Annotated in this window: 51 protein-coding genes, 1 tRNA gene and 1 CRISPR repeat array; of the genes, 25 read left to right on the top strand and 27 right to left on the bottom strand. The window is 70.8% G+C overall.

Annotated features, from left to right (window positions below; all coding sequences use genetic code 11):
- Positions 1–10: 10 nt before the first annotated feature.
- Positions 11–1,114, bottom strand: coding sequence for a zinc-dependent metalloprotease (locus AC529_RS10815; protein ID WP_068756876.1), 1,104 nt, complete (start codon positions 1,112–1,114; stop codon positions 11–13).
- 124 nt (positions 1,115–1,238) lie between these two features.
- Here AC529_RS10815 and AC529_RS10810 point away from each other — a divergent pair, with 124 nt between their 5' ends.
- Entirely contained in the window at positions 1,239–1,613 is a 375-nt protein-coding gene (locus AC529_RS10810; protein ID WP_068756242.1) for a hypothetical protein, read from the top strand.
- An 8-nt stretch (positions 1,614–1,621) separates the two neighbouring features.
- Here AC529_RS10810 and AC529_RS10805 read toward each other — a convergent pair whose 3' ends face one another.
- Entirely contained in the window at positions 1,622–2,167 is a 546-nt protein-coding gene (locus AC529_RS10805) for a hypothetical protein (protein ID WP_068756240.1), read from the bottom strand.
- 609 nt (positions 2,168–2,776) lie between these two features.
- Between AC529_RS10805 and AC529_RS10800 the strand changes: the two genes are divergently transcribed.
- Positions 2,777–3,388 (top strand): hypothetical protein, encoded by a 612-nt coding sequence (locus AC529_RS10800; RefSeq protein ID WP_232306693.1) that lies wholly within the window; start codon positions 2,777–2,779, stop codon positions 3,386–3,388.
- Positions 3,389–3,562: 174 nt separating this feature from the next.
- A complete protein-coding gene (locus AC529_RS10795) occupies positions 3,563–4,099 on the top strand; it encodes an RNA polymerase sigma factor (RefSeq protein WP_068756874.1) in 537 nt (178 codons plus the stop codon).
- Positions 4,100–4,231: 132 nt separating this feature from the next.
- Here AC529_RS10795 and AC529_RS10790 read toward each other — a convergent pair whose 3' ends face one another.
- Positions 4,232–4,750: an inorganic diphosphatase gene (locus AC529_RS10790; protein ID WP_068756236.1), complete on the bottom strand. Its 519-nt coding sequence runs from the start codon at positions 4,748–4,750 to the stop codon at positions 4,232–4,234.
- 80 nt (positions 4,751–4,830) lie between these two features.
- Between AC529_RS10790 and dacB the strand changes: the two genes are divergently transcribed.
- The gene (gene dacB / locus AC529_RS10785; protein ID WP_068756233.1) at positions 4,831–6,225 is read left to right on the top strand and encodes a D-alanyl-D-alanine carboxypeptidase/D-alanyl-D-alanine endopeptidase; all 1,395 of its coding nucleotides are present in this window, start codon (positions 4,831–4,833) and stop codon (positions 6,223–6,225) included.
- A 25-nt stretch (positions 6,226–6,250) separates the two neighbouring features.
- Here dacB and AC529_RS10780 read toward each other — a convergent pair whose 3' ends face one another.
- Complete coding sequence (locus AC529_RS10780; RefSeq protein WP_232306692.1) at positions 6,251–6,529, bottom strand: hypothetical protein; 279 nt, start codon at positions 6,527–6,529, stop codon at positions 6,251–6,253.
- A 706-nt stretch (positions 6,530–7,235) separates the two neighbouring features.
- Between AC529_RS10780 and AC529_RS10775 the strand changes: the two genes are divergently transcribed.
- On the top strand, positions 7,236–8,462 hold the full coding sequence (locus AC529_RS10775; RefSeq protein WP_232306691.1) for an MFS transporter: 1,227 nt from the start codon (positions 7,236–7,238) through the stop codon (positions 8,460–8,462).
- Positions 8,463–8,510: 48 nt separating this feature from the next.
- Here AC529_RS10775 and ispF read toward each other — a convergent pair whose 3' ends face one another.
- The 3 genes from ispF to phoU form a co-directional block, all read right to left on the bottom strand.
- Positions 8,511–8,975 carry a 2-C-methyl-D-erythritol 2,4-cyclodiphosphate synthase gene (gene ispF, locus AC529_RS10770; protein ID WP_198156404.1) on the bottom strand — a complete coding sequence of 155 codons (465 nt, stop codon included), beginning with the start codon at positions 8,973–8,975 and terminating at the stop codon, positions 8,511–8,513.
- A gap of 39 nt (positions 8,976–9,014) precedes the next feature.
- Positions 9,015–9,500 (bottom strand): CarD family transcriptional regulator, encoded by a 486-nt coding sequence (locus AC529_RS10765; RefSeq protein WP_068756227.1) that lies wholly within the window; start codon positions 9,498–9,500, stop codon positions 9,015–9,017.
- A 300-nt stretch (positions 9,501–9,800) separates the two neighbouring features.
- Positions 9,801–10,463: a phosphate signaling complex protein PhoU gene (gene phoU, locus AC529_RS10760; RefSeq protein WP_068756225.1), complete on the bottom strand. Its 663-nt coding sequence runs from the start codon at positions 10,461–10,463 to the stop codon at positions 9,801–9,803.
- A 123-nt stretch (positions 10,464–10,586) separates the two neighbouring features.
- Here phoU and AC529_RS10755 point away from each other — a divergent pair, with 123 nt between their 5' ends.
- Both AC529_RS10755 and AC529_RS10750 read left to right on the top strand, forming a co-directional pair.
- Positions 10,587–11,762 carry a sensor histidine kinase gene (locus AC529_RS10755; RefSeq protein WP_068756223.1) on the top strand — a complete coding sequence of 392 codons (1,176 nt, stop codon included), beginning with the start codon at positions 10,587–10,589 and terminating at the stop codon, positions 11,760–11,762.
- Positions 11,759–12,445, top strand: a complete 687-nt coding sequence (locus tag AC529_RS10750) for a response regulator transcription factor (protein WP_068756222.1) — start codon at positions 11,759–11,761, stop codon at positions 12,443–12,445. Before AC529_RS10755 ends, AC529_RS10750 begins: the two co-directional genes overlap by 4 nt.
- Before the next feature lie 71 nt (positions 12,446–12,516).
- On the opposite strand, the gene AC529_RS10745 is transcribed toward AC529_RS10750, so the two are convergent.
- From AC529_RS10745 to AC529_RS10730, 4 genes are all read right to left on the bottom strand, one after another.
- Positions 12,517–13,260 (bottom strand): phosphoglyceromutase, encoded by a 744-nt coding sequence (locus tag AC529_RS10745; RefSeq protein ID WP_068756220.1) that lies wholly within the window; start codon positions 13,258–13,260, stop codon positions 12,517–12,519.
- Between the two features lie 75 nt (positions 13,261–13,335).
- A complete protein-coding gene (locus AC529_RS10740) occupies positions 13,336–13,851 on the bottom strand; it encodes a YbjN domain-containing protein (RefSeq protein ID WP_068756218.1) in 516 nt (171 codons plus the stop codon).
- Between the two features lie 77 nt (positions 13,852–13,928).
- A complete protein-coding gene (gene mshA / locus AC529_RS10735) occupies positions 13,929–15,233 on the bottom strand; it encodes a D-inositol-3-phosphate glycosyltransferase (RefSeq protein ID WP_068756216.1) in 1,305 nt (434 codons plus the stop codon).
- Positions 15,234–15,395: 162 nt separating this feature from the next.
- The gene (locus tag AC529_RS10730; RefSeq protein ID WP_068756214.1) at positions 15,396–15,920 is read right to left on the bottom strand and encodes an O-acetyl-ADP-ribose deacetylase; all 525 of its coding nucleotides are present in this window, start codon (positions 15,918–15,920) and stop codon (positions 15,396–15,398) included.
- Positions 15,921–16,067: 147 nt separating this feature from the next.
- Between AC529_RS10730 and AC529_RS10725 the strand changes: the two genes are divergently transcribed.
- Positions 16,068–18,113, top strand: coding sequence for an N-acetylmuramoyl-L-alanine amidase (locus AC529_RS10725; protein WP_068756212.1), 2,046 nt, complete (start codon positions 16,068–16,070; stop codon positions 18,111–18,113).
- A gap of 106 nt (positions 18,114–18,219) precedes the next feature.
- The gene (locus AC529_RS10720; RefSeq protein ID WP_068756210.1) at positions 18,220–18,459 is read left to right on the top strand and encodes a hypothetical protein; all 240 of its coding nucleotides are present in this window, start codon (positions 18,220–18,222) and stop codon (positions 18,457–18,459) included.
- 114 nt (positions 18,460–18,573) lie between these two features.
- Positions 18,574–20,310: direct repeats of the CRISPR family, unit length 29 nt; unit sequence CGGACCATCCCCACGTGCGTGGGGAGCAC.
- 590 nt (positions 20,311–20,900) lie between these two features.
- On the opposite strand, the gene AC529_RS20125 is transcribed toward AC529_RS10720, so the two are convergent.
- Both AC529_RS20125 and AC529_RS21170 read right to left on the bottom strand, forming a co-directional pair.
- Positions 20,901–21,077 (bottom strand): hypothetical protein, encoded by a 177-nt coding sequence (locus tag AC529_RS20125; protein WP_157080184.1) that lies wholly within the window; start codon positions 21,075–21,077, stop codon positions 20,901–20,903.
- Positions 21,078–21,291: 214 nt separating this feature from the next.
- On the bottom strand, positions 21,292–21,420 hold the full coding sequence (locus AC529_RS21170; protein WP_269745539.1) for a hypothetical protein: 129 nt from the start codon (positions 21,418–21,420) through the stop codon (positions 21,292–21,294).
- Between the two features lie 454 nt (positions 21,421–21,874).
- Here AC529_RS21170 and AC529_RS10710 point away from each other — a divergent pair, with 454 nt between their 5' ends.
- The 5 genes from AC529_RS10710 to AC529_RS10690 all read left to right on the top strand — a co-directional run bounded on the left by AC529_RS10710 (position 21,875) and on the right by AC529_RS10690 (position 24,997).
- Complete coding sequence (locus tag AC529_RS10710; RefSeq protein WP_068756208.1) at positions 21,875–22,744, top strand: DUF5753 domain-containing protein; 870 nt, start codon at positions 21,875–21,877, stop codon at positions 22,742–22,744.
- Positions 22,737–22,934 (top strand): DUF397 domain-containing protein, encoded by a 198-nt coding sequence (locus tag AC529_RS10705; protein WP_068756206.1) that lies wholly within the window; start codon positions 22,737–22,739, stop codon positions 22,932–22,934. Before AC529_RS10710 ends, AC529_RS10705 begins: the two co-directional genes overlap by 8 nt.
- A 330-nt stretch (positions 22,935–23,264) precedes the next feature.
- The gene (locus AC529_RS10700) at positions 23,265–23,642 is read left to right on the top strand and encodes a BlaI/MecI/CopY family transcriptional regulator (protein ID WP_083948122.1); all 378 of its coding nucleotides are present in this window, start codon (positions 23,265–23,267) and stop codon (positions 23,640–23,642) included.
- Positions 23,643–23,646: 4 nt separating this feature from the next.
- Positions 23,647–24,591: a M56 family metallopeptidase gene (locus tag AC529_RS10695; protein WP_068756204.1), complete on the top strand. Its 945-nt coding sequence runs from the start codon at positions 23,647–23,649 to the stop codon at positions 24,589–24,591.
- Between the two features lie 91 nt (positions 24,592–24,682).
- Positions 24,683–24,997, top strand: a complete 315-nt coding sequence (locus AC529_RS10690; RefSeq protein ID WP_083948121.1) for a DUF2516 family protein — start codon at positions 24,683–24,685, stop codon at positions 24,995–24,997.
- Between the two features lies 1 nt (position 24,998).
- Here the strand turns inward: AC529_RS10690 and AC529_RS10685 are convergent, their stop codons facing one another.
- Both AC529_RS10685 and AC529_RS10680 read right to left on the bottom strand, forming a co-directional pair.
- The gene (locus AC529_RS10685; RefSeq protein ID WP_068756203.1) at positions 24,999–25,928 is read right to left on the bottom strand and encodes a neutral zinc metallopeptidase; all 930 of its coding nucleotides are present in this window, start codon (positions 25,926–25,928) and stop codon (positions 24,999–25,001) included.
- 32 nt (positions 25,929–25,960) lie between these two features.
- The gene (locus AC529_RS10680; RefSeq protein WP_232306690.1) at positions 25,961–26,920 is read right to left on the bottom strand and encodes a neutral zinc metallopeptidase; all 960 of its coding nucleotides are present in this window, start codon (positions 26,918–26,920) and stop codon (positions 25,961–25,963) included.
- 233 nt (positions 26,921–27,153) lie between these two features.
- Here AC529_RS10680 and AC529_RS10675 point away from each other — a divergent pair, with 233 nt between their 5' ends.
- The 3 genes from AC529_RS10675 to AC529_RS10665 all read left to right on the top strand — a co-directional run bounded on the left by AC529_RS10675 (position 27,154) and on the right by AC529_RS10665 (position 30,917).
- Positions 27,154–28,830, top strand: a complete 1,677-nt coding sequence (locus AC529_RS10675; RefSeq protein WP_232306689.1) for a DUF2207 domain-containing protein — start codon at positions 27,154–27,156, stop codon at positions 28,828–28,830.
- Positions 28,831–28,843: 13 nt separating this feature from the next.
- Positions 28,844–29,269: a D-aminoacyl-tRNA deacylase gene (dtd, locus tag AC529_RS10670; protein ID WP_068756196.1), complete on the top strand. Its 426-nt coding sequence runs from the start codon at positions 28,844–28,846 to the stop codon at positions 29,267–29,269.
- Between the two features lie 175 nt (positions 29,270–29,444).
- Positions 29,445–30,917, top strand: a complete 1,473-nt coding sequence (locus tag AC529_RS10665) for an endo-1,4-beta-xylanase (protein WP_068756194.1) — start codon at positions 29,445–29,447, stop codon at positions 30,915–30,917.
- Between the two features lie 91 nt (positions 30,918–31,008).
- Here the strand turns inward: AC529_RS10665 and AC529_RS10660 are convergent, their stop codons facing one another.
- From AC529_RS10660 to AC529_RS10650, 3 genes are all read right to left on the bottom strand, one after another.
- Positions 31,009–31,371, bottom strand: a complete 363-nt coding sequence (locus AC529_RS10660) for a DsrE family protein (RefSeq protein WP_068756192.1) — start codon at positions 31,369–31,371, stop codon at positions 31,009–31,011.
- Between the two features lie 392 nt (positions 31,372–31,763).
- Positions 31,764–32,111 (bottom strand): hypothetical protein, encoded by a 348-nt coding sequence (locus AC529_RS10655; protein ID WP_068756190.1) that lies wholly within the window; start codon positions 32,109–32,111, stop codon positions 31,764–31,766.
- A 198-nt stretch (positions 32,112–32,309) separates the two neighbouring features.
- The gene (locus tag AC529_RS10650) at positions 32,310–32,813 is read right to left on the bottom strand and encodes a hypothetical protein (RefSeq protein ID WP_068756188.1); all 504 of its coding nucleotides are present in this window, start codon (positions 32,811–32,813) and stop codon (positions 32,310–32,312) included.
- A 325-nt stretch (positions 32,814–33,138) separates the two neighbouring features.
- Here AC529_RS10650 and AC529_RS10645 point away from each other — a divergent pair, with 325 nt between their 5' ends.
- On the top strand, positions 33,139–33,624 hold the full coding sequence (locus tag AC529_RS10645) for a hypothetical protein (RefSeq protein WP_068756187.1): 486 nt from the start codon (positions 33,139–33,141) through the stop codon (positions 33,622–33,624).
- Between the two features lie 76 nt (positions 33,625–33,700).
- On the opposite strand, the gene AC529_RS10640 is transcribed toward AC529_RS10645, so the two are convergent.
- From AC529_RS10640 to AC529_RS10630, 3 genes are all read right to left on the bottom strand, one after another.
- Positions 33,701–34,645, bottom strand: a complete 945-nt coding sequence (locus AC529_RS10640; protein ID WP_068756185.1) for a glycine betaine ABC transporter substrate-binding protein — start codon at positions 34,643–34,645, stop codon at positions 33,701–33,703.
- A 92-nt stretch (positions 34,646–34,737) separates the two neighbouring features.
- Complete coding sequence (locus AC529_RS10635) at positions 34,738–35,979, bottom strand: ABC transporter permease (protein WP_068756183.1); 1,242 nt, start codon at positions 35,977–35,979, stop codon at positions 34,738–34,740.
- A complete protein-coding gene (locus tag AC529_RS10630) occupies positions 35,976–37,043 on the bottom strand; it encodes a quaternary amine ABC transporter ATP-binding protein (protein WP_198156390.1) in 1,068 nt (355 codons plus the stop codon). The genes AC529_RS10635 and AC529_RS10630 overlap by 4 nt, the downstream gene beginning before the upstream one ends.
- A gap of 476 nt (positions 37,044–37,519) precedes the next feature.
- Between AC529_RS10630 and AC529_RS10625 the strand changes: the two genes are divergently transcribed.
- Positions 37,520–38,146 (top strand): rhomboid family intramembrane serine protease, encoded by a 627-nt coding sequence (locus AC529_RS10625; protein WP_068756181.1) that lies wholly within the window; start codon positions 37,520–37,522, stop codon positions 38,144–38,146.
- On the opposite strand, the gene dcd is transcribed toward AC529_RS10625, so the two are convergent.
- The gene (gene dcd / locus AC529_RS10620) at positions 38,140–38,730 is read right to left on the bottom strand and encodes a dCTP deaminase (RefSeq protein WP_068756180.1); all 591 of its coding nucleotides are present in this window, start codon (positions 38,728–38,730) and stop codon (positions 38,140–38,142) included. The genes AC529_RS10625 and dcd overlap by 7 nt on opposite strands.
- A gap of 142 nt (positions 38,731–38,872) precedes the next feature.
- Between dcd and AC529_RS10615 the strand changes: the two genes are divergently transcribed.
- Positions 38,873–38,943 (top strand) — tRNA-Gly (locus tag AC529_RS10615).
- Between the two features lie 382 nt (positions 38,944–39,325).
- Here the strand turns inward: AC529_RS10615 and AC529_RS10610 are convergent.
- On the bottom strand, positions 39,326–40,171 hold the full coding sequence (locus tag AC529_RS10610) for an alpha/beta hydrolase (protein WP_068756179.1): 846 nt from the start codon (positions 40,169–40,171) through the stop codon (positions 39,326–39,328).
- 333 nt (positions 40,172–40,504) lie between these two features.
- Between AC529_RS10610 and AC529_RS10605 the strand changes: the two genes are divergently transcribed.
- Positions 40,505–40,993: a GNAT family N-acetyltransferase gene (locus tag AC529_RS10605; RefSeq protein ID WP_068756178.1), complete on the top strand. Its 489-nt coding sequence runs from the start codon at positions 40,505–40,507 to the stop codon at positions 40,991–40,993.
- A gap of 68 nt (positions 40,994–41,061) precedes the next feature.
- On the opposite strand, the gene AC529_RS10600 is transcribed toward AC529_RS10605, so the two are convergent.
- Positions 41,062–41,898 carry an alpha/beta fold hydrolase gene (locus AC529_RS10600; RefSeq protein WP_083948119.1) on the bottom strand — a complete coding sequence of 279 codons (837 nt, stop codon included), beginning with the start codon at positions 41,896–41,898 and terminating at the stop codon, positions 41,062–41,064.
- Between the two features lie 276 nt (positions 41,899–42,174).
- On the opposite strand from AC529_RS10600, the gene AC529_RS10595 reads away from it, so the two are divergent.
- The 4 genes from AC529_RS10595 (at position 42,175) to AC529_RS10580 (ending at position 46,014) form a co-directional block, all read left to right on the top strand.
- Positions 42,175–42,828: a TetR/AcrR family transcriptional regulator gene (locus tag AC529_RS10595; RefSeq protein WP_068756177.1), complete on the top strand. Its 654-nt coding sequence runs from the start codon at positions 42,175–42,177 to the stop codon at positions 42,826–42,828.
- On the top strand, positions 42,825–44,369 hold the full coding sequence (locus tag AC529_RS10590) for an MDR family MFS transporter (RefSeq protein ID WP_068756176.1): 1,545 nt from the start codon (positions 42,825–42,827) through the stop codon (positions 44,367–44,369). Before AC529_RS10595 ends, AC529_RS10590 begins: the two co-directional genes overlap by 4 nt.
- 171 nt (positions 44,370–44,540) lie before the next feature.
- Positions 44,541–44,771: a hypothetical protein gene (locus AC529_RS10585; protein WP_068756175.1), complete on the top strand. Its 231-nt coding sequence runs from the start codon at positions 44,541–44,543 to the stop codon at positions 44,769–44,771.
- Between the two features lie 148 nt (positions 44,772–44,919).
- On the top strand, positions 44,920–46,014 hold the full coding sequence (locus tag AC529_RS10580) for a cellulose binding domain-containing protein (RefSeq protein WP_068756174.1): 1,095 nt from the start codon (positions 44,920–44,922) through the stop codon (positions 46,012–46,014).
- Between the two features lie 73 nt (positions 46,015–46,087).
- On the opposite strand, the gene AC529_RS10575 is transcribed toward AC529_RS10580, so the two are convergent.
- Genes AC529_RS10575 through AC529_RS10565 form a run of 3 tightly spaced genes read right to left on the bottom strand, consistent with a single transcriptional unit; the run spans position 46,088 to position 47,782 of the window.
- Positions 46,088–46,720, bottom strand: coding sequence for a DUF3618 domain-containing protein (locus AC529_RS10575; RefSeq protein WP_068756173.1), 633 nt, complete (start codon positions 46,718–46,720; stop codon positions 46,088–46,090).
- Positions 46,696–47,133 carry a phage holin family protein gene (locus tag AC529_RS10570; protein WP_068756171.1) on the bottom strand — a complete coding sequence of 146 codons (438 nt, stop codon included), beginning with the start codon at positions 47,131–47,133 and terminating at the stop codon, positions 46,696–46,698. The genes AC529_RS10575 and AC529_RS10570 overlap by 25 nt, the downstream gene beginning before the upstream one ends.
- 1 nt (position 47,134) lies before the next feature.
- Positions 47,135–47,782, bottom strand: coding sequence for a hypothetical protein (locus AC529_RS10565; RefSeq protein WP_198156389.1), 648 nt, complete (start codon positions 47,780–47,782; stop codon positions 47,135–47,137).
- Positions 47,783–47,985 lie beyond the last annotated feature (203 nt).

Below are 47,985 nucleotides of genomic sequence, written 5' to 3'. Positions count from 1 at the left end.
GGGGCCTCGGCTACCGGTCCTCGGGCTCCTCGCCGGAGGAGAGCGGCAGCGGCGGGTGGAGGACGCGGGCGATCCACGCCTCGGGGTCGCGGATCTCGGCGAGGGTGGGCAGCGTCTCGGGGGACTCCCAGATCCGGTTGAAGTCGGCCATGCCGACCCGGGCCACCACCGTGCGCACGAAGGCCGCGCCCTCCTCGTACTGCTTCAGCTTCAGGTCGAGGCCGAGCAGTTGGCGCAGGGCCTTGTCGATCCGGTTGCCGCCGTGGCGGCGGCGCTGGAAGCGGCGCCGGATCTCGGCCACGCTCGGCACCACCTGGGGGCCGACCGCGTCCATGACGTAGTCGCCGTGCCCCTCGGCCAGGGTCATGACCGCGGTGATGCGGTCGAGGATCTCGCTCTGCTGCTCGGTCTGGAAGATGTCGATGAGGTTGGCCTCGTTGCCGCGGACCACCTCGGCGACCGCGTCGGCGACCGCGCGCAGCCGCTCCAGGAGGTCGCCGACGCTCAGGTGGGAGGCGCGCAGGTAGTCGGTGATGAGCTGCTGGACGTAGCCGCGCAGCCACGGGTTGGCGGTGAACTGGGTGCGGTGGGTCTCCTCGTGCAGGCACACCCACAGCCGGAAGTCGTGCGGGTCGACGTCGAGCTCCTGCTCGGCGTGGACGATGTTGGGGGCCACGAGGGTGAGGCGGCCGGTGGGCGCCCGGCCCTCGGGGTCGGGGGGCAGGAACAGCTCGTACTGGCCGAGCACGCGCCCGGCGAGGTAGGCGAGCACGGCGCCGAGCTGCGCCCCGGTGACCCGGGAGCCGACCGCCGTGGTGATGGTGCCGACGGGGGAGTCGTCCAGGGCCGAGGGCTTGAGGCTGTCGATGACGGGTTCCAGCACCACCCGGAAGCCGTCGACGTTCGCCCTGATCCACCCGGGGCGGTCGACGACGGTGGCGGGCCCCACCGGTTCGAGGCTCTCCATCCCGGTGAACTCGCGCACGTGGGTCTGCGCGGCCACCGAGAGCTCCCGGAGCTGGGCCACGGCCTGGCGGGCCTCGGTCAGGCTGATCTGCGGACCGGGCCGCACGAGGCGGACACCGGTGTTGACGGCTACTTCCCAGTCGATCAGAGTCACTCTTTCACCGTACCCACTAGGGCCGGGACTACCGGGGGACGCGACCGATTCGCCGGTCCGTGTCCCGAAACGGTCTTGATTCGAACACCTGTTCGCACAGAAGGGGTATGCTTGCCGCATGGTCGAACAGCGGTTGCCCGAGGAGTGGCCCGCGGGGGTGCACCCTTTCTGGGCCGAGGACTTCCCGCAGAGCGCGGCCGAGTGGCTGTTCGGACTGCTGCCCGGCGACTACCGGCTGCACGGGGTGCTGCGCAGGTACCCCGCGGCGCTGTCCGCGCTGGCGCTGCGCCACGTGCGCACGCAGTTGGAGGCGGCCCGCGAGGGCTACCGCAGCACCCCCGCCGAGCTCGACGGCCTGCTGCCGCCCGCGGCGCTGGACCAGGTCAGGGGCGTCTACCGCACCGAGGGCACCCGGCTGGCCGCGACGCTGCGCGCCGTCGAGGCCGTGGACCGCGCGCTGCGCGGCCTGCCCGCGGGGACGGGTGTGCGGTGAGCGGCCGGTCAGGTGGTGACCCGCACCACCAGCGCGGTCTCGGTCCCGGTGTTGACGAGCTGGCGGCCGTCCACCCCGCCGAGCACCCGGGTGCGGCCGCGCACCAGCTCCTGCACCGCCAGCAGGCGGCCGTCGCGGCCGGTGACCACCGCGTGGATCCGGCCGTGGACCACCAGGAGCACGTCCCCGCGGGCGGGACCGCCCTCCGGACGGGCGGGGGGCAGCGCGACGAACCCGTTGGGGTGCAGGACCACGACGCTCATCCGCATTCGGCCGCGGGTGCGCCGCCGGGCCGCGCGCGGCGCACGCCGCCAGCGGCCGTGCGTGCGCGGCCACGTCTCGGGGCGGGCGAGGACGGCCGCGGCGTCGCGGGCCGCCGCCATGAGCCGGCCGACGGTGGGCAGGGAGCGGACGACGAGGTGCGCGTACGGGCTGCGCGCCCCGGCCATCACGATGTCGCCGATCCCGTCGGGGGAGGAGGCGGCGGGACCGACCGGGGATTCAGTGGTGGATTCCGTGGGAACGGCAGAAACCGTGGGCAGAGCGGACAACATCGACAGTGGTCCTTCGTGCGTGTCGGTCGCCCCACAGACCGTGGCGGGACGACGTCAGAGTCAGAAGAGGTGCTGCGACGCGGCGCCGGAAGAGGACGGCGCCGACGGGAACGCGCCCAGAGGCGCACAGGGAACGGGACCCCCTTCCCGGGGGTTCACGGAGCGCAACAGGGCTCGGCCGTTCAGCGACAACAACACGAAGAAACCGGACACAGCGCACTGGCCACACGTCGGAAGGCCACCGGGACCCTGCGGACGACGGTCGGCTGGAACATGACAGTGCGCGAGCGCATGTCGTCAAGAAGACCAACCCCGGGTTGCGATGTCAAGCCGGAGGCGGCGGTCGGAGTGTCGTCTCCCTCACCCGTCCGGCTGCCCGGGGCGTGTCCAGTGCAAACACCCCCGGGGAAACCGGGACCTGTATTTTCGGCTGGACCGGTGGTGACATCGGGCTTTGCCGAAACCACCGAGGTTCTGATTGCGTAGGGGCGACAGGCGGGCGGTCGGAGGCCCTCCACCGGCCCGGCCGCCGCGCCCGGCTTTCGGGATCGACACCGGAGGTGACACGTGGGACATGGCGGACACTCCCGCCCCGGGGAACTCGGGGCCGTGGCGATCGTGCCCGACTCGACGGGCGCCCAGGTCGTACGGTTCGCGACCCGCTGCCTGGTCGTCCTGGCCTCGGGGGTCATGGCCGCCGGGTTCCTGGACTGGCAGGCGGGAGTCCTGGTGGCGGGCCTGGTCGCGCTCAGCTACCTCCTCCAGGCCACCCTCGCCCCCCGGCTGCACGCGCCGTTCGGCCGGGGACGGCTGCTGCGCACCCTCCACCAGCACGGCTACCACGTGGCCCCCTGCGGCCACTCCCGGCACGTGGCGGTCGGCGCGGGCGGCGTCTACCTGCTGGAGACCCGCAGTTGGCAGCACACCTTCTCCCGCAACGGCGACCGCTGGATGATCGGCACCCTGCCCGCCGACCGCGTCGTGGAGCTGGTCAGCGCGCACGCGGCCCACCTGGAGCGCTCCCTGCACCTGGCGGAGAACTGGCCGGGCGTGCGGGTCACCCCGGTGATCACGACGGCGGGCCGCCTGCCCGAACCGGTGCTGCACTCCGGCCGGGTGGTCGTGGCCCGGCCCCGCCAGGCGGTCGAGCACATCCTGGCCCAGCCGACCATCCTCGACCCCCAGGACGTCGCCGGCATCGTGCGCTGCTTCGCGGCCTGAGCGGGACGGCGGGCGCGCCTCCCGCACGGCCGACGCCCGCAGCCGACGGCGGCCCCGCATGGTTCCCGGCGCGGCTTCCGCGCCGGCGGCACAGATTCTCCGCGTTGGCGAAATTCGTCCCCATTTTTGAGGAAAGTTCGGTGCCGCGGGCCGGGAAACCGTAGGTTGATGCCCATGACGGACCTTGAGCTCCTCCAGGTGCTGCGATCGGGCTCCGCCGACCCCGCACACGCCTGCGGCCTGCTCTTCGACACCTACGGAGAAGACCTCTACCGGCACTGCCGCGCCGCGCTCCGCGACGAGGACGCCGCGCAGAGCGCGCTGCGCGACACCCTGATCGTCGCCCTGGCGCACATCGACCGCCTCTCCGACCCGGCCCTGCTGCGCGACTGGCTGCACGCCCTCGCCGACGCCGAGTGCGCGCGCCACGAGGCGGTCGCGGGACGGGCGGAGGAGGAGGCGCCCCGCGAACCGACGCCGTCCGCCGCACTGAGGGTGCGGGTCCTCAGCGCAGCGGTCGCCCCGGAACTCGCCGAGTACCGCAGTCACGTGGCGGCGCGGGGCGACCACTTCGACCGGCAGGGGTTTCCGCTGCCCGCCGCGGACCGGCGCTCCCCGGGGTCCTCGGTGGTCCCCGCGGTGATCGCCGGGGTCGGTGCGGTGGTGGCGCTGGCCGCGGCGCTGTTCCAGTTGGCGGTCTCGACCGCCTAGACCTGTGCGGAGGGTCCGTCGCCACGGTCCTGCCGGCTCGGCGTTCCCGGGACCGGAAAGCAGCGTCCCGGCAGGACCTGCGGTCTCGTCACCACGTCCGCGCCACTGTCGTCCGTCGTCTGCGGATCGGGATCAGTCGTCCAGCTTGAAGTACGCGCCTTCCTCGTGCCCGTGGTCGGCGGCGCGCTTGATCGAGTTCTTGATCTCCTGCTCGGCCTCGTGGCGGCCCACCCAGATGGCGCCCTCGACCGACTTGCCCGGTTCCAGGTCCTTGTAGACGGTGAAGAAGTGCTGGATCTCCAGCCGCTCGAACTCGTTGACGTGATGAATGTCACGCAGGTGTTCCATGCGCGGGTCGGTAGCAGGGACGCACAACACCTTGTCGTCGCCTCCGGCCTCGTCGCGCATGCGGAACATGCCGATGGCGCGGCACCGAATCATGCAGCCGGGGAAGGTGGGGTGCTTGAGCAGCACGAGCGCGTCCAGCGGGTCGCCGTCGTCACCCAGCGTGCCCTCGATGAAGCCGTAGTCGGCGGGGTAACTGGTCGAGGTGAACAGCATGCGGTCCAGCCTGATGCGGCCGGTCTCATGGTCCATCTCGTACTTGTTTCGCTCTCCCTTAGGGATTTCGATCGTGACGTCGAATTCCATACTGTTCTCGGCTCCCCTAGCGACTAATGTCGCCATAGTTCACAGGTTTTCGCGATGCCGACGGAAGGCAGGTACCGGGAGTGCGGAACGATCGACTCTGGGCTCTCCTCACCTTGGCCTTGCTCATCCTGTTCGTGCTGGCCACCGGAGCGGTCGCCCGCGACGTGATCGCCGCCCGCCCCCCGGAGACCGTGCCTGTTCCCGTCGCGGTCGCAGAGACGGTGCCTCTTCCGGCCTCCACTGACGCCGAGGCCGTGGATCCGGCCCGGCTCGCGGATAAGCTCGATGATCCCATGGCCCAGTCGGGCATCGTCGAGGGGCTCTCCGCATACGTGGTCGACGCGGAGACCCACCAGGAACTCTATGCGCGCGACGCGGACGAGGGCGTGGTCCCCGCCTCCACCACCAAGGTGGTCACCGCGGTGGCCGTGCTCCACGAGGTCGGCCCCGACGCGCGGATCGAGACCCGCGTGGTCCGGGGGGCCGCGCCCGACGAGGTCGTCCTCGTCGGCGGGGGCGACCCCACGCTGACCGAGAACGCCGACCCCGACCGCTACCCCCGCCTGGCCAGCCTCGAGGAGCTGGCCGACCAGACCGCGCAGGCGCTGGCCGAGGCGGGCGTGACCACGGTGCGGCTGGGCTACGACGACTCCGCCTACACGGGGGACTCCCTGGGCCCCGGCTGGAAGCAGGGCTACATCGACGAGGGCAGCACCGCCGCGGTGCACGCGCTGATGCTGGACTGCGGGATCGCCGAGGTCGTCGACGAGTGCGGGCGCATCGGCCTGCCGTCGGAGAGCAAGTACGGCACGCGGGTGTCGGACCCGCCGCTGGCCGCGGCCGAGGCGTTCGCCCGGAAGCTGGAGCAGGCGGGCGTCACCGTGGCGGGCACCCCGCAGGCCGTGCAGGCCCCGCAGGACGCCGAGCCCCTGGCCACCGCGTCCTCTCCCCCGATCTCGGCCCTGGTCGAGAAGACGCTGATGGACAGCGAGAACAACGTCGCGGAGGCACTGGCCCGCCAGGTGGCGATCGCCAGGGGCGAGGAGCCCAGCTTCGAGGGCGCCGCCCGCGCGGTCATGGCGGTCATGGACGAGCTAGGGGTGACGGGGGTGCAGGTCAGCGACGGCAGCGGCCTGTCGGTGGACACCCGGATCACCAGCCGGGCGCTGGCGGAACTGCTGGTGCTGGCCACCGATCCCGACCGTCCGGAGCTGTATCCGACGCTCTCAGGGCTGCCCACGGCCTACGCCACCGGGAGCCTGGCGGGCCGGTACTCGCCGGAGAGCGGCGCCGCCGGGGGAGCCGGGGTGATCCGCGCCAAGACGGGGACGCTCAACGAGGTCAGCGCGCTCGCCGGGACCATCTACACGGCCCAGGGGCGTCTGCTGGTGTTCGCGTTCGTGGCCAACCATCCCGCGGCCACGGGGTCGGCCCTGGACACCCTCGCCGCGGCCGTGGCGGAGTGCGGCTGCTGAGGGCCGGGGAGCCGGGGCCGAGGGGTCAGGCCGCGGCGGAGACCTGAGGGGCGAGCATCGAGTTGAGCCGCGCGGCGGCGCCGGAGGGGTCGTTGGCGGGGTGGGTGACGGTCGCCCCGCAGCGGTCGCTCCAGATGAACATGCCGTCGCAGCACCACACGTTGAGCCCGCAGGTGGTGGAGACGAAGGCGACGTCGGGGGAGCCTGTCTGGAACCAGGGCTGGGCCCAGCCCTCGCGCAGTTCGCAGAAGAGTGCCTCGACCGAACGGTCGGCGCGGAACCCGTGCTTGGGGAGACGCCGCACCCGAGCGGCCTCTGCCTGTTTCGCCCGATAGGTCCGTGGATTGTTCAGTCGCGGATGGCTCAAGGTTGCTCCTGCTGGATCGCTCGGTCGCCGCGATACTGCGGCAGTCCTCTCCCCGTTAGCGGCCACTGGCTGTGTCCGCGCCGGTCGCTTCGTCCCGCAGAGGACAGGCAACCGAAGGATCATCCTTTTTACGAGGAACAGAGTGCACCGTTACCTCGTAGTGATCCTCGGAACCGGGATGCTAGCAGCATCTCCCCAGTAACAGGAGCCTCTTGAAGATGTATGGCATGTCACATTGTAACCATCTCGCAACCATGTCATTGTGAACGTTTTGCCTGACCATTGCCTGATTTACGACTTCTGACGCCCGCTCCTCCCCCGCCTCCGACCGCGAGTGGTCGGGACCACTCACAGCGCGCCCCCGCACCCCGCATCCCCTGTCCCCCAGGGGAACCGGTCTCGTCAGACCGCCGTGGTATGCCCCCAGATCGCCAAGTAAACGTGTTTTATCCCTCATTGTCCGACTGTGGCCCCGCGGACGCGGAGCACCGCCGTAGGGGGAACGCCCCGGAGGCGGACGGTAGCCGCCGGAGTACGATCGGCGCTGGCCGTACGCGGCCGGGACAGGAGGAAGATGAGTCTGCACACGCCGCAGCAGGCGGACACCCAAAGATCCGATGACAGGACTTCTGCCGTTCCCCGGGTGGCGAGCGAGCCCCCAGGCGGCCCACGCGCCTGGCTGGTATGGGGCACCGCCGCCTCCGTCTACCTCCTGGCCATGTTCCACCGCAACGGCATGAGCGCGGCCGCCCTCCAGGCCCAGGAGCGCTTCGACGTCGGCCCCGCCCTGCTCTCCGTGCTGCCCATGGTCCAGTTGGCCATCTACGTGCTGCTCCAGATCCCCTCGGGGCTGCTCGCGGACCGGCTGGGACCGCGCCGGTCGCTGCTGATCAGCCTGGGCGTCATGGCCGCGGGGACGATCCTGTTCGCCCTCGCCCCGGACGCGCGGGCCGCCGTCGCCGGACGCGTGCTCATCGGCGCGGGCGACTCCCTGGTCTTCCTCAACGTCATCAGGGTGGCGGCCCTGTGGTTCCCCCGCCGGCACTACAGCATGGTCAGCGCGTTCACCGGCATCGCCGGCGGCCTGGGACAGCTGGTCAGCGCCGCACCGCTGTCGGCGCTGCTGACCGGCCTCGGCTGGGAGGCCTCCTTCCTCGCCGCGGGCGCGGTGAACCTGCTGGTGGGCGCGCTGGTGCTGGCGGTGCTGCGGGACCGCCCCGACGGCCGCCCCGCCCCCTCGCACGCCTTCCCGTCGGTGCGGGAGAGCCTGGCCGAGGCGCTGTCGCACCGCGGCCCGCGCATCGGCATGGCCGCGCACTCGGTCATCATGGTGCCCTTCACCGTCCTGGGCGTCCTGTGGGGGTATCCGCTGCTGGAGGAGGGCTACGGGCTCTCCACGCGCGCCGCCGGCCTGCTCCTGACCGCGGCGATGGTCCTGCCGATGGCGCTCGCGCCGTTCCTGGGCCGCATCCCCGGCAGCCGCCCGCGCCTGCGCAAGCCGATGGCGCTGGTCCTGGCCTGGACGGTCACCCTGCTCTGGCTGGGCGTGGTGCTGTGGCCGGGCGGCCTGCCCCCGTTCCCGGTCACCGCGGCGGTGGTCCTGCTGAGCGCCTTCGCCTCGGTGCTGGCGCCCTCGGTCTCGTTCGACTACGCCCGCGACGGACTGCCCGAACAGCGCACCGGGACGGCCTCGGGCCTGGTGAACATGTGCGGGTTCACCGCGGTCATGCTGGGCGTGGTGGGCGCCGGAGTGCTGCTGGAGTTCGGCGGCGCCGACGCGTCCTTCCAGACGGCCTTCGCGCCCATGACGGCGCTGTGCCTGACGGCCTCGACCGCCATGACCGTGCTGCTGTGCCGGGCCGACCGGTGACCCCGGTGCGGGACGGGGCGCCGGGCGCGCGCCGCGCCCGGCCGCGGGTCAGCGCACCCGCACGCACAGGGCGGTGGCGATCGCCGCGATGCCCTCGCCCCGACCGGTGAGCCCGAGGCCGTCGGTCGTGGTGGCGGAGCAGGAGACCGGGGCGTCCACCGCGGAGCTGAGCACCTTCTCCGCCTCCTGGCGGCGCGGTGCGAACTTGGGCCGGTTGCTGATGATCTGGATGGCGATGTTGCCGATCTCGTATCCGGCCTCCCGGACACGCCGGGCGGCCTCGGTCAGCAGCGCCACCCCCGAGGCCCCCTTCCAGCGGGGGTCGGAGGTGCCGAACTGCGAACCGAGGTCGCCCAGGGCGCATGCCGAGAAGAGTGCGTCGCAGGCCGCGTGGGCGGCCACGTCGCCGTCGGAATGACCGCTCACCCCGACTTCACTGGGCCATTCGAGCCCGGCGAGGAAAAGCGGTCTTCCCGACATGAAGGGGTGGACGTCCGTTCCGACGCCCACCAACGGCAATTCGCGAATCAACTCGGTGTTTCTTGGATTACGTCAACTGGTGGCGAGGACTTCGTCGAGGAGCGCCTCGGCCTTGTCCTCGTTGGTCTTTTCGGCGAGAGCCAGTTCGCTCACCAGAATCTGCCGGGCCTTAGCGAGCATTCGCTTTTCGCCGGCGGAGAGGCCGCGCTCCTTGTCACGCCGCCAGAGGTCCCGGACGACTTCGGCGACCTTGTTGACGTCACCGGAGGCGAGCTTCTCCAGGTTCGCCTTGTAGCGCCGGGACCAGTTCGTGGGCTCCTCGGTGTGCGGAGCGCGCAGCACCTCGAAAACCCGGTCCAGGCCTTCTTGGCCCACTACGTCGCGGACTCCCACCTCTTCGGCGTTGTCCGCGGGAACACGGACCGTAAGGTCGCCCTTGTCAACCTTCAGAACGAGATAGGTCTTTTCCTCGCCCTTAATGGTTCGTGTTTCGATAGCTTCGATTCGAGCAGCCCCATGATGGGGGTAGACAACAGTGTCGCCGACCTTGAAAGTCATGTGACAAGTACCCCTTCCGCTCCTACCAGGATACCACGAACCTGTCCCTTAACGCACCTGTCGGATTTGTGAATACGCAGGTCAAGGCCGCAATAACCGACTTGGCTAAGCCAGCCCGGGCCGCCTGTCGAAGCTTCGGGAAAACACGCGGGACCGACCTCCGGCCGCTTCTCCTGATAGTGGTGGGAATCTCCTATTCTACCCACGAATGCCCATCTCGGCCACGGGTACACGCCGAACAGGGCCGTGGGATGACCCACGACCCTGTATGAACTGTCCGGAATGCCCGCTGTACCAGGGTCACCCGTCCCCGTAGGACTCCTTGGGGCGCTCGCCTGTCACCAGGTAGACGAGGTGGTCCGCGACGTGGACGGCGTGGTCCCCGAAGCGCTCGTAGAACCGCCCGGCCAGGGTGACGTCCATCGTGGCCTCCACCCCGTACTCCCACTTCGGGGAGAGGATGCGCTCCAGCAGCTTGCGGCGGAGCCGGTCCATGCGGTCGTCGTCCTCGTCCAGCTCACGGGCCGTCTCGGCGTCCCGGTTGGCGATGACCTCGCCGGCCTTGACCACCAGCAGCTCCGCCTGGTGTCCCATCTCCAGGACGATGGAGCGCAGCTCCGCCGGGATGGCCGAGTCGGGGTGCCTGCGCCGCGCGATCTTGGCGATGTGGACCGCGTGGTCCCCCATCCGCTCCAGGTCGCCGGACATGTGCAGCGCGGTGATGATGGCCCTGAGGTCCTGCGCGACGGGCTGCTGCCGCGCCATGAGGGCGAAGGTGCTGTCGTCGATCTCCTCGTTGAGGGCGTTGATCCGCTCGTCCCCGGAGATGACCTCCTGGGCGGCGTCAAGGTCGGCGTCCAACAGTGCGGTGGTGGCGCGGGCGATGGCGTGTCTGGCGAGCCGGGTCATCTCGACCAGCCGGTCGGAGAGAGCGTCCAGCTCCTCGTGGTATGTGTCGCGCATGATCCCAATCGTCCCAAGTGCTCTCTGAATCACCGCGAAATCCGCGGTGAACTCTTGAGAAAACTCCCTTGCGTGTCCCCCTCGACCGGGTAACGGGATGTTCTGTCCGCTTACGATCGAATTGTGGAAGGGGAGCTGCTGGCCGCGATCGCGGGACTCGTCGGGCTCGTGACAGGAGTCGCGGCCGGTCTGGCGTTCCGCATCAGCGAGTCGACCCGCAGTCATACCCCCGAACCCGAACCGCAATCGAGGCTTCCGGCAGGGGTGGCCGAGGTGCTCTCGGCCCTGCCGTCCTCCGCGGTGGTCCTGGACTCTACCGACCGGGTGCTGCGCGCCAGCTCGGCGGCCCGCGCCTACCGGCTCGTCAGCGGCAACGAGCTGGTGATCGGCGAACTGCTCGCGCTCGCCCGCCAGGTGCGCCGCGACGGGGTGATCCGCGAGACCGAGATCGAGGTGGCGGTGCGCCGCTTCGGCCCCGACTCCACCTCCTTCGCGGTCCGCGTGGCCCCCCTGGGCGGCACCGGACTGATCCTGGTCCTCGCCGAGGACCAGACCGAGCGGCGGCGGGTGGAGGCGGTACGCCGCGACTTCGTCGCCAACATCAGCCACGAGCTGAAGACCCCCGTGGGCGCGCTGTCGCTGCTCGCGGAGACGATCAGCGACGCCAGCGACGACCCGGAGGCGGTGCGCCGCTTCGCCTCCCGCATGAAGCACGAGGCCGACCGGCTGACCAGCCTCATCCAGGACCTGATCACCCTCTCCCGCATCCAGGGCGCCGAACCGCTCTCCGAACCGGTCGAGGTCTCCGTGGACACCGTGGTGGAGGAGTCCCTGGACGCGGTGCGCACCGCCGCCGACACCAAGCGGATCGAACTGGTCTCCGGCGGCGTGCGCGGCCTGACGGTGATGGGCGACGAGGGCCTGCTCATCACGGCGCTGCGCAACCTGGTCACCAACGCCGTCGCCTACAGCCCGGAGAACACCAGGGTGGCGGTGACCGTCCAGACCTCCGACGACATGGTCGAGATCGTCGTCGCCGACCAGGGCATCGGCATCCCCCCGCAGGACCTGGAACGGATCTTCGAGCGCTTCTACCGGGTGGACGCGGCTCGGAGCCGGGCCACCGGAGGCACCGGCCTCGGCCTGGCGATCGTCAAACATGTCATGACCCTCCACCGGGGGGAAGTGACCGTGTGGAGCAAGGAAGGCGAGGGGTCGACGTTCACGCTGCGTCTGCCCCGGACCGACTCTCCGGAGCCGCCGGGCTCCACTGGCAACTATCAGGAGGCAGCACAGTGACGCGTGTACTCGTCGTCGAGGACGAGGAATCCTACAGCGACGCCCTGTCGTACCTGCTCCGCAAGGAGGGATTCGAGGTGGCCCTCGCCCCGACCGGGACCGCCGCCCTGGAGATCTTCGACCGCACCGGCGCCGACCTGGTCCTGCTGGACCTGATGCTGCCGGGCCTGTCCGGCACCGAGGTCTGCCGCACCCTGCGGCAGAAGTCCAACGTCCCGGTGATCATGCTCACCGCCAAGGACAGCGAGATCGACAAGGTCGTCGGGCTGGAACTGGGCGCCGACGACTACGTGACCAAGCCCTTCTCCTCCCGGGAGCTGGTGGCCCGCATCCGCGCGGTGCTGCGCCGCCGCGGCTCCGACGACACGATGCTGCCCACCGCCCTGGAGGCCGGCCCGGTCCGCATGGACGTGGAGCGCCACGTGGTGACGGTCCGCGGCGAACAGGTGCAGCTCCCCCTCAAGGAGTTCGAGCTGCTGGAGGTGCTGCTCCGCAACGCCGGGCGCGTGCTGACCCGCCCCCAGCTCATCGACCGGGTCTGGGGCGCCGACTACGTGGGCGACACCAAGACCCTCGACGTCCACATCAAGCGGCTGCGCGCCAAGATCGAGACCGACCCCAGCTCCCCCCGCCACATCATCACCGTGCGCGGACTGGGCTACAAGTTCGAGCCGGAGGCCTGACCCCGCTCCGAAACCGCGAGCGGCCGGGCCCGTACCGGACCCGGCCGCCGCCGTTCGCGCTACCGCGCGGACTACTTGCCCTGGTTCTTGACCGCCTCGATGGCCTCCTTGGCGGCCTCGGGGTCCAGGTACTCGCCGCCCGTCTTGCGGGGGGTGAAGTCGTCGTTGAGCTCGTAGACCAGCGGGATGGCGGTGGGGATGTTGAGCCCCGCGATGCTCTGGTCGTCGATGCCGTCCAGGTGCTTGACCAGGGCGCGCAGCGAGTTGCCGTGCGCGGCGACCAGCACCGTGCGGCCCGCGGCGAGGTCGGGGATGATCGAGTCGTACCAGTAGGGCAGCATCCGCCGCACCACGTCGGCCAGGCACTCGGTGCGCGGCATCAGCTCGGGCGGCAGGTTCGCGTAGCGCGGGTCGCCGTGCTGCGAGTACTCGCTGTCGTCGGCGAGCGGCGGCGGGGGCGTGTCGTAGGAGCGGCGCCAGATCATGAACTGCTCGTCGCCGAACTCGGCGCGGGTCTGGGCCTTGTTCTTGCCCTGTAGGGCGCCGTAGTGGCGCTCGTTGAGCCGCCAGGAGCGCTTGACCGGGATCCAGTGCCGCCCGGCCTCCTCCAGCGCGATGTTGGCGGTGCGGATCGCCCGCTTGAGCAGGGAGGTGTGGACCACGTCGGGCCGCACTCCCGCCTCGGCCAGCAGTTTCCCGCCCTTGCGGGCCTCTTCCTCGCCCTTGGCGGACAGGTCCACGTCCACCCAGCCGGTGAACAGGCCCTCGGCGTTCCAGACGCTTTCGCCATGGCGCAGCAGTACCAGAGTCGACATGTCCCTCAGCCTAGCGACCCGCCCGTCCCGCGAACGCGCGGGGCACCGATTGGTCTACGCCAATTCCCCGGGCCTTCACCCTTCCCCGTCGGGCCCCTGCTCCACCAGGTGGCGGAAGGCCTTCAGGTTGCGCCGGCTCACCCCGCGCTTGGTGCGCCACGCCCACTCCTTGCGGATCGCCGTGGCGAACCCGCGCTCCAGCGCCGGGTTGAAGTTGTCGTCGGAGTAGGAGAGCACGCACCCGAGCAGCCGGTCCACCTCCCGCGGCGTGATCCCCGTCAGCGGCAGCCGACCGGTGATGTAGACGTCGCCCACCTCGTCGGCGGTGAACGCCATGCCGTACATGTCGGCGCTGCGCCGCATCAGGTAGCGGTAGAACTCGCCCTCGTTCTCGTCGGGACGCCGGCAGAAGAAGCTCTTGAGCAGCAGGCTGTGCTCGCCGATGTTCAGCCACACCAGCGTCTTGAGCTTGCGCTCGCCCGGCAGGGTGACCAGGAAGGCGTCGGGGCGGGGCCGCTCGTACTCCAGCTCCGCCTCCTTGAGGGCGGTCTCGATCGCGCTGGCCGCGTCGACCTGTTCCTGTGTGGGCATGCGGTTCCTTCCGGCTCTCGTCGTCCTCGGCCGGGCGGGGGTCCCGGCTTCGTCCCCATCCTCGTACGGCGCTCCGATCACCGGCACGGCACGGTCAGGCGGTACCGCGCCAGGGTGGTGCGGTAGGCCGCCATCAGCCCGTCGACGGTCGCCTCCCAGCTCAGCCCCGAGGCGTGCCGCACCCCCGCGGCGCCCATGCGGTCCCGCCAGGCGGGCTCGGCCACCATCCGGCGCAGCACCCGCGCGTAGTCGTCGGGGTCGTGCCCGTCGATGAGCACCCCGGACACGCCGTCGCGCACCGCCGTGGGCAGGCCGCCCACCCGCGCCGCGACGACGGGGGTCCCGCACGCCTGGGACTCCACCGCGACCAGGCCGAAGGACTCCGAGTAGGACGGCACCACCGTGGCGGTGGCCGCCCGGTAGTAGTGGGCCAGCTCCTCGCGCGAACGCGGCGGCTCCAGGCGCACCACGTCGGAGATGCCCAGCGACCGGGCCAGGTCGGACAGCAGCTCCGGCTCGGCGCAGCCGCTGCCGGACTGGCCGCCCACGACCGCGACGACGAGGCGGTCCCGCAGGCCGGGATCGTCCTCCAGCAGCCGGGCCGCCGCGCGCAGCAGCACGTCGGGGGCCTTGAGCCGCTGCACCCTGCCGACGAACAGCAGCAGCGCGGTGTCTGCGGGCAGCCCCAGGCGGCGCAGCGCCTCGGCGCGCGGGCCGGGGGTGAAGGTCTCCAGGTCCACGCCGGGGAAGACGGTGGAGATGCGGCCGGGGGAGGCGCCGTAGTAGTGGACGAGCTGGGCGGCCTCGTCGTCGGTGTTGGCGATGAGCCGATCGGCGAGCGCGACGAGCTCGTCCTCGCCCCGCACCCGCTCCTCCGGCTCCGGGGTGTCGCCCTCGGCCAGCGACAGGTTCTTCACCCGGGCCAGGGTGTGCATGGAGTGCACGAGCGGCACGCCCCACTCCCGGGCGGCCGACCACCCGGCCTGGCCGGACAGCCAGTAGTGGGCGTGCACCAGGTCGTAGCGCCCGTTGAGGTCCTCGGCCTGGGCGCGCAGCAGGCCGTGGACGAACGGGCACAGGTAGCGGACCAGGGCCGTCTTGTCGAGCCTGCCGTAGGGACCCGCGGGGACGTTGCGGACGGTGACCCCGGGGGCCAGCTCGACCTCGGGGGGCTGCTCGAAGGAGGTGGCCCGGGTGAACACGTCGACGGCGACGCCGCGTTCCGCCAACCGCTTGGCCACCTCGACGACGTAGACGTTCAGTCCGCCCGCGTCGCCGGTCCCGGGCTGGTCGAGTGGGGAGGTGTGCAGGCTGATGGCGGCGATCCTGCCGAGCCGCTCGGCCCCGCTCTGCTCCTCCGCACCCGGAGTCTGTGACGCCACTCGGCTTTCCGTCCCTTCCGGTCCTCGGCTGCTCACTGCGGTCCCCGACGGGCCTCAACGGTCAACATTCGCCAAGGACCGCAGTGTTCCCATATTGGCCACGGAGGCGGAGGGGACCGGAAGGCGGGGTGGGGCTTGCCTGACTCCCGCTTTCCCCTGAGGTCAGGCCTCTTTGACCGTTCCCTGGCACGCCTCGGCGAAGGCCGCGTACGCCCGTGTGTCGAAAAGAACAAAGCTCACATACTCGACATTGGTCGGAGTATTTCGGACAGCGCCGAGCGCGATCCGCGCGGCGGCCTCCACCGGCCACCCGTAGGCCCCGGTGGAGATCGCCGGAAAGGCCACACTGCGCGCGCCCAGCTCGTCGGCGACCCGCAGCGCCTCGACGTGGCAGGAGGCGAGCAGCGCCGAACGGTCCTCCCGCAGGCTGTAGACCGGACCGACCGTGTGGATCACCCACCGCGCGGGCAGCCGCCCGGCCGTCGTGGCCACCGCCTGCCCCACCGGAAGCCCGCCGCCGTAGCGGCCGGCGCGCAGGGCACGGCACTCGGCCAGGATCTCGGGGCCGCCGCGGCGGTGGATCGCGCCGTCCACCCCTCCCCCGCCCAACAGGCTGGAGTTGGCCGCGTTGACCAGCGCGTCCACGCGCTGCTCGGTGATGTCCCCCAGGACCAGTCGGATGTCCACCCCTCCAGGCTACGCCCGCGGGGTTGCGGCCACGTCTTTTTACACAGAGTAGTGACCCATTCTCCCTAAGTGGTTAGCAGGCCGCCCCTACAGCGGAACAACTAGTAACAGCCCTGGTCAAGACCGCTTCTCCCGACGGAGGGATGCATGCCGAAACCCGAGAGATTCGTCTCCCGCTCCGACCTCGGCTGGGGAGCTTCCGGAGGCTCCTACGCCAACCCGAGGCAGGGCCTCGTCATCCACTACGACGGCTCCAACCAGAACCTCGCCAACCGGGACCACTCGGCGTGTGTCGCCTACTGGAGGAACACCCGCAGCTTCCACACCGGACCGTCGCGGGGCTGGGCCGACATCGGCTACTGCGTCGACGAGCGGACCGAGATCCTCACCTCCACCGGCTGGCGGACCTTCCGGGAGGTCCGACCGGGAGACACCGTGCTCACCCTCAACCACCGCACGGGCCTGGCCGAGTGGCAGCCACTCCTCGACGTCTACGTCTTCCCCGCACAGCCCCGCACCATGATCCGCATGGAGGGGCGCACCCACTCCTCGCTGACCACCCCCCAGCACCGCTGGCCCGTGGAGCACGCCCACCGGCGCGCCGACGCCGAACACACGAGGAGCCCTGACCGGGCACGGCCCGCCGCCTCCCGGTCCACGCAGGGCTGGGAGTGGAACTGGGCCACCACCGAGACCCTCACCCACCGGGACCGCATCCCGCTGGCCGCCCCCTGCGCCGACCTGCCCGCCGAACCCAAGTGGTCGGACGCCCTCGTCGAACTCGCGGCCTGGCTGTGGCCCGGCCTCCCCGACGACCCGGAGGACCACGACGGCCGGGGCGCCGACGTGCCCCTGCGACCACGGGAGAGGGCGCAGGCCGCGCGCCTCCGAGCGGCCCTGCACGGCCTGTTCGGCCCGCCGACCGACCCCGCGTCCCGCACGGACCTGCCCGCCGACAGGCGGACGGAGTGGCAGGAGCGCTCCGACGGCCCCCGCACGGAGTTCCGCCTGTCCGCGGAGGCGGCCCGCACCCTGCTGCAACACCTCCCCGGCGGGGCGCCGACCCCGGCCTTCCTGCGGTCGCTGACCCGGGCCCAGCTCGACCTGTTCGTCGAGACCTCCCTGCTCGCGGGCAGCACCACCGGCAGGACCGGTGCCCGCAGGAGCCTCGTCCACCGCGGCCGCGCCCGGGCCGAGGCCTTCCAGTTCGCCGCGATCCTGGCGGGGCACGCCACCACGCTGCGCCGCCTCCCGGCCGCCGCCCCGGACCGGGCCGACACCTGGCGGGTCGACCTCCACCCGGGCACCGGGTTCGCCCCCAGGGCGGCGGCCTCCGGCACGGGCTCCTTCACCATCGCCGAGGAGCGCTACTACGGGCACGTGTGGTGCGTGCGCACCCCCAACGCCACCTGGCTGGCGCGCCGCCGCGGCACCGTCTACTTCACCGGCAACAGCTTCGGCGCCTGCCCGCACGGCTACGTGTTCGAGGGCCGCGGGCTGTACCGCTCCCAGGCCGCCCAGCCCGGGGGCAACTCCACCTACTACTCGGTGACGCTCATGTCCGGCCCCACCGACACGATCACCGACGCCCAGATCAACGCCGTGCGGCAGTTGCGCGAGTGGCTCATGGAACCCGAGACCTCCATCGGGAGCACGGTGAAGGGCCACCGGGACTTCATCTCCACGAGCTGTCCCGGCGACCGGCTCTACCGGATGGTCCGCGACGGAGTCTTCAACCAGCCCGCACAGTGGGGAAACACCGAGGAGGACAACGAGGTGCCGCACTACCTCAACATGGCCCAGACCAAGGACGTCGTCGTCTCACCCAACAAGTTCGTCTCACTGCGCTGGGACACCGTGTGGACCGACACGGCCCAGATCGCCCACCACGACGGCCTCGCCGTCGTCACCAAGCCGTGCGACCTCAACGGCGCGCTCTGGCTGGAGATCTCCGACCTGGTCGAGGGCGACGACGTCCAGGTGCGCATGGCCGACTGGGAGCGCAAGACGAAGAAGTACCGCCTGCACCCGATCGCCGAGGGGATCGGCACCGGAGGCAAGTCGTTCCCCTCGTTCTCGATCGTCAACCGTATCGCCGACGGATACACCATGGACCTGCGGGTCTACAACGTCTCCGAGAAGCCCTTCACCCTGCACACCGCCACCTTCAAGGGACACGTCTGGCTGCGCTGACCCGACGACGCCGTCCCGCACCGCACCGCTCCCGATCCAGCTCCTCCGGCTTCCTCCCCCTCTCGCCCCTCCCCGTTTCCGTCACCCAGTCGACCGGGAGGTCGCCATGCTCACGTCCATCGTCCGCACGACCGTGCCGTTCATCGTCGGGGCCCTCAGCACCCTGGCCGTCACCTACCTCGGCGTCGAACTGCCGGAAGCCGCACTCACCGAGCTCGTCACCGTCCTCGTCGCAGGGGCCTACTACACGGCCGTCCGCCTCCTCGAGGAGCACGTCTCCCCCGCCTTCGGCCGCGTCCTCCTGGGCCTCGGCCTGCGCGGACGCCCGAAGTACGACCTGGCCTGACCACACCGGAACAGAAAGGTCCCCGGCCGGTGGGGCGGGGACCTTTCCCAACGCGACGGCCACGCACGCCCCACGCGCGGGACGACGAGGCTGCCCCGCGGCCCCCGGGGCCGTCGGACCATCCCCACGTGCGTGGGGAGCAGTAGTCGGCGATGTTGTTGAAGTACACGCGGTGCGGACCATCCCCACGTGCGTGGGGAGCAGGCACCCCAAGCGCAGCCTGGATAACTCCGCTTCGGACCATCCCCACGTGCGTGGGGAGCAGCGCGACCTCCGTCCCGACCGGCCGCGGCGGTTCGGACCATCCCCACGTGCGTGGGGAGCAGATGTCCATGTCGGCCGCGCCGGGGAAGCAGTGCGGACCATCCCCACGTGCGTGGGGAGCAGACCCGGGCAGCCGACGATTCCGTACCGGCTGCCGGACCATCCCCACGTGCGTGGGGAGCAGGGCAGGTACTCAAGCCACGCGAGTGGACAACGCGGACCATCCCCACGTGCGTGGGGAGCAGGCTGGTGGTGGAGTCACCAGTGCGGGGCCGTTCGGACCATCCCCACGTGCGTGGGGAGCAGCAGGCGCGGCAGATGGCCGAGGCCAAGAAGGACGGACCATCCCCACGTGCGTGGGGAGCAGTCCGGGTAGGGGCGCGCCTCGAACCGGCGCTTCGGACCATCCCCACGTGCGTGGGGAGCAGTCCTGGAGCTGCAACCAGTACTCGCGTCCGCTCGGACCATCCCCACGTGCGTGGGGAGCAGGCGCTCGCCGGGAAAACCGCGGAAGCGAAGGGCGGACCATCCCCACGTGCGTGGGGAGCAGGCCGAGTTCCGCGTGGTCCGCGAATGGCTCGGCGGACCATCCCCACGTGCGTGGGGAGCAGGGCTACGTGGCCGCGGTCGCGATCGCGGCGGACGGACCATCCCCACGTGCGTGGGGAGCAGCGCCACGCCTCATCCATCGAGTTCCGGAAGGACGGACCATCCCCACGTGCGTGGGGAGCACGGCCGCCAGATCCGCTGGGGCACGTCCGGGGACGGACCATCCCCACGTGCGTGGGGAGCACCAGCATGGTCGGCCGCTCCGTAGTCATGGGGTCGGACCATCCCCACGTGCGTGGGGAGCACTGCCCTCACCCCCTGGCGTCCTCGACCCTGGGCGGACCATCCCCACGTGCGTGGGGAGCACGACGACCAGCAGCAGCAGGACCGGTTCCGGGACGGACCATCCCCACGTGCGTGGGGAGCACGGCCGACGGGGGGGAGCAGGCCACCCCCCAGGCGGACCATCCCCACGTGCGTGGGGAGCACAGCAGGCCATTTGACCAGCTCCCGCGCGAGCACGGACCATCCCCACGTGCGTGGGGAGCACTACGCGGCCAGACCCGCCTCGGACACGCGGGTCGGACCATCCCCACGTGCGTGGGGAGCACCGGTTCCGAGCGGCCGCCCCGTTGAAGCTGTGCGGACCATCCCCACGTGCGTGGGGAGCACAAGATCTCCTCCCTGTGGAACGGGATCAGCAGCGGACCATCCCCACGTGCGTGGGGAGCACGCGCGTGCCTCCCACACGGTGCGGTGTTCCGCCGGACCATCCCCACGTGCGTGGGGAGCACCCCTCGGCCAGCTCATCGGAGTTGACGGCGGTCGGACCATCCCCACGTGCGTGGGGAGCACGAACAGGGCCGGGGCGGTGGCCCCGGCCGCGACGGACCATCCCCACGTGCGTGGGGAGCACAAGCCGAAGTGGGACCCCCGACCGATCAGATACGGACCATCCCCACGTGCGTGGGGAGCACCAGTGGGCGTGGGACAACGTCCTGAAGCCGATCGGACCATCCCCACGTGCGTGGGGAGCACAGAAGCTGACCTGCGGTTTCTCGAGGCGTTATCTTACCGTGATCAACCTTGCAGGCAGTCTCAGCCCGCATCTCCACCCTAGACCACATTCACGGAAGAACACCGTCGTTCCGACCAGTTCGCCGGGGTCTGGAGGCGCGGACAGGACGCCCCCGGGCGGGGACGGTGTGGGCGGGGAAGCCTTCTGTCTGCTTCGGCCGGGAGGCCCGGCAGCCTTGACCGCCGCCCCGGTACCTGAGGGGTTGTCGGCTTCCCGTAGCGCTTCACCCCCCGGAAACCCGCCGCCCGACAGTCCCTCCCGCGCCCGAGGGGCGGGCAAGGCTGCCGGGCCTCCCGGCCGAAGCAGGCGGGGACGGTCACTGGGTGCGGATGCCGCCTCTGCGTGGCTTCTTCTCTGCCTCCTTCTGTGTCTTGGGGGTCTTGGGGGCCGGGGTGTCCTGCCCCCCTCCACAGGGCACCCCCGGCAGGGGCCGACAGCCCCGGCGAACCCGGGTGTGGTCGGGTGGCCGGGCTGTCGGCCGGTTGGGGTCCCCGAAGGGGCGGGCGGGGAAGGAGCACCCGACCCCCTCGGGGAGGCTGTGTCGGTGTCATCAGTGCAGCAGGGCGGTGTTGAGGGCCGCGCCCAGCAGGGTGTCGAGGTTGGCGATCGCGGTCACCGTGCGCACCGGATCGCCCATCGGCAGGATCAGCCGATCCCCGCCGAGCACCACGGCCACCCCGCGCTCGTGCTCCTCCACATAGGCACAGCCGTCGGCCAGCAGCGCCATCTGGTCGGGGTGAGGGTGTAGTCCGCCACCAGTCCTCTCCTCAACTCGAATGCAAAGTTCACGGGCCACAAGGCGCGCCAGGTCCTGCCGGTGCGGACGGCAGGGTGCGGGAACAGGGGCGCGACAGCGCGGCACAGGTTCAGGCCGGGCCGTCCCGGTCCGGGGTCGACCTGGGCGAAGGGGGGCGTGGGGGCGGCAGGGGGTCGGGGGTTTCTCAGGTGCGGGTCAGGTAGCAGCGCACGCCGTGCGGGGGCTGGTACTCGGTCAGGACGTGGTCCAGCAGCTCCACGTCGTTGACCGCGACCCGGTGGGCGGTGACCCGGTTGCGGGCCGCATACGGCACCGGGCTGCCGTGGTCGTAGGTGACCTCCCACAGCGGCGCGTGGCGGACCGCGACCGCCGCGAACTCCGGGTAGTCCGGGATGCGCGGGGGACGCGGCGGGCCTGGCGCCGAGGCTCCGGAACAGAAGTGGCAGGGCGGGGGACGCGCGTGGCTGCGGCGGCGGGAGGCGGCGGGGCCGGTGAGAACAGTGTGCTGAGCAGCGCAATGGGCAGCATCAGCAGATGCAGCAGCATGAGCTCCTCCGGGGGGCGGTGCCGGACAGGGCCCGGCGGACTCGGTTCCAACTGTTTCCATGTTGCCTCGCATCCAGATAACTTGCAATATTCAAGTTTCTTGAATCTCTCAATCAGTCAGATATATGCACGACTAGTGAATGGTGCACCGAATGTCGGAAATCAGCACTCCTGACGTAGGATCGTGCCGACCCAGACGTGCTGATCCGAGGAGTCCCGAGTTGGCCTCCAGCCCCACGCTCCGCAGGCGACGACTCTCCGCACAACTCCACATGCTGCGCCTGGAGTCAGGGTTGACCGCTGAGGCTGCGGCCCGAGAGGCCAAGGCCAAGCGCCCGGACAGACCGTGGTCGGCCGCCAAGGTGGTCCGCATCGAGAACCGGGAGTGGAAAAGACTCCAGAGCGACGACGTGCTGACGCTGCTGGATGTCTACAAGGTCACGGACAAGCGCGAGCGGGACGCGTTCGTCCGGCTCGCTCTGGAGGCGAGCCAGAGCGGTTGGTGGGTTGGCTATCGGGACATCCTGGGCACCGGCGCCTATGTCGACCTGGAGACAGAGGCATCACGGATCCGCACCTACCAGGCGTTGGCCATTCCCGGCCTGTTGCAGACCGAGGAGTACGCCCGCGCGATCATACGCGGCGGCGGTGTTACCGATGACCGCGAGATCGAGCGCCGGGTAGAGGCACGGATGATGCGCCAGCACCGCCTGTCCGAACCGGATGCACCTCACCTGTGGGCCGTCGTGGACGAGGCCGCGTTCCACCGGATCCCCGCAGAGCTGCGAGCGGAGCAACTGCGTCACCTGATCGACGTGCAGCGGCCGACTCTGCGCGTTCAGGTGCTGCCCTACGAGGCAGGGCTGCACGCGGGAACCAGCGGCTCGTTCGTCCTCCTGGATTTCTCCGGTGACCCGTCGGTGGTGTACCTGGAGCACTCCCTGTCGGGGCTGTTCCCCGAGGACCCGGCCGAGGTGGAGCACTACGCGACCGTGTTCGACGTCCTACAGGCGCAGGCGTTGAGCGTGGACGAGTCGCTAGCGTGGATGGGCGACCTCCTGAGGCAGACCGAAGGGACCGCCCGTGCCTGAAGCCCCCGATTCGCTGGCGTTTCGGAGATCCTCCTACACGACTGCCCGCGGGCAGGACTGCGTCGAAGTCGCCGACCTGCCGGGTGCGGCTGCTGTGCGCGACTCCAAGCACCCCGATGCGGGGTACCTCGTGTTCCCCGCCGCCGAGTGGCGTGCGTTCGTGGACGCCGTGAAGACCGGCCGCCTGTAGCGCGGACGAAGAAAAGCCCCCACTGCGAGCAGTGAGGGCTTTCCCGGTGCTGAACCTTTGGAGAGCGCCGAACTTTCCCCTTTTGATTCCGGCTGACGCCATGTTATCCGTCCGCGCCCGAGCGTGAGGGGAGTTCTCCGAAATCGCGGCGAACTCTTGGGTCCCGCCCTCCTTGCCCGGTCCCGGCAGGCCGGGCCGGGTCCGGGCGGTCCCCGCTCCGGTGCGGAAGGAGGGGAAGAGAGGACTTCGGTCCCTTGTTGCACCAGGGGAGTCCTCCCCTGAACAGGGGGTCCTACAGCGTGTAGTACTACCGCCGGTAAACTGGCCTCTATGAAGAACAGGCTCGGCGACCTTGAACGCGCGGTGATGGATGTACTGTGGGAACGAACCGAGCCCATGACGGTTCGGGAAGTGGGCCGCGCTCTGGCTGACCGCGACCTCGCGCACACGACCGTCATGACGGTGCTCGACCGACTCGCCAAGAAGGGTGTCGTGACCCGCACCCGGGAGGGCCGCGCGTGGCGCTACCGTCCGGCAGCCAGCCGGGAGGCCTACGTCTCGGAGCTGATGCACGACGCGCTCGGCCAGACCGGTGACCGCGACGCCGCCCTTGCTGCTTTCGTGCGCTCGATGAGCGGCGCGGAGGCCGAACTACTTCGCCGCCTCCTCGCGGAGAACCACGGGGAAAGCGACAGATCAAGGATGTAGCCGCATGGTCGTTGCCGCACTGCTCACAGCGATCGCGGTCGGCTGTCTCATCGCCGCCCACCTCCTGTTGAGCGCCCGGTGGCCTTCCCGGGGCCCGCACGTCGCCGTGGTCGCCTGGCAGGCGCTGGGGCTGGCGTGGGGCGTGTCCACCATCGGCGCCCTGCTGGCCTTCGGCCTGGCCCCCTACGGTCTGGGAGTGCTGCACGGCCTGACCGCCCTCGTGCGCGACGCCGCCGCGAACGGCCTGCGGCTGGACGTCCTGTCCGAGGGGCACTTCGCCGCCACCCGGGTGGCCGCGCTCGTCGCGGCGGTGCTGCTGACCCTGGTGCTCTTCTGGGGTCTGGCGGTCTCCTTCCTCCAGGTGGTGCGGACGCGCCGCCGCCACCGCGCCCTTCTCGAACTGGTCGCCCACGAACACCCGGAGGTCCCCGGGGCCCGGGTGCTCGACCATCCGGCCGCTGCGGCCTACTGCCTGCCCGGTGTGCTGAACCCGCAGATCGTCATCAGCGCGGGGGCGCTGGAGGTGCTGGACCGCCGGGAGCTGGCCGCGGTGCTGGCCCACGAGCACGCGCACCTGCGCCAGCGGCACGACCTCGTGCTTCTTCCGTTCTCGTCGCTGAAGCGCGCCTTCCCGCGGGTGCGGATCATGGAGCGCTGTTACAACGCGGTGGCGCTGCTCATCGAGATGTGCGCCGACGACCACGCCCGCCGTCACCACTCCCCGCGGGAGCTGGCGACGGCGCTGGTGCGTTTCGGGGCCGCGGGCGGTGCGGCGGTTCCGGCCGGGGCAATGGCGGTGGTCCCCAACGAGCAGCAGCCGGAGGTGCTGGCCCGGGTGTCGCGGCTGCTGAACCCGGTGCAGTTGTCGCGGCGCGCCACCGCGGCCGTGCTGAGCGGGTCGGTGGCGCTGATGGCGTCGACCCTGACCCTGTGGCACCTGCCGATGTGACGAGGGCGGCGGCCGTGGAGGGCACGTTTCGCGGCCGCTGCGCGTTTACTCTGAAGGCAAGGTTCTCCCACGACGACAGCCGGGGGCTCGCGTGCAAGTCATTGGGTTCTTCGATCTGCTCTTCAGGGTCCTCTACCTGGCGACCTTCGTGATGTCGCTGTACTCACTGATCGAGGCGGCCCGCACTCCCGCGCAGGCGTTCCCGGCCATGGACAAGCAGACCAAGGGGCTGTGGGTGGGGGTGCTCAGCGCGGGCACGGTGGTGTCGCTGGCCGCGTTCCTGGGCATGTTCGCCTTCCTGACGATCCTGGCGCTGGTCGCGGCGCTGATCTTCCTGATCGACGTGCGTCCCGCGGTCCGTCAGATCGGCCGTTCCGGGGGCGAGGGCCCCTACGGTCCCTGGTGACCTACTGGACGAGGTCGTCCTCGGCGGTCCAGGTGTTGCAGGAGCCGGGGGTCTGGTAGTCCAGTCCCCGCTCCAGCCACAGGGCGCTGTTCTCGGCCGAGCCGTGGGTGCGTTCGGCGTCGGTGCTGTCCGCCCGGTCGGCGGTGGCGGCGGCGTCCTGGAGCAGGACGCGGCGCTCCTCCTCGCCGATCGGGTAGGTGACGGCCACCGAGCCGAGGAAGACTCCGGCCAGGCAGTTGGCCTGGAGTTCGCCGCGGCGGGTCCAGGCGTTCCGTTCGACCGGGTCGGTCTCCTGGCGGCGCCGCTCGTGGTAGTAGTCGAGGATTCCGGCCTCGCCCTGCACGTGGTGGCCGTACTCGTGGGCGAGCAGGGAGGCGTAGACGACGCTGTCGGGGCTGTGGCTCCACTTCTCGGCGATGTCGTGGACGCCGAGGTAGACGCTCTTGCTGGCGCGGCAGTAGAAGCCGCCGGCGGCGGAGGGGTAGTCGCGGCACGGGCTGGTGCCGGGCTCGGTCCAGTAGACCCGCTGCGGGGGTTCGAACTCCAGTCCCGCCTTGGCGAACTGGACGGTCCACGCCTGGTCCAGGCAGTCGGTGACGGCGTTGAGGAAGCGTTCCATGGACTCGGCGTCGTGGACGTCGAGTTCGAGGGCGGGGCAGGGCAGCGGGGACAGGCGGCCGGTGGCGTAGAGCGGGTTGTGCTTGATCACGCTCTCGCCGGTGAAGTCGGCTCCCAGGCCGCTGTCGGGCCTGCGGTGGGGGTCGGCGGAGGAGGACGCCTGCTGTTGGGGGGCGGGGGCCGGTGCGGGGGTGCCGGTGGTGGCGGGGGCGCATCCGGTGAGGAGGGCGAGGGCCAGGGCCGTCGCGCCCAGTGCCGCGGGGCGGGCGCCGCGCGCCCCGCGCTTCGCTGTCCGGTGGTGTCCCCGTTCCACTTCGCGTCCTGGCCGGTCCGGCGGCGCGCCGGTCAGTCGACCAGTTCCTCCTCGGCTTCCCAGGTGTTGCAGGCTGCGGGGTCCCGGCGGTCCATGCCGTGCTCGGTCCACATCCGGCTGTTGGCGTCGTTGCCGTGGGTGTGCTCGTCGTCGCGGTCGGCGCGGAGTTCGGCGTCCCGGAGGATCTCCTCGCGCTGGGCCTCCTCGATGGGGAAGCTGCTCTCCACGGCTCCCAGGAACACCCCGCTCAGGCAGTTGGCCTGGAGTTCGCTGCGGCGGCTCCACTCGTCGCGGCGGCTGCTGCCGGCGCCGTTCTGGGTGTCCGGGTGCTGGGTGAGGATTCCGGCCTCGCCCTGCACGTGGTGGCTGTACTCGTGGCCGAGGAGGAAGGCGTAGGCGGCGGTGCGGTCGCTGCTGGCGGAGTTGGTCACGATGTCCTCCACCCCGAGGTACAGCCCCTTGTTGGCGTGGCAGTAGAACGCCGAGGTTCCTTCGAGCGGGTAGGTGCCGCAGGGGCTCTGGCCTGATGTGTACCAGTAGACCCGGTTGGGCGGTTCGAACTCCAGTCCCGCCTCGGTGAGGTGGCCGCCCCACGCCTCGTCGAGGCAGTCGGTGACCTCGTGGAGGAAGTTCTCCATGGAGGCGGGGTCGTGGGGGTCGGTCTCGGGGGCGGGGCAGGTGACCGATCCCAGTTCGCCGCTGAGGTAGAGGGGGTTGGCGGCCAGCACGTCGCGGTGCCGCCCGTCCTGGGTGGAGGACGCGGAGTCGGTGGAGGTTCCGCTCACGCCCACGACCGGGCCGGGTTTGGGGTCGAAGAGGGAGGCCATCAGGACGAATCCGGCCAGGGCGACGGCGGCCAGGCCCATGACCACGACCGCGGAGACCCCGATGCCCAGGGGGCGCGGCCGGGCACGGCCCACGCGGCTGGGCAGCATGTACTCGCTGCCCTGCCTCCACCTGCCGGCCGTTGCCGGGTTGCTCCGTTTGCGCACCCGCTGTTTCCCCACTCCTCGTCCCGCCGGGGTGACTTTTCGATTATGCCTGGGCGAAAGGGGTGTCTTCTGCCCGGTCTCCTGCATGCGACCGCCCCCGGCCATGGTCGGTAGGCTCACGGGTGTGATGTGGCTCAGGTGACCAAGGCGGGGTGACGATGGCGGGAACCGCGACGGGGGCGGCTCTTCTCGGTGTTGCTGCCGTCGTTCTGTCCACCGGTGCGCTGTCGGGGGTGTCTGCTCCCCACGATCCGCAGACGCACACCATCCAACAGGACGAGATCGCTGACGGGCAGATCCTCAACGTGATCTCGCTGCGGCTGGACGAGAAGGGGGTGCTGCACGCCGAGGAGCGGATCACCTTCGGGGGCGGCGGTCCGGAGGAGTTCACCCGGACCTTCCTGCTGCGGGAGCCCTACGACACCGACCACGACCGGTTGTACGGGGTGAGTGGTCTGACTGCGCAGGGCGGGGACGGCAGGCCGGTGGAGGTCTCGCTCGTCGAGGACGACACCGCCATGGCCGCCACCCTGGCTGTGGGCGGTGCGGAGGTCGTCATCCTGGACTACCGGGTCGACGGCACGGTCAGCGAGGTCGGCGACCGGTTGGAGCTGGAGTGGACGGTCGTCGGGGGCTACAGCGAGACCGTGGAGGAGACGCGGGTGGTCGTGGACGCCCCGGACCGGCCGCAGGCGCTGTCGTGCGCGGCGGGTGAGCCGCGCAGCTCGATCTACTGCACGTCGTCGAACATGGGCGGTCCCGAGGCGCTGGTGGCCCACTTCATGCAGGCCGACCTGGAGCCGGGGCAGACGTTCGACATCGTGGTGAGCTATCCGGGGCAGACCGCGCAGAGCACCCTGATGCTGTCCCGTTCCTGGTCCTTGACCTCGGCGTTCGCGATCACCCCGGTGACGGCGGGGGTGTTCGGGCTGCTGCTGGTGGTGCTGGTCGGCGGGCTGGTCCTGCTGATCTGGGTGCGCGACCGGGACGAGCGGGCGCTGCGGTCGGAGGCGCGCAAGGCCGACCAGGCGCCGGTGGAGGCGGGGGTGGGCGGGCACCTGCGTTTCCAGCCTCCGGACAACGTGCACCCGGGGCAGATCGGCACGCTCATCGACGAGCAGGCCGACGTGGTGGACATCACCGCGACCGTGGTGGACCTGGCGGTGCGCGGGTACCTGCGGATCGAGGAGCTGCCGCACGAGCGGCGGTACTCGTCGGCGGACTGGCTGCTGACCCGTACCGGGCAGCGCGGCGAGGAGACGCTGCTGCCCTACGAGCGGCTGCTGTTGGACGCGCTGTTCCCGAAGGGGCCGCAGACCCGGCTGTCGGAGCTGGGCGAGGACTTCTCGGTCCAACTGGCCGACGTGCGCGAGGAGCTGTACCGCGACATGGTGCGGTTGAAGTGGTTCGCGCGGCGTCCCAACCGGGAGCGCAGCCAGTGGACGACGGTGGGGATCGTGCTGACCCTGCTGGGCGGGCTGGTCACCGTGCTGCTGGCGATCTTCACCCATGCGGCGTTCACGGGTCTGGCGCTGGTGATCGCGGGGGCGGCGGTGACCGTGGGGGCGCAGTACATGCCCGCCAAGACGAAGCTGGGCAGTGCGGTGTTCGCGCACGTGGCGGGGTTCCGGGCGTACCTGCTGCGGGCGCGGGTCGACGACATCCCGGCCGAGCGGCGGGTGCACGTGTTCTCCCGCTACCTGCCGTACGCGATCATCTTCGACAACGTCGAGCACTGGGCGCGGATCCTGGCGGCGGCCGGGGCGGAGGAGTCGCCGGAGCAGGGGCTGTTCTGGTACCGGGGGCCGCAGGACTGGACGTTGGGGGACTTCGCCGACTCGATCAAGGCGTTCACCCTGACCCTGTCGGGGGTCATCTCCAACACCCGGCAGTTCCGTTCCCTGATCTGAGAGGAGCAGTCTCATGCGTGCGGTGGTGCAGCGGGTCAGCCGCGCCTCGGTGACGGTCGACGGCGAGGTGGTCGGAGCGATCGCGGAGCCGGGGCTGCTGGCGCTGGTGGGGGTGACGCACGGCGACGGTCCCGCGGAGGCGGCCAAGCTGGCGCGGAAGCTGTGGACGCTGCGGATCCTGGAGGACGAGAAGTCGTGCTCCGACGTGGGGGCGCCGCTGCTGGTGGTCAGCCAGTTCACGCTGTACGGGGACGCCCGCAAGGGGCGGCGTCCCACCTGGCAGGCGGCTGCGCCCGGGCCGGTGGCCGAGCCGCTGGTGGACCAGGTGGTCAAGGAGCTGCGCGGGCTGGGCGCGCGGGTGGAGACCGGGGTGTTCGGGGCGCAGATGTCGGTGGAGTTGGTCAACGAGGGACCGTTCACCGTCCTGGTCGAGATCTAGGAGTGATCGGACGTATTAGTACGGTAAAGACGATCTTCCACTCCGATACCTAACGTGTTAGATTTGTCACCGGTCGCACTTGGGAGCGCTCCCGAAGTATGGCCTGACCGACGCAGTCTGAGGGGGCAGTCGGTCGCGCTACAGAGCAACCGTCGCGCGAAAGGAAACACAGTCGATGACGGAGACCCGTCACCGCACCGGGCGAGTCAGACGCTCGCTCGGCCTCCTCCTCACATCGGCCCTGACTGCAGCCGGCCTGCTGGTCACGGCCTCCCCCGCGCAGGCTGAGTCGACCCTGCGGGAGCTGGCCGCCCAGAAGGGCGGACGCCACTTCGGCACCGCCCTCACCGTCAACCCGCTCAACAGCGACTCCCAGTACCGCAGCATCGCGGCCGCCCAGTTCAGCGCGGTCACCCACGAGAACGAGATGAAGTGGGAGTCGCTGGAGCCGCAGCGGGGACAGTACAACTGGGCCCCGGCCGACTCCATCATCAACTTCGCCAAGGCCAACAACCAGATCGTGCGCGGGCACACCCTGGTCTGGCACAGCCAGCTCCCGTCCTGGCTGAACAACGGCGGCTTCAACGGCACCCAGCTCCGCTCCCTCATGGAGAACCACATCGAGGTGGTGGCCGGCCGCTACCGGGGTGACCTCTACGCCTGGGACGTGGTCAACGAGGCGTTCAACGAGGACGGCACGTTCCGCAACTCGATCTGGTACCAGGGCATGGGACGCAACTACATCGAGTACGCGTTCCGCAAGGCCCACGAGGTCGACCCGAACGCCAAGCTCTACATCAACGACTACAACATCGAGGGCATCAACGCGAAGAGCAACGGCCTGTACAACCTGGTGGTCGACCTGCTCAACCGGGGCGTGCCCATCCACGGCATCGGCATCCAGAGCCACCTGATCGTCGGCCAGGTGCCGTCCACGTTCCAGCAGAACATCCAGCGCTTCGCCGACCTGGGCCTGGACGTGGCGATCACCGAGCTGGACATCCGCATGCAGATGCCCGCGAACAGCGCCAAGCTCCAGCAGCAGGCCAACGACTACAAGACCGTGGTGAACGCCTGCCTGGCCGTGAGCCGCTGCATCGGCATCACCGTCTGGGGCATCGACGACGAGCGCTCCTGGGTCCCCTACACCTTCAGCGGCGAGGGCGCCCCGCTCCTCTACGACGGCCAGTACAACCGCAAGCCCGCCTGGTACGCGGTCTACGAGGCCCTCGGCGGCAACGACGACCCGGGCGGCAGCGACCCCGGTGGCAGCGACCCGGGCGGTAGCGACCCCGGCGGCAGCGACCCGGGCGGCAGCGACCCGGGCGGTCCGAGCGGTCCCTGCGACGTGGACTACGTCGTGGTCAACGACTGGGGCAACGGCTTCCAGGGCGCCATCTACATCAGGAACACCGGCTCCTCGCCGATCAACAACTGGACCCTCCAGTTCAGCCTGCCCAACGTGTACCTCAACAACGGCTGGAACGGCGACTGGACCCAGAACGGCTCGCAGTTCACCGTGCGCGCCCCGTCCTGGAACCCGACCATCCAGCCCGGCCAGAGAGCCGAGCTCGGCTTCGTCGCGGGCAAGAACGGCAACGTCTCGGCTCCCAACCAGTTCACCCTCAACGGCAACGTCTGCTCCTGACCGGTGAACTGACCACCGTCTGAGACGGCTCAGGGGCCGCCGCACCGACCGGTGCGGCGGCCCCGTCGCATGTGGCCCGGGGAAGGGCGGGTCAGTAGACCAGCGCCTTGGCGCCCTCGGCCATGACCTCCTCGACGAAGGTGGGGGCTCCCGCGATCCGCACGCCCTTGACCAGGTCGTCCTCGGTGAGCGAACGCCGCGCCGCGCACTGGGTGCAGACGGTGACCCGGCCTGCCGAGAGCACCACGTCGAGCAGTTCGTTGAGCGGGGCCGCGTGCGGCAGCGAGAACTGCTCCGCCCGCCCGGGGACCGCCATCCAACTGGCCTCCCCGGTCAGCCAGAGCGACACCTGAACCCCGCTCGCCACCGCCGCCGCGGCCACCGTGAACGCCTGGTTGCAGCGTTCGGGGGCGTCCTCGCCGGCGGTCGCCTTGATCACCAACACGCGCTCCATGCGGTCAGCGTAACGCCCGACCCCGCCGCATTTCTGTACTTTGTCGGAATCGTGCGATTCATCCCTGTGCGGTGCCCGACGACGGGAATCCGCGCCGCGGACGCGCCTCCGCAGCGGCCGGGCGCACCCCTTGCGTCCGCCGCCCCGCGGGCTCCCCGCCGACGGAGCGCACGGCGGCCCCGCTCACCGCGGGGACCGGGGCCGCGGAGGCCGCGGCGGGCTGCGGGAGGAGGACGGTCAGCATACGGGATTGCGGGCGGAGCCGGTGGGGGACGGCCGGTCAGGGCCGCGAGGAGCGGGCTCCTCCGGCTCCACCGAGATCGGGGGCCGCGGACGGCCGTGGAGGTGCACCCGGTGCGCCGCGACCCGGAAGGGGGCGGACGGCGGCCGGTTCAGTTCCGGTGCGGCCAGGGCAGGATGCGTCCGGCCTTCTCCAGACGGTAGATGAAGTCCCAGTCCATCTTCTGGTCCAGGTCCCATTCGGTCCGGAGGCTGCCGGGGACGCGCGGGTCGCCCAGGCCCAGGGTGTCGATGACGAAGTCCAGCAGTTTCGGCTGCATCCGGCGCAGGCCGATCTCGACGGCCTGCGCGTAGGTCAGCGATTCGCGAATGGTGATGAGCGTCCCGTAGCGGTGCCGGGTGAGCAGGAAGGGCACGTGCGACGGGAGGCGGCTGTAGGTGAGGGAGAGGCGCGGCTGACGGGGTCCCGCCCGGGAACGGCCGTGCAAGGGCTCGGGCATGTCTGGTCTCTCTGTGACGTTGCGGAAGCGACGGCCGCCCGAGGGGTTCAGGGCTTTCCGCGTGTCCGTCCCGATCCCGGGGCGACCGGCACACTGCGTTTTGTCACCATTCTTACACCTCGGATCGGAGAGTTGTACGGAAAGCTTCATCACTCCCGAGAAGTGTCGGATTCCCCTTCCGGACCAGCGCAGAAGCCCTCAGCGTACCGCGCCGTTGCCGCTCATGCGTCTGCGCCTGGCCTCGTGCACCACGAGCAGCGCCTGGACGCGCGCGGTCTCCAGGGCCTGCTCCACGAGCGCCCGCGCCTCCTCCTCCGGCATGTCCGCGGTGTCGGCTTGCAGGTCGATGTAGATGCGCTGCAACAGCTCCTCGTTGCCCAGCAGGTAGCGGCGGGTCTCAGTGCCCTGGCTCTCGTCGCGGACCACGGAGATGAGGTCGTTGACCTCGCTGGGGACGCCGCCCGCGGCCATGCGCTCGATCGAGCCGCGGGTCCACCCCAGCTTGAACTCCAGCTTGGCGCACAGGTCCCGGCTGTAGCGGGAGCGCCGCCCGCTCTCCAGGTCCTGAAGCAGCCGCGGCGGGATCTTCGGGGTCTGCTGCGCGAACTCCGCCTGACCGCACCCCAACTGCTCGCGGCGGGCCCGGACGAGCGCCGCGATGGCAGCCGTATGTTCACCGAAGTCGATGCTGGGGCGGGCCATGGTGGTCGTCTCCTCCTGCTCCTGGACGTCGGGTCATGCCGGTCATTCCCGCTGACGCCCTTCCCAATACCGTCGCCGACACTAACGGAAGGGCCGTCCCGGTAGTCGGAGGATTGCGATCCGCAGCACGCCGCGAAACGGTGATTCCGCATCTATCGGGCACGGGGAAACCGATATGGTTTCCCCAGCGATAGTCATCGCCTCTCTCCGCGGCAGACGCCCCCTTCAGCGCGGGCAGCTTCGGTGGTCACCACCCCGCGCCGGTCACCGGGACGGCGGGTTCCCCCGCGGCTCGCCGCGAGATCCAGACAACCGTGAAAGAGGCATGTCCGTGACCCAGAAGGTTCGCCTCACCTGCCCGTTGGGACGCAAGCACCTCGAACTGTGGGGCGGCGCGGCTCTGGTGGCGCTCGGCGTGGTCGTCATCACGCTCGAACCGACCCACTGGGCCACCGTGGTGTTGGGCTCGCTGATCGTCCTCGGCGGCCTGGCCGTGGCCGGGCACGGCCTGCGTGCCAAGGCGCCCGTCCTGGAGGTGGACGACCAGGAATTCTGCTACGCCCGCGGCCGCTACGTGGTCCGCATCCCCTTCTCCGAGATCGGCTCCTACTACCTGCTTCCCGGTCGCACCCGGTCGCTGGGCCTGTGCGACCCCGCGGGGCAGCCGAAGTTCTTCCCGTCCGTGGAGGGGCGCCGCGCCGGACGCCCCTACCTGCCGCTGACCGGGCTAACCTCGCCGACCAAGGTCGAGGCGTTCATGAGCGCCGCGGGCATCCCGCCGCGCGACCGGTCGCTGACCTCGGGGTCCTGATCGTGCACCGACCGGTGGGGCCGTCCCCCGGGGCGGCCCCACCGGTCTTCCCGGCCCCTCCCGGGCCGTCGGCGGGTCAGAACTCCAGTCCCTCCCCCGCCTCGCCGAGGGTGCGCTCGACGAACTCGGGGTGGGCGGCCAGCCAGGCGCGGGCGCCGGCCTCCGGGTCGTCCTCGTGGTCGGCGAGGACCGCCTGCTCCAGGGAGCTCAGCTCCTCGTCGTCGAGCGTGAAGTCGCCGATCCACTCGGCCACCTCGGGGAAGTCCTCGGTGAAGCCGGAGCGGCCCACGGCGTGGATCTGCTCGGCGCCGCCCATCGCGCCCTCGGGGTCCGCCAGGTCCTTCAGGTCGTACTGGGCGTAGGCGATGTGCGGCCGCCACAGGGTGACCACGATCGGCTCCTCCTCGGCGATCGCGGCGTCCAGCTCGGCGAGCATCGCCGCGGTGGAGGACTCGATCAGCTCGTAGTCGTCGAGGCCGTAGGCGGGCATGGCCTCCTCGCGGGTGGTGCGCACCAGGCCCGACCCGGCCTCGATGCCGACGATCCGGCCGTCGAACAGGTCGGCGTGGGCGGGCAGGTCGGCGATGGAGTCGACCTCCTCCACGTAGGAGGGCACGGTGAGGGTCAGCACGGCGTTGTCGTACCAGTGGCCCAGGTCCTCGACGCGGTCGCCGTACTCCTCCCAGTAGTCGGCGTGGGTGAGGGGGAGCCAGGTGTCCAGGAACACGTCGACGTCGCCGTTGGCCACCCCCTGGTACATGGGGGCCACGTCGACCTCGGTGACGGTCACCTCGTAGCCGAGCTCCTCCAGGATCACCTTCCACAGGTGGGTGGTGGCGATGGCCTCTTCCCACGGGATCAGGGCGATCTCGATCTGCTTGCCGTCGCCCCGGTCGGTCTCGTCGCCACCTCCCGCCAGGCCGCTTCCGCCCTCTCCGGCGCAGGCGGTGGCCAGCAGGACCAGGCAGGCCAGTCCAGCGGCGAGAGCGGCGGGGCGCCGGGTGCGCTTGGTGGGTTCCACGTGTTCGTTCCCTTCTTCTGGTGTGTCGCGCTCCTGTGCTGGGTGCGGAGGCGCGTGCCGCCGCGGTCCGGGCGCGGCGGCGCGGTCGGGTCTCAGGCCGTCGCGGTGCGGGCCTGCGGGGCGCGGCGGGCGACGGCGGCGGTGAGCCGGTCCAGGAAGATCGCGAGGATGACGACGGCGATGCCGCCCTCGAAGCCGAGCGCGCCGTCGTTGCGGGAGATGCCCTGGTAGACCTGGTTGCCCAGGCCGCCGGCGCCGACCATTCCGGCGATGACCACCATGGACAGGCCGAGCATGATGACCTGGTTGACGCCAGCCATGACGGTCGACAGCGCCAGCGGCAGTTGGATGCCGGTGAGGATCTTCAGGGGCGGGGCGCCGAACGCCTCGCCCGCCTCGACGATCTCCCGGTCGATCTGGCGGATGCCCAGTTCGGTGAGGCGCACGCCGGGCGGCATGGCGAAGACGACGGTCGCCACGACCCCGGGCACGGCGCCCAGCGAGAAGAAGAAGATCGCCGGGATGAGGTAGACGAAGGCGGGCATGGTCTGCATCAGGTCGAGGACGGGTTTGAGGACCCGGCTGACCACGGTGCTGTAGGCGGCCAGCACGCCGAGGGGCAGGGCCACGAGCACCGCGATGAGGCTGGCCACCAGGACCAGGGCCAGGGTGGCCATGGCGTTGTCCCACTGCTCGATGCTGATCACGACGGTGAGGGCGACCAGTGAGAACACGCCGAGCCGCCAGCCCGCCACCGCCCAGGCCAGGGCGGTGAGCAGCAGCATCGTCAGGGTGGCCGTGGGCTGGGCGATCACTCCGGGCACCGCGTCGAACAGCAGCCAGCCGCACAGGATCGCGGCGAGCCAGCCGCCGGTCACGGCGCCGACCAGCGGCAGCCGGACGCGGTGGACCGCGGCCACGGCCGCGAGGGCGGCGAGGGCGACGATCCCGATGACCAGGTTGGCGTCGACCGAGTCCTGTCCGAACAGGTGCATGGCCCAGAGGAACAGGTGCGGCGGCGCGTGGTTGACGAGGGTGTTGCCCAGTGCGAAGGCGGCCTGTGCGACGTACAGGGCGGTGGCGGTGCCGACGACGGTGAGCACCGGGACGGGGCGGGCGCGCACCAGGGCCGCCGCCAGGACGAGGGCGGCGAGGGCGGTGAGCTGGGCGGCCTGGGGGTCGGTGAGGAAGTCCCGGAGCGTGGTGACCGACCAGTCGATGACGGCGCCGACGGTGTCGAACACTCCGCCGAAGTGGGTCTTGAGCCACGTGTTCAGCGCTTCGAAGCCCTCGCCGAGCGGCAGCCGCGGCGGGAAGGGGAGGAGCTGGCTCACCGGCGGGCCTCCTCCCGCCGTTCCCCGCCGGCGGGCGCGGGCACGGCGTCCTCGGGGGCCGCGAGCGCGGACAGGATCGCGGTCGGGGAGACCGCGCCGAGCACCCGGTCCTGCTCGTCGACCACGGCGAGCGGGCCGTCGCAGGAGGCGACCCGCTGGAACAGCTCGGCGACGGGCGCGTCCGGCTCCACCCGCTCCCAGTCGGCGGCGTCGGCCCCGGCGGCGGGCTCCATGACGGAGGCGGCGGTGAGCACCCGGCTGCGGTCCACGTCCTCGGTGAAGCGGGCGACGTAGTCGTCGGCGGGGTGGTTGAGGATCTCCTCGGGGGTGCCGATCTGGACGACGCGGCCGTCCCGCAGCACGCAGATGCGGTCGCCCAGGCGCATCGCCTCGTTGAGGTCGTGGGTGATGAAGACGATGGTCTTGCCGAGCTCGGCCTGGAGCTGGATCAACTGGGTCTGCATGTCGCGGCGGATCAGCGGGTCCAGGGCGCTGAACGCCTCGTCCATGAGGATGATGTCGGTGTCGGCGGTCAGCGCGCGGGCCAGGCCGACGCGCTGCTGCATGCCGCCGGACAACTGCTGGGGCAGGTGGTCCTTCCAGTCGCCCAGCCCGACCAGGTCGAGGGCGTGGGCGGCGCGTTCGCGGCGCTCGGCGCGCGCCACGCCGCGGACCTCCAGTCCGTAGGCGGCGTTCTCCAGGACGCTGCGGTGCGGGAACAGCGCGAAGTGCTGGAAGACCATGCTGATCTTCTCTCCGCGCAGGGCGCGCAGCGCGCGGCGGGACAGGGCGGTGATGTCGGTGCCGTCGATCTCCACCGTTCCCGAGGTGGGCGGGAGCAGTCCGTTGAGCATGCGGATGAGCGTGGACTTGCCGGAGCCCGACAGTCCCATGACGACGAAGATCTCGCCGGGCTGGACCTCGAAGGAGACGTCGATGACTGCGGCCGTGACGTCCAGGTCTTTGATCGTGTCGCGGTGGCGTCCGTCCGAGAGCAGGGTGACGGCTTGGGATGCTCGTTTGCCGAACACCTTGTACAGGTGGTTCGCGCGTACTGCTGGCACGGTTTCCTCTTCGGTCGTCGTCCTCGTCTGGCACGGCCTCGTCGGCGTGGTGCGCCCTCCTTCCGGGGTCGTGACGTGCTGCGGAGGAGCGTGCGGGGGGTGTCGGCGCCCGGGTCCGGGGCCGCCCGCACTCGAACACCACACGTCCGATTTGCGTAGTTAGGCACCATAGGGACGTTGACCTGGGATTTCCCTGAGAAAGATCACGGGGGGACAACGGGTTTAAGAAGCGGTTTCGGGAAAACCCCTCATGCGCGGGTGGACGAGAAGGCCAAAAAGCAAGAATTTGTGATTTACACCACCCACTCATAATGAGTGATATGCATCACAATTTCTCGCCTCCGTGGTTCTTCTCTGCTCAGGTGCGGCTACCCGGCGCAACGGAGGCCGCCGCGCCCGCGGCCACCGTCCCCTCCCCGGAGGGGACGGGAGTCCTTCCCTTTCAGGGCAGCCGGACGGTCAAATACAGTCGAAACGTGACCAAGTCCCGGATCAGCGCGGTTCTGACCGTCGCGGTGTTCGCCGCGGCGATGTGGTTCTTCGAGATCGTCGACTTCTTCCTGCTGGGCGGCCTGCTCGACTCCCAGTTCGGCATCCGCTCCTGGATGGTCGACGACCTGTGGACCGTCTTCACCGCCCCGTTCATGCACGCCGGCCTCTCCCACATCACCGCCAACACCGTCCCCCTGCTGGTGCTCGGCTCGCTCGTGGCGTTCAGCGGGCTCGGCCGGTTCCTGTGGGCGTCGGTCATCATCGCCGTGGTCAGCGGAATCGGCGTGTGGCTGCTCTCCCCGCCCGGATCGCTGACCGTCGGCGCCAGCGGCCTGATCTTCGGCTACTTCGGCTACCTGGTGCTGCGCGGCATCATCGAACGCCGCACCGCCGACATCGTCATCATGATCTGCACGGTGCTCTTCTACGGCGGCCTCATCTTCGGCGTGCTGCCGCAGGGCCAGGGCATCTCCTGGCAGGCGCACCTGTTCGGCTTCCTGGGCGGCCTCCTCGCCGCCTACATCCTGCCCCGGCGGGCCAAACGGCAGCAGCTCCCCCCGCCGCAGCAGGGCTACGGACCCTACGGCCCGCCGAGCCCTCCGGGCTACTGATCCCCCGACCGGATCGGGGTACGCGAGAAGTTCAGGTAGGAGCGCGACGGCGTGGGACCGCGCTGCCCCTGGTAGCGCGACCCGCAGACCTGCGAGCCGTAGGGGTGCTCGGCAGGCGAGGACAACTGGAACAGGCACAACTGGCCGATGCGCATCCCCGGGTAGAGCTTGATCGGCAGCGTCGCCACGTTCGACAGCTCCAGCGTGACGTGCCCCGAGAAGCCCGGGTCGATGAACCCGGCCGTGGAGTGGGTCAGCAGCCCCAGCCGCCCCAGCGAGCTCTTGCCCTCCAGGCGGCTCGCGATGTCGTCGGGCAGCGTCACCGTCTCGTAGGTGGACGCCAGCACGAACTCCCCGGGGTGGAGGATGAACGCCTCGTCGCCCTCCGGCTCGACCAGCCGGGTCAGCCCCGGCTGCTCCACCGCCGGATCGATGTGCGGGTACCGGTGGTTCTCGAACACCCGAAAGTAACGGTCCAGCCGCACATCCACACTCGACGGCTGAACGAGCTCGGGATCGTAGGGGTCCAGCTTGACCCGACCCGATTCGATGGCGGCCCTGATGTCACGATCGGAGAGAAGCACGTTGACGAATCTACCTTGCTGTACGATCCGCCCGATCGGGCGGTGCCTGCCCCCTCACGGACTTGCGAGCCGCGCCGCGATCATTATCCTTACCCATGAGCTCGCAGAGTGCGGTAACCTCTCTGCAGAGCGAGCTGCTCATGCGGATGTAGTTCAATGGTAGAACTTCAGCTTCCCAAGCTGATAACGCGGGTTCGATTCCCGTCATCCGCTCTCACAGCGAAGGCCCAGGTCAGGGACAGTTTCCCGGACCTGGGCCTTCGGCGTTGGAAGGGCGCTTGAGAAGGCGCGTGCCCGTTACGTGCCCGATGCTCGACCTCTCCCCGGTCAGCGCCGAGCGCCGGCGAGGGGCGGCTCTTGCTCCCGCTGGGCACAGACGAACACCCGACCGCCGTGGTCAGCCGCAGCAACCTCGCCTCAGTGCTGCGGGCCCTGGGCCGCCTGGACGAAGCCGAAGAGGTCCGAGGCGACAACGACAACGCCCCCGGGAGCAGTGATTGACCGCAACTCTCCACTCGGACGGTGATCTTGGTACCAGGGTCAGATGGAGCACTGATTATGGCCCTGGGGTCACCGCCGTCAGGGTCCGGAGCGTTCAGCCGAGGTTCTTCTGCTCCACGTCCCAGTCGGGGGAGACGCAGAGGCCGCAGTCGGCGCCGACGAACTGCCGGCGGGCGTTCTGGTCGCCCTTGAGCTGCCACTTCAGCCACTGGACGCCCACCCGGCCGTACTCGCCGCCGTTGGGTTCGCCGAAGGTGCCGTAGTGGCCGACGTCCAGGTGGCCCATGAACGCGGGCAGCCCTGCGGGCAGGCGGCCCCAGTCGTCCACGGCGTTGGCGTAGGCGATGTCGGTCGGACCGCCGGTGAAGTAGGCGATGGGGGCGTGCAGGCGGGTGAGCAGGTGGTTGTCGCGGTCGCTGAGCAGGCCGCTGTTCCACAGCACGGTCGTGGTGATCCGCGGGTCGTCGGCCACCTCGTAGGTTTCGAGGCCGCCGCAGGACTGGCCCATGACCGCGATCTTGTCGGTGTCGAGCTTGCCCCGGTACGGGCTGAACAGGCGGGTGTTCTCCGCGACCGCCCAGTCGATGGCCTCGGTGAGCATCGCGGCGTCGGTGCGGCCGAAACCGCCCGGCCGGCCGTTCGCGATGACCAGGAAGCCGTGCGAGGCGAACTCGGTGAGGATGTTCTCGAACATCGTGCCGTCGGCGAGGCAGGCGCCGTTGCCCCAGACGACGATCGGCAGCCGCTCGCTGCCGGGCAGGGTGACGGGCCGGTAGATCGTGTGGTCCCGGAGTCGGATCGTGGTCACGTACTCGGCCGGGTACGGGCCCGTGCCCGTGGCCGCGACGGCCGTGCCCGACGTCACGGGCAGGAGGAAGGCCGCCGCCAGCAGACCGACGAGACCGGTCGACACACGGCGGGCCAGGCTGCGCACTCTCATATCTCCACTCCAAAAAATCATTGCGGACTTTCCTGGCTTTCCCTGTCCGCCCAGTCAAATATTCGGCCGCGTTATTGGAGTGTCAACACCGGATGAAAGGAACCGGTTGTTTCACCGATACCCGGATCCCTTTATTCCGATCTTGCCGATAATGGGCTTCTGAACTGGGGAAACAGAGCATTTCGGCATGATCGCAGGATTCTGGCGGGGCTCCTCGCACCGCCGGGCGGGAGCGCGGCGTCCGGGGATGTTTCCGCCGTTGTCGCCGGGTGTGCCGACCCACCGGAGGGAAAGCCGATTGACAGGGGTGGGGCGGAGTGCCAGCATGGCGGCATGCCCCGATCCGTGATCCGCGAATTCCGCCCCGACGACTTGGACGCGGTGGTCGAACTGTCGGTGCGCGCGTGGACTCCGGTCTTCACCTCCCTGGCAGAGGTGCTCGGCTCCGGGCTCTTCGCGTGGATGCATCCCGACGGCTGGCCCGCGGCGCAGCGGAAGGCGGTCGCGGAGGCCTGCCGCTCGGAGGGGACGCACGTGTGGGTCGCCGAGGCCGGCACGGCCGTGGCCGGTTTCGTGGCGGTGCGGTTCGACCCCGCCGAGAGCACGGGCGAGATCCACATGATCGCCGTCGACCCCCCGTACCAGCAGGAGGGGGTCGGGTCGCGGCTGACGGAGTTCGCCCTGGACCGGATGCGGGAGCGGGGCATGGCCCTGGCCCTGGTGGAGACGGGCGGCGACCCCGGGCACGCCCCGGCGCGCCGGACCTACGAACGGGCCGGTTTCACCCCGCTGCCGATCGTCCGGTACTTCAGACGGCTCTGAGGGCCCAAGAAGGGGCACCCGCCCGCCGGCCGGCGCGGGACGACGGTCCGGTCGCCCCGGTCCGGCGGTCACGGCCGTCCGGTGACCAGTTCCTCGGTGATGCGGGCCAGGGTGTGCGGGGCCGAGTAGTTCAGCGCGTGCCCCTTCCCCGGGACTTCCACCAGTCGCCCGCGGGGCAGCAGGTCCGCGGCCAGCGCCGCGGACTCGTGGTCGCTGAGCCGGTCGTGGGTGCCGCGCACCACCACGGCGAGGGCGGCCACCTTCGGCAGGGTGCGGCTGACCGGGTCGTCGAGGGCGCGGCACAGCGTCCACCAGATCCGCCGCGGGCCGCAGCGCAGGTAGTCGCCGAGGACGAGGGGGACCAGCGCCGGGTTCTCGCTGGGCACGGTCAGCAGCAGCTGCCCGGTCTTCTGTGCGACGCCGCGGTTCCCGCCCTCCAGCATGAGGCCGTTGAGCACCAGGGGCCCCACTAGTTCCGGGGCGGTCGCGGCCAGGTGGACGGTGATCTGGCAGCCGATGGAGTTGGCGACCAGGGGCACGCCCGCGCGGCCGGTGGCGCGCAGCCACGCGGCCAGGGACCGCGCGAGCCGGGGGATGTCCAGTCCGCGGCGGGGCCCCGGGGTGCGGCCGAAGCCGGGGAGGTCCACGGCGACCGTCCGGCGGCGGGGGGCGAGGGCCCGGGCGAACGGGAGGAAGTAGCGGTGGGAGACGCCGAGTCCGTGGACGCACACCACCTCCGGGGCCGTGGCCGGGCCCAGGACCGCGGCGTGGACGGGAACACCGGCGACGGGAGTGGTCTCGCACCCCTCCCATCCGCCGGGGGCCGCGGAGGGTGCGGGGGTGTCGAGGGCGCCGGGGGGCCTTCCGCGGGCGTGTGCGCTGTCGTGGCACGTCCGCTCCCCCATAGCTTGCCTCCGACGGGACGACGGCGGTGACCGTGCTCCCATTACCCCCGGCCGTGCCGCACAAACAGCCGTGCTCCACCGGGGGGAGCGGCTCCTCCCGGCTCTCCCGACGGTTGGGAGCGGCCGGGGAGCCCGCGCGTCCTGTCCGTTCCCGGGGTTGCTCGCGGGCCGTGTCCGGAGGATCACACTCGCACCGAAATAATTTTGCAGTCGTGCACAGTTACAGCAGTGTAAGATTGCAGTCATGCAATTTTTTGCGGTTGGCAGACTACCCACATGACCGACACGACGTTTCCGCCCGGCGAGACTCTTCGGGCACGCAAGCAGCGACAGACCCGGACGGCCATCCACCGGGCCGCACTGCGCCGCACCCTGGAGCACGGGATCGAGAACGTGACCGTTGCCGAGATCAGCGCCGAGGCGAACGTCTCCACCAGGACGTTCTTCAACTACTTCCCGACCAAGGAGGACGCGATCCTCGGTCTGCGGGACATGCGGGAGAGCCTCACCGAGGACACGACGATGGAGTCGTTGATGGACCGGGAGCCCAGCGGAGACCTGCTGGTCGACGTGGCCCACCTGGTCCGCTCGGTGTTCACCTCGACCTTCGACGGGCACGCGCGCGAGCAGCTCCGCGAGGTGCTGCTGCGCTACCCGCAGCTCCGGCGCCGTCAGCTCGAACGCGTCTCGCTCATCGAACAGCACCTGGGGCGGGTCCTCGCCCGGAAGCTGAAGTCCGACCCCCGGTTCGCCGACGGCTCCCTGGACGTCGACGAGGCGGCCCGCATGATCGTCGTGGTCTGCTCCGGGGCCCTGCGTTTCGCCGTGCACGCCCCCTCCGCCGGGGAGTGCACCTCCATCGAGGAAGTCGAGGCCCGCTTCGACCAGGCGGTGGAACTACTGAGAAAGGTAATACGGAAACTCCAATGACAGTGACCGCCCGTTCGGAGTCTTCCGAGACGAGTCCGACCACCGGTTCCCAGCGCAGCATCCTCTTCGTCTTCCTGTCGCTGATGCTGACGATGCTGCTGGCCTCGCTGAACCAGACCGTGCTGAGCACCGCGCTGCCCACGATGGTCGGCGAGCTCAACGGCGTCGACCAGATGCTGTGGGTGATGACCGCCTACATCCTGGCGTCGACGATCATGATGCCGATCTACGGCAAGCTCGGCGACCTCGTCGGCCGCAAGGGCCTGTCGCTCCTCGCGATCGCGCTGTTCACCGGCGGGTCGATCATCGGCGCCCTGGCCCCGGACATGGGATGGCTCATCGCCTCCCGCGTGGTGCAGGGCCTGGGCGGCGGCGGCCTGATCATCATGTCCCAGGCCATCATCGCCGACATCATCCCCGCCCGGCAGCGCGGCAGGTACATGGGCGCCCTGGGCGCGGTGTTCGCGGTCTCCTCCGTGGCCGGACCTCTCCTGGGCGGCTGGTTCACCGAGGGCATCGGCTGGCGGTGGGCCTTCTGGATCAACCTGCCCCTGGGCCTGCTCGCTCTGGTCGCCACGGCCTTCCTGCTGCGCCTGCCCAAGCAGCGGCCCGAGCGGCTGCACGTGGACGCCTGGGGCATGGCGTTCATGGCCGCCGCGTCCACCTGCCTCATCCTGGCCAGCACGTGGGGCGGCAACCGGTACGACTGGGACTCCCCGGTCATCCTCGGCCTCATCGCGGGCACCGTCGTCGCGTCGGTCCTGTTCGTCCTGGCCGAGCGCCGCGCGGTCGAGCCGGTCATCCCGCTGCACCTGTTCCGCGACCGCAACTTCAACCTCACCACCGTCGCGGGCCTGTTCACCGGCGTGATGATGTTCGGGACGCTCGGCTACATCCCCACCTACCTGCAGATGGCCACCGGCACCGACGCCACCGCGTCGGGTCTGCTGATGACCCCCATGATGGGCACGCTGCTGCTCGTCTCGATGGCCGCGGGCCAGTTCGTGAGCCGGACCGGCCGCTACAAGTGGATCCCGGTCGCCGGGTCGCTGGTCATCGCGGGCGGCATGGTCCTGCTGTCCACCGTCACCCCGGAGACGCCGGTGTGGGTCATCTGCGTCCACCTCTCCGTCATCGGCGTGGGGCTGGGCGCGAGCATGCAGTTGCTGGTGCTGATCGTGCAGAACTCCTTCCCCGTCTCCCAGGTGGGCACGGCGACCGCGGCCAACAACTTCTTCCGGCAGATCGGCGCCTCGCTGGGCTCGGCGGTCGTGGGCAGCCTGTTCACCAGCCGCCTGATGGACTTCCTGGTCCAGCGCATGCCCGCGGGTGCGGAGCTGCCCTCCGGGGGCGGCCGGTCCTCGCTCACCCCGGAACTGGTCCAGAGCCTTCCCGACGCCCTGCGTCATCCGATCATCGACTCTTACAACGAGGCCCTGATGCCGATCTTCCTGTGGCTGATGCCGCTGGGAATCCTGGCGGCCGTGCTGCTCATGTTCGTCACGGAGAAGCCGCTGGCCACCACGATCGACCGCGGCTAGGCCCGGGAAAAGCACCGAGAGGACGCCCGTCCGTGCGGGCCGGGGGGCACGTTTGCGCCCGGCCCGCACGGGGCAGCGCAACAGACAGCCCGTTCCGGACGGCCCGTCAGGGGCCGTTCCGGAACGGTTCCGTCTGCAAGGGCCTTCTTCGAGGAGTCGGGAGTCCGGTTGGTGTCCTCATCACAGCGTGCCCCGCGCCGCCGGTTGCGGGCGGCACTGGTGGTGGCGGTCCTCCTCCTGGTCGCGGGCGGGCTCGTAGCCGTCGGGCACCCCAACATCGCGGCGAGCCTCCTGCTGGCGTCGCTCTGGCTGTTCCTGGCCTTCCGCAGGCGGCCGCCCAAGCCGCTGCTGCGGCTGCCGCGCAGGCCGCGGGAGGCCGACGAGGTGGAAGACCTCAGCTAGCCGCGCATCACGCCTCTTGTCCGCTTTTCCTTTTCTTTACACCCCTTCGGCGGATCACTAGCATTCACCGTGAGTATTCACCACTCCACGCAATGTGCGCTTTCCGGTCCCTGGAGGAGGGAGGGGAAGCGACCTTGAGGAGTCTTCCATGTCCCGTACCTCGGCACGCGCGGTTGCGGGCGCGTGCGGTGCGCTCGCTCTGACCGCGGCCTCGATCGTCACGGGCGGCGTGTCCGCGGCGTCGGCGGCCGACGGCTGCTCCGTGGCGTACACCGTCGCCAGCGACTGGGGCAGCGGGTTCGTCGCCGACGTCACCGTCACCAACGACAGCGGCAGCCCCGCGACGCAGTGGACCGTCACGTGGACCCTGCCCCCGGGGCACACCGTCACCAACGCCTGGAACGCCGACCTGTCCGTGACCGGGTCCGCGGTGACCGCGGTCAACGCGGGGTGGAACGGCGCGCTCCCCGCCGGCGCCAGCACGTCGTTCGGCCTCCAGGGCACCGTTTCGGGCGCCTCCTCCGTCCCCTCCGACCTGTCCTGCTCCTTCGGCACCCCCGGCGACCCGGGCGGCGGGGACCCCGGCGGTGAACACCCGGACGACCCGGGCGGCGGGGACCCGGGCGGCCCCGTGCGGATCATGCCGCTGGGCGACTCGATCACCGGCTCCCCCGGCTGCTGGCGCGCCCTGCTCTGGCGCGACCTGACCGCCGCCGGGTACCCCGACGTCGACTTCGTCGGCTCCCGGTCCGGTGACGGCTGCGGTTTCCCCTACGACCACGAGCACGAGGGCCACGGCGGCATGCTGGTCACCAATCTGGCCGGCAGCGGCCAGTTGTCCGCCTGGCTGTCCGCCGCCGACCCCGACATCGTGCTGATGCACTTCGGCACCAACGACGTGTGGAGCTCCCGGCCCACCCAGGCCGTCCTCGACGCCTACAGCACCCTGGTCGCCCAGATGCGGGCCCACAACCCGTCGGTGACGGTCCTGGTCGCCCAGATCATTCCGATGGACTCCGCGCGTAGCTGCGCCACCTGCGCCCAGGGCGTGCAGGACCTCAACGCCGCGATCCCCGGGTGGGCGGCCGACGTGAGCACGCCCCGGTCCCCGGTGATCGTCGTCGACCAGTGGACCGGGTTCAGCACCGCCACCGACACCTACGACGGCGTGCACCCCAACGCCTCGGGTGACGCCAAGATCGCGCAGCGGTGGCTGGAGGCGCTGGTCCCGCTGCTCGACTGACCCCCTCGGCGCGCGCCCGGGGCGGCGGCCGCTGCCCCGCCCGGGAAGGCCCCGGGCGGGGCAGCGCCGACGGTCAGCGGGAGCCCCGGGCGGTGCGGCCGACCTGCTCGCGGGAGTGCTGCGCCTCCTGGCGGGCCGTGTCCCGCGTGGTCTGCCCGGCCTGGGAAGCGGTCTCCTTGACCTGCCCCGCCGCCTGCTGCGCGGTCTCCCGGGCCTCCTCCCCGACCCGCTGGGCGGACTCCGTGAGCGACTGCCTGGCCGGTTCGACCAGGCCGCCCGCCTGCTCCCGGATGCGCCGGGCGGCCTGGCGCTCGGTCTGGGTGTCGGAGATCACCGAGGCCGCCAGCAGGCCCGCGCCGAACGCGATGAGCCCGGCGGCCAGCGGGTTGCCCCGGGTGCGCGCCACGGCCCGGCCCGGAGCCGCCTTCACCGCCTCCGCGGCCTGGCCCGCGCCGCTGCTGACGGCCTCCCCGGTCGACCCCGCGCGCTCCTGCGCCCGCTGCCCGGCCTCGCGGACGGCGTCGCGGTCCGGGGTGCGGCCCATGACCCGGTCCTTCAGTCCGCGCACCCTGCCGCGGATCTGCTCGGTGCGGCGCCGCGCCATCTGCCTGGGGCTGGCGCGGTCGGCGATGCGGTCGACGTCGTCGCGCAGCTCCGCCCGGGTCGTCTCGATGTCGTTCCTTATCTCGTCGGGTGTCTGGCCCATTGCGCGTCCTCCTTCAACGTCTCGACGGTCTGCTCGGGCTTGGGTGAGACCTCGCGCATCCGGTTGCGTCCGAGCAGGGCCAGCACCGCGGCGGCGACCGCCCACAGCGCGGCCACGATCAGCGCCGCCCATCCGGCGTCCATCACGTTGGCCAGCGCGTACACCAGGGCGAAGCTGAGCAGGACGAGGACGAGCAGCCCGGCCACGGCGGCCGCGGCGAGCATCGCGGCGGCCTTGCCCGCCTTGGCGCCCTCCTCGCGCAGCTCGGCCTTGGCCAGTTCCACCTCCTGGTGGAACAGCTTTTGCAGGTCGCCCATTGCCTCGCCGACCAGTTGGCCGATCGACTCCTCGCGCGGCTGCGGCTCCCTCACCCGCGGCTCGCTGCTCGGCTGGGGAACCTGAGGGCTGGCCATGTCACCTCTCCTCTCCGAGCCGGGACCGGTCGTACGGGGAGTCGTGCGGCGGCACGTCGTAGCGGCCCGGCTCCTCCCGGCGCGGCCGCGGGGTGGTGCGGACCGGGCCGGGCGCGGCGTCCTCGACGTCTCCGCCGGACTGCTCCGCCTGGTCCTGCTTGGCCTCCTTGGCCATCGCCCGGGCCAGCCGCCCCACCGCGAACCCGGCGAGGGCGGCTCCGGCAAGGAAGACGCCCGGCCGCCGCTGCGCGAAGGCGCGCAGCTCGTCGGCGACGCCTCCCAGGCCGCGCTGGTCGAGGAAGTCGGCGGTGCTGTGGCCGCTGTCGGCGATGCGCCGCACGGCGTCGCGCACGGGCGAGTCTCCGTCGGCCCGCTCCGCCATGGCCTCCAGGTCGTCCGACCACTCGCGCAGCACCTCGGCGGCGCGCTGGGCCTGGGTCAGCGTCTCCTCCTCGATCCGGTCGCGCATCCGCGAGGTCGCCTGCCGGAGCTGCTCGCGGGAGGCTCCGACGACCTCACCGGCCTGCTGCTTCGCGGTCGTGGCGACCTCGCCGGCGGACTGGCGGGCCTGTCCCGCCGCCTGCGCCGCCTTCTCCTTCGCCTGGCCGGACCGTCCTCCTGATCCGGGGGGCGCGGTCTCGTATGCCATCACCGCCACCTCATCTGCTGTCTCGGGTCGGTGCGTCTGCCGGTGTTCGCCGCTACCCACAGCCCCGGCGGGCATTCCTGCCGCGGCGGCCGGGCGGAGGGCGGGGCGGCCGGATCCGGTGCGGGCCGGGGCGAGCGGGATTCTCGGAAGTCGGCCGCGCGGAGTGCCCGCCCGCGCGGCCGCCCCGCCTGCCCGCGCGGGCA

Origin of the sequence: Thermobifida cellulosilytica TB100 (assembly GCF_001517975.1) — a bacterium.
In the GTDB taxonomy this organism is placed as follows: domain Bacteria; phylum Actinomycetota; class Actinomycetes; order Streptosporangiales; family Streptosporangiaceae; genus Thermobifida; species Thermobifida cellulosilytica.
The sequence above is the reverse complement of the archived record's forward strand: the minus strand, read 5'-3'. Positions and strand labels throughout refer to the sequence as shown.

What these genes read in the sequence shown, in the direction of transcription:
- AC529_RS10810 (WP_068756242.1), top strand. Translation starts at nt 1,239, where the DNA reads ATGGTCGAACAGCGGTTGCCCGAGGAGTGGCCCGCGGGGGTGCACCCT.
- AC529_RS10805 (WP_068756240.1), bottom strand. Translation starts at nt 2,167, where the DNA reads ATGTTGTCCGCTCTGCCCACGGTTTCTGCCGTTCCCACGGAATCCACC.
- AC529_RS10795 (WP_068756874.1), top strand. Translation starts at nt 3,563, where the DNA reads ATGACGGACCTTGAGCTCCTCCAGGTGCTGCGATCGGGCTCCGCCGAC.
- AC529_RS10790 (WP_068756236.1), bottom strand. Translation starts at nt 4,750, where the DNA reads ATGGAATTCGACGTCACGATCGAAATCCCTAAGGGAGAGCGAAACAAG.
- AC529_RS10765 (WP_068756227.1), bottom strand. Translation starts at nt 9,500, where the DNA reads ATGACTTTCAAGGTCGGCGACACTGTTGTCTACCCCCATCATGGGGCT.
- phoU (WP_068756225.1), bottom strand. Translation starts at nt 10,463, where the DNA reads ATGCGCGACACATACCACGAGGAGCTGGACGCTCTCTCCGACCGGCTG.
- AC529_RS10745 (WP_068756220.1), bottom strand. Translation starts at nt 13,260, where the DNA reads ATGTCGACTCTGGTACTGCTGCGCCATGGCGAAAGCGTCTGGAACGCC.
- AC529_RS10740 (WP_068756218.1), bottom strand. Translation starts at nt 13,851, where the DNA reads ATGCCCACACAGGAACAGGTCGACGCGGCCAGCGCGATCGAGACCGCC.
- AC529_RS10725 (WP_068756212.1), top strand. Translation starts at nt 16,068, where the DNA reads ATGCCGAAACCCGAGAGATTCGTCTCCCGCTCCGACCTCGGCTGGGGA.
- AC529_RS10720 (WP_068756210.1), top strand. Translation starts at nt 18,220, where the DNA reads ATGCTCACGTCCATCGTCCGCACGACCGTGCCGTTCATCGTCGGGGCC.
- AC529_RS20125 (WP_157080184.1), bottom strand. Translation starts at nt 21,077, where the DNA reads ATGGCGCTGCTGGCCGACGGCTGTGCCTATGTGGAGGAGCACGAGCGC.
- AC529_RS10700 (WP_083948122.1), top strand. Translation starts at nt 23,265, where the DNA reads ATGAAGAACAGGCTCGGCGACCTTGAACGCGCGGTGATGGATGTACTG.
- AC529_RS10695 (WP_068756204.1), top strand. Translation starts at nt 23,647, where the DNA reads ATGGTCGTTGCCGCACTGCTCACAGCGATCGCGGTCGGCTGTCTCATC.
- dtd (WP_068756196.1), top strand. Translation starts at nt 28,844, where the DNA reads ATGCGTGCGGTGGTGCAGCGGGTCAGCCGCGCCTCGGTGACGGTCGAC.
- AC529_RS10665 (WP_068756194.1), top strand. Translation starts at nt 29,445, where the DNA reads ATGACGGAGACCCGTCACCGCACCGGGCGAGTCAGACGCTCGCTCGGC.
- AC529_RS10660 (WP_068756192.1), bottom strand. Translation starts at nt 31,371, where the DNA reads ATGGAGCGCGTGTTGGTGATCAAGGCGACCGCCGGCGAGGACGCCCCC.
- AC529_RS10655 (WP_068756190.1), bottom strand. Translation starts at nt 32,111, where the DNA reads ATGCCCGAGCCCTTGCACGGCCGTTCCCGGGCGGGACCCCGTCAGCCG.
- AC529_RS10650 (WP_068756188.1), bottom strand. Translation starts at nt 32,813, where the DNA reads ATGGCCCGCCCCAGCATCGACTTCGGTGAACATACGGCTGCCATCGCG.
- AC529_RS10645 (WP_068756187.1), top strand. Translation starts at nt 33,139, where the DNA reads ATGTCCGTGACCCAGAAGGTTCGCCTCACCTGCCCGTTGGGACGCAAG.
- AC529_RS10610 (WP_068756179.1), bottom strand. Translation starts at nt 40,171, where the DNA reads ATGAGAGTGCGCAGCCTGGCCCGCCGTGTGTCGACCGGTCTCGTCGGT.
- AC529_RS10605 (WP_068756178.1), top strand. Translation starts at nt 40,505, where the DNA reads ATGCCCCGATCCGTGATCCGCGAATTCCGCCCCGACGACTTGGACGCG.
- AC529_RS10600 (WP_083948119.1), bottom strand. Translation starts at nt 41,898, where the DNA reads ATGGGGGAGCGGACGTGCCACGACAGCGCACACGCCCGCGGAAGGCCC.
- AC529_RS10595 (WP_068756177.1), top strand. Translation starts at nt 42,175, where the DNA reads ATGACCGACACGACGTTTCCGCCCGGCGAGACTCTTCGGGCACGCAAG.
- AC529_RS10590 (WP_068756176.1), top strand. Translation starts at nt 42,825, where the DNA reads ATGACAGTGACCGCCCGTTCGGAGTCTTCCGAGACGAGTCCGACCACC.
- AC529_RS10580 (WP_068756174.1), top strand. Translation starts at nt 44,920, where the DNA reads ATGTCCCGTACCTCGGCACGCGCGGTTGCGGGCGCGTGCGGTGCGCTC.
- AC529_RS10575 (WP_068756173.1), bottom strand. Translation starts at nt 46,720, where the DNA reads ATGGGCCAGACACCCGACGAGATAAGGAACGACATCGAGACGACCCGG.
- AC529_RS10570 (WP_068756171.1), bottom strand. Translation starts at nt 47,133, where the DNA reads ATGGCCAGCCCTCAGGTTCCCCAGCCGAGCAGCGAGCCGCGGGTGAGG.
- AC529_RS10565 (WP_198156389.1), bottom strand. Translation starts at nt 47,782, where the DNA reads ATGGCATACGAGACCGCGCCCCCCGGATCAGGAGGACGGTCCGGCCAG.